55 protein-coding genes and 2 tRNA genes (1 of these 57 running past the window's edge) are annotated in these 57,671 nt (G+C 32.2%); 47 read left to right on the forward strand and 10 right to left on the reverse strand.

The window, feature by feature from the left end:
• The 17 genes from LF845_RS03815 to LF845_RS03895 form a co-directional block, all read left to right on the forward strand.
• On the forward strand, positions 1-1,485 hold a 1,485-nt coding region (locus tag LF845_RS03815; protein WP_242819676.1), incomplete at its 5' end, for an AMP-binding protein.
• Between the two features lie 2 nt (positions 1,486-1,487).
• Positions 1,488-2,372, forward strand: a complete 885-nt coding sequence (locus LF845_RS03820; RefSeq protein ID WP_242819677.1) for a branched-chain amino acid ABC transporter permease — start codon at positions 1,488-1,490, stop codon at positions 2,370-2,372.
• Entirely contained in the window at positions 2,369-3,421 is a 1,053-nt protein-coding gene (locus LF845_RS03825) for a branched-chain amino acid ABC transporter permease (protein ID WP_242819678.1), read from the forward strand. The genes LF845_RS03820 and LF845_RS03825 overlap by 4 nt, the downstream gene beginning before the upstream one ends.
• 20 nt (positions 3,422-3,441) lie before the next feature.
• Positions 3,442-4,581, forward strand: a complete 1,140-nt coding sequence (locus tag LF845_RS03830; protein ID WP_242819679.1) for an ABC transporter substrate-binding protein — start codon at positions 3,442-3,444, stop codon at positions 4,579-4,581.
• Entirely contained in the window at positions 4,581-5,366 is a 786-nt protein-coding gene (locus tag LF845_RS03835; protein WP_242819680.1) for an ABC transporter ATP-binding protein, read from the forward strand. The genes LF845_RS03830 and LF845_RS03835 overlap by 1 nt, the downstream gene beginning before the upstream one ends.
• Positions 5,363-6,511, forward strand: a complete 1,149-nt coding sequence (locus LF845_RS03840) for a phenylacetate--CoA ligase family protein (protein WP_242819681.1) — start codon at positions 5,363-5,365, stop codon at positions 6,509-6,511. Before LF845_RS03835 ends, LF845_RS03840 begins: the two co-directional genes overlap by 4 nt.
• Before the next feature lie 3 nt (positions 6,512-6,514).
• On the forward strand, positions 6,515-7,207 hold the full coding sequence (locus LF845_RS03845) for a CBS and ACT domain-containing protein (RefSeq protein WP_242819682.1): 693 nt from the start codon (positions 6,515-6,517) through the stop codon (positions 7,205-7,207).
• A 62-nt stretch (positions 7,208-7,269) separates the two neighbouring features.
• Positions 7,270-7,345, forward strand: a tRNA-Gln gene (locus LF845_RS03850).
• A gap of 15 nt (positions 7,346-7,360) precedes the next feature.
• Entirely contained in the window at positions 7,361-8,494 is a 1,134-nt protein-coding gene (gene proB, locus LF845_RS03855) for a glutamate 5-kinase (protein WP_242819683.1), read from the forward strand.
• A gap of 1 nt (position 8,495) precedes the next feature.
• The gene (locus tag LF845_RS03860; RefSeq protein WP_242819684.1) at positions 8,496-9,728 is read left to right on the forward strand and encodes a glutamate-5-semialdehyde dehydrogenase; all 1,233 of its coding nucleotides are present in this window, start codon (positions 8,496-8,498) and stop codon (positions 9,726-9,728) included.
• An 11-nt stretch (positions 9,729-9,739) separates the two neighbouring features.
• Positions 9,740-10,378 carry a nicotinate-nucleotide adenylyltransferase gene (gene nadD, locus LF845_RS03865; protein ID WP_242819685.1) on the forward strand — a complete coding sequence of 213 codons (639 nt, stop codon included), beginning with the start codon at positions 9,740-9,742 and terminating at the stop codon, positions 10,376-10,378.
• Positions 10,379-10,383: 5 nt separating this feature from the next.
• Positions 10,384-10,740 (forward strand): ribosome silencing factor, encoded by a 357-nt coding sequence (gene rsfS, locus LF845_RS03870; protein ID WP_242819686.1) that lies wholly within the window; start codon positions 10,384-10,386, stop codon positions 10,738-10,740.
• A 2-nt stretch (positions 10,741-10,742) separates the two neighbouring features.
• Positions 10,743-11,243, forward strand: a complete 501-nt coding sequence (locus LF845_RS03875; protein WP_242819687.1) for a tRNA (cytidine(34)-2'-O)-methyltransferase — start codon at positions 10,743-10,745, stop codon at positions 11,241-11,243.
• Positions 11,224-13,416: a PAS domain-containing sensor histidine kinase gene (locus LF845_RS03880; protein WP_242819688.1), complete on the forward strand. Its 2,193-nt coding sequence runs from the start codon at positions 11,224-11,226 to the stop codon at positions 13,414-13,416. The genes LF845_RS03875 and LF845_RS03880 overlap by 20 nt, the downstream gene beginning before the upstream one ends.
• A complete protein-coding gene (locus LF845_RS03885) occupies positions 13,403-14,758 on the forward strand; it encodes a sigma-54-dependent transcriptional regulator (protein WP_242819689.1) in 1,356 nt (451 codons plus the stop codon). The genes LF845_RS03880 and LF845_RS03885 overlap by 14 nt, the downstream gene beginning before the upstream one ends.
• Entirely contained in the window at positions 14,758-15,738 is a 981-nt protein-coding gene (locus LF845_RS03890; RefSeq protein ID WP_242819690.1) for a DctP family TRAP transporter solute-binding subunit, read from the forward strand. Before LF845_RS03885 ends, LF845_RS03890 begins: the two co-directional genes overlap by 1 nt.
• Positions 15,739-16,081: 343 nt before the next feature.
• A complete protein-coding gene (locus LF845_RS03895) occupies positions 16,082-17,206 on the forward strand; it encodes a hypothetical protein (RefSeq protein ID WP_242819691.1) in 1,125 nt (374 codons plus the stop codon).
• 20 nt (positions 17,207-17,226) lie between these two features.
• Here LF845_RS03895 and LF845_RS03900 read toward each other — a convergent pair whose 3' ends face one another.
• The 3 genes from LF845_RS03900 to LF845_RS03910 form a co-directional block, all read right to left on the reverse strand.
• Positions 17,227-18,510 (reverse strand): TRAP transporter large permease, encoded by a 1,284-nt coding sequence (locus LF845_RS03900; protein ID WP_242819692.1) that lies wholly within the window; start codon positions 18,508-18,510, stop codon positions 17,227-17,229.
• On the reverse strand, positions 18,510-19,034 hold the full coding sequence (locus LF845_RS03905; RefSeq protein ID WP_242819693.1) for a TRAP transporter small permease: 525 nt from the start codon (positions 19,032-19,034) through the stop codon (positions 18,510-18,512). The genes LF845_RS03900 and LF845_RS03905 overlap by 1 nt, the downstream gene beginning before the upstream one ends.
• 72 nt (positions 19,035-19,106) lie before the next feature.
• Positions 19,107-20,096, reverse strand: a complete 990-nt coding sequence (locus LF845_RS03910) for a TRAP transporter substrate-binding protein (protein WP_242819694.1) — start codon at positions 20,094-20,096, stop codon at positions 19,107-19,109.
• Between the two features lie 358 nt (positions 20,097-20,454).
• Between LF845_RS03910 and LF845_RS03915 the strand changes: the two genes are divergently transcribed.
• The 17 genes from LF845_RS03915 (at position 20,455) to LF845_RS03995 (ending at position 38,782) form a co-directional block, all read left to right on the forward strand.
• Positions 20,455-22,173, forward strand: a complete 1,719-nt coding sequence (locus LF845_RS03915) for a methyl-accepting chemotaxis protein (RefSeq protein ID WP_242819695.1) — start codon at positions 20,455-20,457, stop codon at positions 22,171-22,173.
• A gap of 45 nt (positions 22,174-22,218) precedes the next feature.
• Positions 22,219-23,007, forward strand: a complete 789-nt coding sequence (locus LF845_RS03920; RefSeq protein ID WP_242819696.1) for a 50S ribosomal protein L11 methyltransferase — start codon at positions 22,219-22,221, stop codon at positions 23,005-23,007.
• A 3-nt stretch (positions 23,008-23,010) separates the two neighbouring features.
• Entirely contained in the window at positions 23,011-23,709 is a 699-nt protein-coding gene (locus tag LF845_RS03925; protein ID WP_242819697.1) for an RsmE family RNA methyltransferase, read from the forward strand.
• Positions 23,690-24,172, forward strand: coding sequence for a tRNA adenosine(34) deaminase TadA (tadA, locus tag LF845_RS03930; protein ID WP_242819698.1), 483 nt, complete (start codon positions 23,690-23,692; stop codon positions 24,170-24,172). Before LF845_RS03925 ends, tadA begins: the two co-directional genes overlap by 20 nt.
• A 16-nt stretch (positions 24,173-24,188) precedes the next feature.
• Complete coding sequence (locus LF845_RS03935) at positions 24,189-26,207, forward strand: sensor domain-containing diguanylate cyclase (RefSeq protein WP_242819699.1); 2,019 nt, start codon at positions 24,189-24,191, stop codon at positions 26,205-26,207.
• A gap of 37 nt (positions 26,208-26,244) precedes the next feature.
• The gene (locus tag LF845_RS03940) at positions 26,245-28,434 is read left to right on the forward strand and encodes a transporter substrate-binding domain-containing protein (RefSeq protein ID WP_242819700.1); all 2,190 of its coding nucleotides are present in this window, start codon (positions 26,245-26,247) and stop codon (positions 28,432-28,434) included.
• 80 nt (positions 28,435-28,514) lie between these two features.
• A complete protein-coding gene (locus LF845_RS03945) occupies positions 28,515-28,916 on the forward strand; it encodes a hypothetical protein (RefSeq protein ID WP_242819701.1) in 402 nt (133 codons plus the stop codon).
• Complete coding sequence (locus LF845_RS03950) at positions 28,917-29,366, forward strand: N-acetyltransferase (protein ID WP_242819702.1); 450 nt, start codon at positions 28,917-28,919, stop codon at positions 29,364-29,366.
• A gap of 13 nt (positions 29,367-29,379) precedes the next feature.
• Positions 29,380-30,495 (forward strand): peptide chain release factor 2, encoded by a 1,116-nt coding sequence (gene prfB / locus LF845_RS03955; RefSeq protein ID WP_242819703.1) that lies wholly within the window; start codon positions 29,380-29,382, stop codon positions 30,493-30,495.
• Positions 30,485-31,585, forward strand: coding sequence for an alanine racemase (alr, locus tag LF845_RS03960; RefSeq protein ID WP_242819704.1), 1,101 nt, complete (start codon positions 30,485-30,487; stop codon positions 31,583-31,585). The genes prfB and alr overlap by 11 nt, the downstream gene beginning before the upstream one ends.
• Positions 31,569-32,348: an MlaE family ABC transporter permease gene (locus LF845_RS03965; RefSeq protein ID WP_242819705.1), complete on the forward strand. Its 780-nt coding sequence runs from the start codon at positions 31,569-31,571 to the stop codon at positions 32,346-32,348. Before alr ends, LF845_RS03965 begins: the two co-directional genes overlap by 17 nt.
• Before the next feature lie 8 nt (positions 32,349-32,356).
• A complete protein-coding gene (locus tag LF845_RS03970) occupies positions 32,357-33,124 on the forward strand; it encodes an ABC transporter ATP-binding protein (protein ID WP_242819706.1) in 768 nt (255 codons plus the stop codon).
• Positions 33,125-33,138: 14 nt separating this feature from the next.
• Positions 33,139-34,719 carry an MlaD family protein gene (locus LF845_RS03975; protein ID WP_242819707.1) on the forward strand — a complete coding sequence of 527 codons (1,581 nt, stop codon included), beginning with the start codon at positions 33,139-33,141 and terminating at the stop codon, positions 34,717-34,719.
• 8 nt (positions 34,720-34,727) lie between these two features.
• Entirely contained in the window at positions 34,728-35,522 is a 795-nt protein-coding gene (locus LF845_RS03980; RefSeq protein ID WP_242819708.1) for a 1,4-dihydroxy-6-naphtoate synthase, read from the forward strand.
• The gene (locus tag LF845_RS03985) at positions 35,519-36,118 is read left to right on the forward strand and encodes a methyltransferase family protein (RefSeq protein WP_242819709.1); all 600 of its coding nucleotides are present in this window, start codon (positions 35,519-35,521) and stop codon (positions 36,116-36,118) included. Before LF845_RS03980 ends, LF845_RS03985 begins: the two co-directional genes overlap by 4 nt.
• A complete protein-coding gene (locus tag LF845_RS03990) occupies positions 36,115-36,963 on the forward strand; it encodes a diacylglycerol/lipid kinase family protein (protein WP_242819710.1) in 849 nt (282 codons plus the stop codon). The genes LF845_RS03985 and LF845_RS03990 overlap by 4 nt, the downstream gene beginning before the upstream one ends.
• Before the next feature lies 1 nt (position 36,964).
• A complete protein-coding gene (locus LF845_RS03995) occupies positions 36,965-38,782 on the forward strand; it encodes a sulfatase-like hydrolase/transferase (RefSeq protein ID WP_242819711.1) in 1,818 nt (605 codons plus the stop codon).
• Between the two features lie 55 nt (positions 38,783-38,837).
• Here LF845_RS03995 and LF845_RS04000 read toward each other — a convergent pair whose 3' ends face one another.
• The 5 genes from LF845_RS04000 to LF845_RS04020 form a co-directional block, all read right to left on the reverse strand.
• The gene (locus LF845_RS04000; protein ID WP_242819712.1) at positions 38,838-39,830 is read right to left on the reverse strand and encodes an NAD(P)H-quinone oxidoreductase; all 993 of its coding nucleotides are present in this window, start codon (positions 39,828-39,830) and stop codon (positions 38,838-38,840) included.
• 14 nt (positions 39,831-39,844) lie between these two features.
• Positions 39,845-41,281 carry an adenylosuccinate lyase gene (gene purB / locus LF845_RS04005; protein ID WP_242819713.1) on the reverse strand — a complete coding sequence of 479 codons (1,437 nt, stop codon included), beginning with the start codon at positions 41,279-41,281 and terminating at the stop codon, positions 39,845-39,847.
• Position 41,282: 1 nt separating this feature from the next.
• On the reverse strand, positions 41,283-42,566 hold the full coding sequence (locus LF845_RS04010; RefSeq protein ID WP_242819714.1) for an amidohydrolase: 1,284 nt from the start codon (positions 42,564-42,566) through the stop codon (positions 41,283-41,285).
• Positions 42,567-42,570: 4 nt separating this feature from the next.
• Positions 42,571-43,206 carry an HAD family hydrolase gene (locus LF845_RS04015; RefSeq protein WP_242819715.1) on the reverse strand — a complete coding sequence of 212 codons (636 nt, stop codon included), beginning with the start codon at positions 43,204-43,206 and terminating at the stop codon, positions 42,571-42,573.
• 139 nt (positions 43,207-43,345) lie between these two features.
• A complete protein-coding gene (locus LF845_RS04020) occupies positions 43,346-43,546 on the reverse strand; it encodes a cold-shock protein (protein ID WP_242819716.1) in 201 nt (66 codons plus the stop codon).
• A gap of 296 nt (positions 43,547-43,842) precedes the next feature.
• Between LF845_RS04020 and LF845_RS04025 the strand changes: the two genes are divergently transcribed.
• The 3 genes from LF845_RS04025 to LF845_RS04035 all read left to right on the forward strand — a co-directional run bounded on the left by LF845_RS04025 (position 43,843) and on the right by LF845_RS04035 (position 45,210).
• Positions 43,843-43,916, forward strand: a tRNA-Arg gene (locus tag LF845_RS04025).
• A 29-nt stretch (positions 43,917-43,945) separates the two neighbouring features.
• Entirely contained in the window at positions 43,946-44,551 is a 606-nt protein-coding gene (locus tag LF845_RS04030) for a hypothetical protein (RefSeq protein ID WP_242819717.1), read from the forward strand.
• Between the two features lie 83 nt (positions 44,552-44,634).
• Positions 44,635-45,210 carry a helix-turn-helix domain-containing protein gene (locus LF845_RS04035; RefSeq protein WP_242819718.1) on the forward strand — a complete coding sequence of 192 codons (576 nt, stop codon included), beginning with the start codon at positions 44,635-44,637 and terminating at the stop codon, positions 45,208-45,210.
• Here the strand turns inward: LF845_RS04035 and LF845_RS04040 are convergent.
• Together LF845_RS04040 and LF845_RS04045 are read right to left on the reverse strand one after the other, a co-directional pair.
• On the reverse strand, positions 45,207-45,731 hold the full coding sequence (locus LF845_RS04040) for a gamma carbonic anhydrase family protein (protein WP_242819719.1): 525 nt from the start codon (positions 45,729-45,731) through the stop codon (positions 45,207-45,209). The genes LF845_RS04035 and LF845_RS04040 overlap by 4 nt on opposite strands.
• A 1-nt stretch (position 45,732) precedes the next feature.
• Positions 45,733-46,710, reverse strand: coding sequence for a sensor histidine kinase (locus LF845_RS04045; RefSeq protein WP_242819720.1), 978 nt, complete (start codon positions 46,708-46,710; stop codon positions 45,733-45,735).
• Between the two features lie 130 nt (positions 46,711-46,840).
• Here LF845_RS04045 and LF845_RS04050 point away from each other — a divergent pair, with 130 nt between their 5' ends.
• The 10 genes from LF845_RS04050 to LF845_RS04095 all read left to right on the forward strand — a co-directional run.
• Positions 46,841-47,377, forward strand: a complete 537-nt coding sequence (locus LF845_RS04050) for a cupin domain-containing protein (RefSeq protein WP_242819721.1) — start codon at positions 46,841-46,843, stop codon at positions 47,375-47,377.
• A gap of 214 nt (positions 47,378-47,591) precedes the next feature.
• Complete coding sequence (gene panB / locus LF845_RS04055; protein ID WP_278252156.1) at positions 47,592-48,404, forward strand: 3-methyl-2-oxobutanoate hydroxymethyltransferase; 813 nt, start codon at positions 47,592-47,594, stop codon at positions 48,402-48,404.
• 4 nt (positions 48,405-48,408) lie between these two features.
• A complete protein-coding gene (gene panC, locus LF845_RS04060; RefSeq protein ID WP_242819722.1) occupies positions 48,409-49,257 on the forward strand; it encodes a pantoate--beta-alanine ligase in 849 nt (282 codons plus the stop codon).
• Between the two features lie 9 nt (positions 49,258-49,266).
• Positions 49,267-49,635 (forward strand): aspartate 1-decarboxylase, encoded by a 369-nt coding sequence (panD, locus tag LF845_RS04065; protein WP_242819723.1) that lies wholly within the window; start codon positions 49,267-49,269, stop codon positions 49,633-49,635.
• 231 nt (positions 49,636-49,866) lie between these two features.
• Positions 49,867-50,319, forward strand: a complete 453-nt coding sequence (locus tag LF845_RS04070; RefSeq protein ID WP_242819724.1) for a chemotaxis protein CheW — start codon at positions 49,867-49,869, stop codon at positions 50,317-50,319.
• Positions 50,320-50,322: 3 nt separating this feature from the next.
• Positions 50,323-52,617, forward strand: coding sequence for an ATP-dependent DNA helicase RecG (gene recG, locus LF845_RS04075; protein ID WP_242819725.1), 2,295 nt, complete (start codon positions 50,323-50,325; stop codon positions 52,615-52,617).
• Between the two features lie 60 nt (positions 52,618-52,677).
• Entirely contained in the window at positions 52,678-53,223 is a 546-nt protein-coding gene (locus LF845_RS04080) for an SWIM zinc finger family protein (protein WP_242819726.1), read from the forward strand.
• Positions 53,224-53,360: 137 nt separating this feature from the next.
• On the forward strand, positions 53,361-56,582 hold the full coding sequence (gene carB / locus LF845_RS04085; protein ID WP_242819727.1) for a carbamoyl-phosphate synthase large subunit: 3,222 nt from the start codon (positions 53,361-53,363) through the stop codon (positions 56,580-56,582).
• A gap of 11 nt (positions 56,583-56,593) precedes the next feature.
• Positions 56,594-57,367: a dihydroorotate dehydrogenase electron transfer subunit gene (locus LF845_RS04090; protein ID WP_242819728.1), complete on the forward strand. Its 774-nt coding sequence runs from the start codon at positions 56,594-56,596 to the stop codon at positions 57,365-57,367.
• Between the two features lie 3 nt (positions 57,368-57,370).
• Positions 57,371-57,671, forward strand: partial view of a dihydroorotate dehydrogenase gene (locus tag LF845_RS04095; protein ID WP_242819729.1) — the start only. It continues 614 nt past the right edge of the window; the window shows 301 of its 915 coding nt (coding positions 1-301); its start codon is at positions 57,371-57,373; its stop codon lies beyond the right edge, outside the window.

Here is a 57,671-nt window from a genome sequence, read left to right on the forward strand (position 1 = left end):
TATTATGATAAAAAAGGGATGTATCAGTATGATGACGATAGATTGGTGTTTTTTGATGATATTGTAAATAATAATTATAATATTAAGTTAGAGGAATATTTTAAAGATAAACTTCAGTTTGTTACGTTGGATGATGTAGCGGTTATGTGTACGACATCGGGCACAACCGGATTCCCTAAAATTGCTATGCTCAGTCACAAAAATCTTTCCTTTATGTCAAGAAGCCTTGGAAAAGCTGACCCAAAATTTGAAAAGGATGAATTTGTCTCTTTTTTACCATTGCCATGGATAGGGGAGCAAATGATGTGTATTGCTAGTGCACTGATGTACGGATTTAAAGTAAATTTTCCTGAAAATCATGACACAGTGCAAAATGATATGAAAGAGATTGGACCTAATTTGATTTTTTCTCCTCCGAGAGTATGGGAAAATTTGGCTGCAACCGTTCAGATGAATATAATGGATTCTTCAAGGCTAAAAAAATGGATTTACAATAAATGTTTACCGATTGGCTATAGTTATGCTGAAAGTAAGTTTAATAAACAAAGTTTAACATTTTTAGGTAAGCTTAAATATAAAATAGCATATTACGCCGTTTTTAGAAAATTAAAGGAAAGACTTGGATTTACCAATGTAAGAAGTGCGATTACCGGTGGTGCAGCTTTAGGGCCTGATACATTTAAATTTTTCCATGCTTTAGGGATTAATTTAAAACAAATATATGGACAAACAGAGATTTCGGGGATTTCTTGTATTCATAGAGTGGACGATGTTGATTTTACTTCCGTAGGGTTACCAATAGAGGGGACTGAAATCAAAATTACTGAAGATAATGAAATTATTTCGAAAAGTGATGCAGTTTTTCTTGGTTATTATAAAGATGAAGAGGCTACAAAGGCTACTCTTAAGGATGGTTGGTTGTACTCGGGAGATGCGGGCTACTTTGATGAAAATGGAAAGCTTGTAGTAATAGATAGAAAGAAGGACTTAATGTATTTATCTGATGGTTCAATGTTTTCACCTCAATTTATAGAAAATAAATTAAAGTTTAGCCCATTTGTAAAAGAAGCAGTTATAATTGGAGATAAAAGGGATTATATTACGGCAATTTTAAATATAGATATGGGGATAGTGGGTAAATGGGCAGAAGAAAATAAGATAACTTATTCTACCTTTACTGATTTATCTTCAAAAGATGAAGTTTATGAATTGGTTGCACAAGAAGTAAGGAAAGTGAATGCTGATCTGAAAAAAGAGCATACGGTAAAGAAGTTTTTGCTTTTGTATAAAGAGCTTGACCCTGATGATGGTGAGCTTACAAGGACAAGGAAGGTAAGGCGTGGTTTTATCTCTGAAAAGTACAAAGAGCTAGTAGATGCACTTTATGAAGATGTCAGGGAAAAACAAATTACTGCTACCATCAAACTGCAAGATGGAAGAGAGAAGACTATAAATACAGTTATGAAAATATATTTTATGGAGTAGATATGGAGTTTTTTCTTCAGCTAATTGTAGCAGGGATAGTTATGGGGAGTATTTATGCAATTGTAGCCCTTGGGTTTACATTAATTTACAAGTCAACCGGTGTAGTTAACTTTGCTCAGGGTGAGTTGCTGTTGGTTGGTGCATATATTTGTTTGCACTTAACCGTTGAATACAGGCTTAATTTTGTGGCTTCATTCATAATTACTATACTTTTTATGTTTTTCTTTGGTTTTTTTATAGAAAAGATTTTTCTTAGAAAAATGATTGGTGAGCCAATTATATCAATTATTATGCTTACCATAGGGTTATCATCGGTTTTAAAATCAGTGGTGCAACTTATTTGGGGTACAAATACGAAAACATTTCCACAAATTTTTCCTGAAGAGCCATTAATTATTGGTGAGATAAGTATTAGTTATGTTTACATTTTTTCAATTATTTCAGTGTCAATTTTTTTAGCTCTTTTTACTATATTTTTCAAAAAGTCAAAGGTTGGTATTGCTATGAGAGCGGTAGCAAGCGATCAACAGGCTGCCCTTTCAATGGGAATAGATGTAAAAAGGATATTTGCACTGTCTTGGGCAATAGCTGCTGTTGTATCAAGTGTAGGTGGGATATTGATAGGGAATATAAATGGTATCAATACAAGCTTATCTCAGTTTGGCCTTAAAGTGTTTCCAGTAGTAATTTTGGGAGGGCTTGACAGTATCTTGGGAGCTATTGTAGGGGGTCTGATAATAGGAATATTGGAAAATTTGGCAGGGGGTTATATTGACCCTCTAATTGGTGGGGGAGCAAAGGAAGTTTTCCCATTTATTTTTATGATAATTATTTTAATGATAAAACCTTACGGATTGTTTGGTACTGTTGAGGTAGAGAAAGTATGAATTATACAAATTGTGGTGAATTTCAAACAAGCTATGAAAAAGATGCGGCAATTTATAAGTCGTTGTTTTCCAAAATATGTATATATGGGTTTCTGATATCTCTTTTTGTAATCCCATTCTTTATTGATGATTATTTTTTGTATCTTTTTAACATTATATTTATTGCTGTAATTGGCGCAGTCGGACTTAACATTCTGACAGGAATTACCGGTCTAATATCTTTGGGACAAGGTGCTTTTATAGGTGTCGGTGCTTATACTGCAGGGTATCTGGCAAACCAATATGGTTTAAATTTTGTTATTTCCATTCCTATTGCTGGTCTTATAACAGCAATTGTAGGTATGATATTCGGGATACCTTCTTTAAGGCTAAAAGGTTTGTATCTTTCAATAGCGACCCTTGCAGCTCAATTTATCTTGGAATTTATTTTTATACGTGCGGAATTTATCACTGGTGGTGTTACAGGGCTTTCCCTTGATTATGCAAACTTTTTTAATATTTCTCTTGATAATGATTTTAAATTTTACTTTTTTGGACTTATTATGACAATTTTAATGGTAACTGCGGCCAAGAATATTGTCAGGACAAAAATAGGTCGCGCTTTTTTGAGTGTCAGAGATAATTATATTGCTGCTGAAGCGATGGGGATTAATATTTTTAAATATAAAATACTTTCTTTTGGAATAAGTTCATTTTATGCCGGTGTTGCAGGGGCAATGTGGGCATATTATGTTACTATCATTACTCCTGAGCATTTTACGATAGGGGTATCGATTCAATATCTTTCAATGATAATTATCGGTGGTTTAGGCAAAATATTAGGTAGTATTTTTGGGGCGATTTTTATTACCCTTTTACCTGAGGTTTTAAGATTTGTTACCGATTATTTTACTTCAAGCTACCCTTTTCTAACCCAGGCATTCGCATCAATAAGGGAAGCTGCATTTGGTATAGTAATAATTATATTTTTGCTTTTTGAGCCAGAAGGGCTTGTGAGAAGATGGAATCTGATAAAGGCCTATTTTAAACTTTGGCCTTTTTCATATTAAATAAAATTGGAGGATGTCGTATGAAAAAGCTTTTGGTTTTGTTCATATCTGTTTTTTTGGTATCCATGGCTTATGCTGGAAAAGTAAGAGTGGGAGCTTTAGTTGATTTAACTGGACCTACCGGTGATGTCGGGAAACCGTATGCGGAAGGGGTCAGAGATTGTGTCAGATATTTTAATGAAAATGGCGGGATAAATGGAAATGAGGTTGAACTTTTGATGGTTGACTACCAATATAAGATTCCTCAGGCAATTGCGGCATATAAAGATTTCCTTAGAAAAAAGGTTGTTGCTATTCACGGTTGGGGGACTGGTGATACGGAAGCCTTGTCAAAATTTATAACTAAGGACAAAATTCCATATTTTTCTGCGTCATATTCAGAACATATTACCGATCCAAAAAATAATCCTTATAATTTTTTAGTGGGAGCTACTTATTCTGATCAAGCAAGAATAGCACTCAAATTTATAAAGGATAAAGGTGAGAAAAAAACTGTCGCCTTTATCTACAATGACACAGGATTTGGAAGGTCGCCATTTTTCCCTGATGGTGAAGAATATGCTAAGAAAATAGGGGTTCAGCTTGTTGATAAGCAGGTTGTGGATTTAAAAGCCCTTGATGCTACAAGCCAGCTGTTAAATCTTTCCAAAGCTGGGGCTGAGTATGCTCTCGTGCAAGAAACTTATATGGCTGCCTCTACTATTTTAAAAGATGCTAAAAAGCTTGGTATAGATACAAAATTTATAGGACTCAACTGGACTTTCGGTAAAACTCTTATCGATTTGGCAAAAGATGCAGCTGAAGGCTATTATGGTACAAGCTCTTTTGCTTTTTGGGGGCAGACTGATGTGGAAGGGATAAAATTTTTACATGAGTTAAATAAAAAATATCATCCCGATGTAACTTTCAGAGAAGTAAACTATATTCAAGGTTTTTCTTCAATGTATGTTTTGTTGTCAGCTTTAAAGATGACAAAAGGTGAACTTACCGGAGAGAATATTAAGAAAACCCTTGAATCTTTTAAAGATTTTAGCACTATGGGGCTTACTGCACCGGTAACTTTTACTAAAGAAAGTCATAAAGGGATAAAAGCACTTAAAATTTATCAGATTAAAAACTCTAGTATGATACCGGTTACAGATTATATTACGGCGGACTAATGTTAAAAATTAATAATATTGAAGTTGTTTACAATGATGTTATACTTGTCCTCAAGGGTTTATCCCTTGAGGTCCAAAAAAATAGTATAGTGTCCCTTCTAGGCTCAAACGGGGCAGGGAAAACAACCACATTAAAAGCCATCTCCGGACTTTTAAGACCTGATAATGGTGAGATTACAGATGGTGATATATTTTTTGAAGGGGAAAAAATCGATAAAAAAGATGCTTCAGAAATTGTAAAGAGTGGAATATTTCAGGTAATGGAAGGTAGGAGAGTTTTTAAAGATTTGACAGTAGAAGAGAATCTTATAGCAGGAGCTTACACATCTTCAAATACTAATATTAAAACTTCCCTTGAGAAAGTATATGCTTATTTTCCAAGGCTTAAGGAGAGGAGAGGGCAACTTGCCGGCTATATGAGTGGTGGAGAGCAGCAGATGCTTGCCATTGGTAGGGCATTGATGGCAAATCCTAAAATGATTCTAATGGATGAGCCTTCCCTTGGGCTTAGCCCCCTTTTGGTTAAAGAGATTTTTAGGATTATAAGAAAGCTTAATCAAGAGGAAAATACCACAATACTTTTGGTTGAGCAAAATGCCAATATGGCACTTTCTGTTTCTGATTACGGATACATAATGGAAAACGGAAGGGTTGTAATGGAAGGGAAATGTTCAGAGCTTATAGAAAATGAAGATGTTAAAGAGTTTTATCTTGGAGTTAGCTCAGGCAATAAGTCTTACAGGGATGTAAAGCACTACCGCAGAAGAAAAAGGTGGCTTTCATGATAACTATTGATAAGGTTACAAGCTTTTTAAGACAAAATAAAGACAATAAGTTTATCCAATATAGATTAAATGGCTCAAATATTAAAATAGACGATATTTGCACATATGATGATTTCAAAAAAATCAAACCTATAACAAGAAAAGATTTGGCCGAGCTTACAAAAGATATAAAAGTATTTGCAGATTTTTTTGATTTGTGCCCTATTAAAATTTTTGAATCTCCCGGCCCTATTTATAACCTTTTGTTTGAAAGTTATTACCAGTACAGGTTTTACAAAGGATTGGAATATTCAAGTTTTGGTCATTGTGATATAGTCGTAAATACTTTTTCATATCATTTAACACCTGCCGGAGAAATGTTTGATGAAGCTGTAAGAAAAATTGGTGCATCAGTAATTCCATTAGGGCCGTCCTCCTCTTCAAAATGTGCTGAAGTTATAAAAAATACTGGTGCTACGGCATTTATAGGCACAAAAACTTTCTTGAAAAAAGTCTTGGAAGAGTTAGGTGAAAAAAATAGTCTTCTCAAGTCTTATCTTATTGCTGAAAAAATTACAGATGATGAGAGAAATTATTTGAGCAATAAGTATGATATAGAGATATATCAGGGGTATGGGACGGCGGAAGCAGGCCTTATTGCTACTGAGTGTCAGTACAAAACAGGTATGCATGTGGATAACGAAATTTTTGTAGAGATTTTAAATCCTGAAAATGGAGATTTATTAGGTGAAAATGAGGTTGGGGAAGCTTATGTCACTATATTGAACAAAAATTACCCTTTAATAAGATATGCTACAGGTGATTTAGTGAGTTATACATTAGAAAAATGCTCATGCGACAGGGAAGATATGAGGATTCTTGGTGTTTTTGGTCGTGTAGATTCATCAGTGAAGGTAAAAGGTGTATTTATTCACGAATGGAGTTTGACTGAATTTGCTAACAGCTATGGTGTGTCAATAAAACTTGAAATCAGTAACGATGAAAATAATAATGATATCTTATCATTGCATATAAATAAGGATGTTAAAGGGCTTGATTTGGCTTTTAAAGAAAAATTTAAATTGCGAGTTAATAACATTAATGTTAACAATGATATTAATAAAACTGAAATTATAGAAAATCGAACTTATTTAAAAAAGAGGTAAAATATGTTTATTAAAGACTGGATGAAAAAGGATTTAATCACTGTTGAATATGACGATACCGTTTTGGATGCCCTTCACTTAATGAGGGAGCACAAAATCAGAAGGCTTCCCGTACTTAGAAGGGGAAAATTAGTGGGGATTATTACGGAAAAAGATATAAAAGAATTTTCACCATCAAAGGCGAGTACTCTTGATATATATGAAATGCATAACGTTTTGGCAAAAACAGAAGTTAAAGAAGCGATGACAAAAGATGTCATAACCGTATTCCCCGATGATCCGATTGAAAGGGCAGCGCTTATTTTAAGAGATATGAGGTTTGGTGGATTACCTGTAATAGAAAAAAATGGTGATTTGGTTGGAATCATAACAGCTGTTGATGTTTTTGATGTTTTTGTAGAAGCAATGGGTATGAGAAAACCCGGGGCAAGAGTGCACATAACTGTAAATGATAAAGCTGGTGCCATTGCGGAAATTGCTGCGGTACTCAAAAAATATGAATTAAATATCATAAGCTTGGCAACTTTTTTTACAAAGGATAAAGATGAAAGTAAAAGGGATATAGTGATTAGAATAAGTGGAGATAAAGGTAATATAAATAAGTCAATAGACGAGTTAAAGGCTTTAGAGTACAACGTTACTAATGTTATGGAGATGGAAGGGAGAATTACTTCCATTTACAAACTTGATAATTAAATTTTTTTGTTTAAAAATGCTTGACATGGTAAACTTTTTTGAGTATATAGATGCTCCCTTGCAGGGGCGTAGCCAAGTTGGTAAGGCAGCGGTTTTTGGTACCGCCATTCGTAGGTTCGAGTCCTGCCGCCCCTGCCATTTTGAAATTATTATATGAGAAATCTACCTAAAATTGACACTCTAATAATCAAAATTGGCAGCAGTATCCTCACAGATGTTGACGGAGAAGTAAATCTAAAGTTTATAAATAAGTTATCTGAAGTTATAAGTCGTATAAAGAAAGACGTAAATAATGTTGTAATTGTTTCATCAGGTGCAGTTGCCTGTGGATTTAAAACTTTAGGATTTATTAAAAAACCGAAAGAAATTATTGACAAACAGGCTTGTGCAGCTGTCGGTCAATCCAAGCTTATTCAATGTTATGAAAATGCCTTTTTAAAATTTGGTATAAATGTAGGCCAAGTCTTAATTACCAAAGATGATTTTTCAAACAGAAGAAGATATTTAAATGCGAGATATACAATCAGAAGACTTCTGGAGTTTGGGGTTATTCCCATTATTAATGAGAACGATTCCGTTGTCATCGATGAGTTGAAATATTATGAAACTTTTGGGGATAATGACAACCTGTCTGCTCTTGTAGCAGGGCTTTTATCTGCTGATTTGCTTCTTATTTTATCGGATGTCGAAGGGTTATATGACAAAAATCCTCTGCAAGATAACTCTGCAAAGCTGATAAGTGAAGTGAAATATTTCAATGATGACCTACTTAATCTCGGAGGCGATTCAGTCAGCGGAGTTGGAACAGGAGGGATGAGGTCTAAACTTTTGGCAGCTAAAAAAGCACTTGATGCTGGTTGTCTTGTAGGGATTATTTCCGGTAAAAATCCTGAAAATATTGAGAAATTTATACATAATCATGAAGTAGGAACTTTTTTTGGGCTTATTAATGACCGTAAAAGTAAAAAGGAGCATTGGTTAGCTTATGCCACTATTTCAAAAGGTGAAATATTTGTTGATAATGGTGCCGTTCATGCTCTAATGAGTAATAAGTCCCTTTTACCTTCAGGCATCATAGATATAACGGGTAGCTTTAATATAGGGGATGTAGTAAAGATTGTAAATCTTGAAGGGGTTGAGATAGCAAGAGGTAAGGTCAGGTATTCCGCTTCAGACCTTAAAAAGATAAAAGGGAAAAAAACCTCTCAAATATATGATATTTTGGGTTATAAGTTTGCAGATGAAGTGATACACATAGATGATATGGTAATTACAAAGGGAGGGTGATGTGAGTATATTTGAACAAGCAAAAATGGCTTCATACTCATTCATGACTGAATCTACTGATAAAAAAAATAAAGTTCTTAAGAAAATAGCTGAGTTTCTTAATAGTGAGAGAGAATATATAATTTCTGAAAACCTTAAAGATTTAGAAAACGGGATTAAAAATAATTTAAGTGAAGCTCTTTTAGACAGACTGAAACTTGATGATAAAAGAATAGATTCTATGATTAACGGTGTAAATGAGATAATTGCACAGGAAGATCCGATTGGCTCAATAGTTTCAGGTTATAAAAGGCCAAACGGTCTAAATATTTATAAAGTCAGAGTCCCTCTTGGTGTTGTGGGAATAATATATGAGTCCAGACCTAATGTTACTGTCGATGCTGCTGCTCTTTGTATAAAATCAGGGAATGTTTCTATCTTAAGAGGCGGGAAAGAGGCTTCATATTCAAATACTGCTTTGGGTCAGATTATAAAAAGAGCCCTTAAAAGTGAAAGCATTGATGAAAATGTTTGTATAGTTTTAAATGACCCTGATAGAAACCTTATGAATAAGATGCTTAAGGCTAAGGATTTTATTGATATTATTGTACCAAGAGGTGGCGAAGGGCTAATAAAATATTGTACAGAGGAATCATTTATTCCACTTGTAAAGCATGATAAAGGCCTTTGTCATGTTTATATTGATGAGTTTGCTGATGTTAACAAGGGAGTAAATATTGCATTTAATGCAAAGGTACAAAGGCCCGGTGTTTGCAATGCTATAGAAACACTTCTTGTTCATAAAAATATTTATAAAAATGTTTTGGATATTCTGATTCCGATGTACCAAAATGCAGGTGTTGAGATAGTCGGGTGTAATATAGTTGCTAAAGAGTACGGAGTAGCAAAAGCTACTGAAGAAGATTGGAATACCGAATATTTATCCTTAAAAATATCGATAAAGGTAGTCGATTCGTTAATTGATGCTATAAATCATATAAATAAGTATGGTTCTTCTCATTCCGAATCAATAGTGACTGAAAATTATTCAAACGCACAAGATTTTCTTAATAAGGTTGATGCTGCTGCTGTGTATGTTAATGCATCTACAAGATTTACGGATGGTGCCGAGTTTGGGCTGGGAGCTGAAATAGGTATCAGTACTCAAAAGCTTCATTGCCGTGGCCCTATGGGAGCTTTTGACCTGACCACAACAAAATATATTATCTATGGTAACGGACAAATAAGAGCCTAAAAGGGGACAATTTGAAAAAAATAGGACTGTTTGGAGGCACATTTAATCCCATACATATTGGTCACTTAAATATAGCTAAAACTGTTTATGAGACTTTTAATCTTGATGAATTGCATTTTATCCCCTCAAAAATTCCCCCGCACAAAAATTTGTGGTTGACCCCTGCAAAAGATAGATTTGAAATGGTTAAAGCTGCGGTTAAACATATGAAGGGTAATTACGTAGTATCTGATTATGAAATAAAGAAAAAAGGTGTATCTTATACTTATCTCACTTTAAAGCACTATCGTCAAAATCACCCTGGTGCTCAATTGTTTTTTATAACCGGTACTGATATATTTGCTACAATTCAGACATGGAACAACTGGGAAAAGCTTTTTGACTTAGCTAATTTTATTGTAATCAATAGAAAAGAGTTGAGTTTTGTTGAGCTTATCTCTATTTTGCCTAAAAAAGTGTTAAAAATATTAAGAAACCTTGAAACTTTTGAAAATACCCTTTATGGTAGAGTAGTGTTATGTAAGGCAAATGAAATCGATATTTCAAGTACAAAAATACGAAATATGTTTAAGACCGGTAAAATGTCGTCATTTTTGCCAAATCCGGTGATTGAATATATAAAAAAAAATAATCTTTATAAAGAGGTGTAAATTTAATGGAAAGTAATGAGTTGGTAAAAGTAGTTTTTAGCTTGTTAGACGATAAAAAAGGGGAAGACATTGTTGCATTTGATATTTCAAAGGTATCATCTTTAGCTGATTTTATTATAATTTGTTCTGGAAATTCAGATGTTCATATAAAGGCACTTTGTGACCATATTCTTGAAACACTTAAAAAAGATTACGATGTTACTCCGCTTAAAGTCGATGGATATGGATTATCAAAATGGGTCTGCATAGATTACGGGCAAATATTGGTAAATATTATGGGTTTTAATGAAAGGGATTATTATAGCCTTGAAAGTATTTGGGGCGGTTGTAAAAAAATCAAATTAGACGATATAAATGCTTAGATATGTTAAATATTGCCCTGATAAATCCAAAAATACCACAAAATACAGGTAATATTGCAAGGCTTGCAGCAGGAATCAATGCAAAGCTTATTTTGGTGGGTGAGTTAGGTTTTAGTCTTGATGACAAGTATTTAAAGAGAGCAGGGCTTGATTATTGGGATTACGTTGATTTGGAATATTTAGATTCGTTAGACCTTTTTGAACAAAAATATCTACCTGAAGATTATTATTATGCTCTCATTACAAAATTTGGTAATAAAAGGTATGACAATATATTTTCCGAAGTTAAAAGATGTAATAAAATGCCGATGTTTGTTTTTGGTAATGAAACTGAAGGTTTGCCAAGTTTATTTCATAAAAAATTTGAAAATCAAAAATTCTATATTCCTATGAATAGCTTGCACATTAGAAGTTTGAATCTTTCTAACTCAGCTGCTTTGGTAGTTTATGACTATTTGAGGCAAGATGATTTCAGAGATATAGATGCTAAACAAAGTTATTAAAAAGTTTAGTTATTATGAGTTTGTAGTATTTCTTTTTCTTTTACTAATTTTCACGGCTTCTTTTGCGGTTTTTATCGATACAAAAAGCAATAAAAAAATTGAGTTATTTATTTATACGATACATGAAAGGATTTTAAATACCGTTATTTCTGACTTTGATTCACAAATAATTTACTTTAAAAATTTATCCAAAGACTTTGAAAATTTACCTTATTTGCTTGAATATGAAACAAGTATAAAATTTATTATATTTAAAGACGGCTCTATTTTAAGCTCAAATATTGGTTATGATAGTAATTATTTTTTATCATCGTTAAAGCAGCTTGAAAATAAAGGGAGTTTTTTTGCAAATATTGATGATAAAAATATTTTTGGTGTTGCAACTTTAATAAATGGCTATGAAGTTGTTATTTTTAAAAAGCTAAATTTAAATGACAAATCTTTTTCGATATATGGAGAAAAAATAGGGATTTATGACAGATACAATGGTAGAATAATATCTGAAGAATATATTGATTTGAAACTTTTGGAAAAATTTTATTCGGTTAATAAGCTGGATGAGATAACAATATTTCAAAGCAAAGAAAATGTTTTCTCTATCAAAAGGTTTCATGGCTCCGATTACTATGTTTTTGTTTATTCTCCAAAAAGCAATTATATGACTGCAATTGCCAAAAAAGGGGACAAATTTACTTTTACATCTTTTTTATTTGGCTTTGTCTTTGTCGTGGTTTTATTTTTCATTAAGTCTTTTTTAAGCAGATATTTGACAGAAAAAGAGAAATATGAAAAACTGTTTCAACTTGAGCACGAAAAATTTGAAAAAATTGTAGAATCTATTACTGAAGGTGTTTGTCTAATAGATAAGGATTACAATATAGTTTGGTATAATAAATACTTAAATGAGATGTTAGGTGGATTGCATCAGGGGAAGTGTTTTGAAATTCTTCATGGGGGAGATTCAAAGTGTGATTTTTGCCTTCTGGATAATATTTTAAAAAAAGGTGTCACTGAAAGTATCCAGATAGAAAATTTTTTAAAAGATTCTATAGGTCATTTTGAAATTGTGTGGTCCCCTATAAAAAATGAAAATAACGAAATAATAGCTTTCGTATCTGTTATAAAAGATATTACTGATTCAGTCAAAATTCAAAATGAAATAATTAAAAGTGAAACATATCTGAAAAGTATTATATATAACTCTCCTGAAGCGATTTTGACATTTGATAAAGACTTTAATGTAAAAACTATTAATAATGAGGCATTAGCTGTATTAAGATTGGATAAAAAGCCTGAAACTTTGAAAAATATATTTGATAACAATTTACTTTCTAAGATAAGTGAAAAGCAAAGTATAAGAAATTTTGATTGCCATCTGTCTATTGGAGAGCAAAACTATTTACCTGCTCAGGTTTCAGTATCCAAATTAACCGATGAATTAAGTGATGAGTATATTTGTGTTATCAAGGATATGAGTAAAATAAAAGAGCTTGAGGCGCAGGTAATCCAATCCGAAAAACTTTCTGCATTGGGACTTTTGGCTGGTGGTGTAGCTCATGAAATAAATAACCCTCTGGTTGGGATTTTAAATATGGCTCAGGTATTGTCTAAAAATCTGAAAGATAGTAGCTCTAAAAAGATAGTGGATGTAATTATTGATGCAGGTATGGAAACTAAAAAAATTGTAGAAAACTTACTTTCTTATGCCAGGCAACATATTAATAAAGATGAAGAATTTTTTATAATAGAAAGTATTGAATTTGCGCTTAAAATTTTAGGCAGTAAAATAAGAAATGCAAAAATTAATATTCATAAAAATATAGATTCAAATCTAAAGGTAAGAGGGAATAAAGGAAAAGTTCACCAGATATTTTTAAATTTAATAGGAAATGCACTTGATGCTACTACTTCCGGTGGTAATATATATATAAAAAGCTTGATAGAAGAGGGTAGATATATTATTGAAATAATGGATGATGGTGAAGGGATAGACGAGGCTTTTTTAGACAAGATATTTGACCCCTTTTTTACTACCAAACCGCCTGGTAGCGGTACAGGGCTTGGCTTGTCAATTACGTTAGGAATAATTAAAGAGCATGGTTGGGAAATAAAAGTCGAATCTGAAAAAGGAAAATATACCTTATTTAGGATAGTGATTAATGAAAGAATATAGAGTTGTTGTTATTGATGATGAAAGATTCAGTCTTGAATTTTTTGATGCCCTTTTTAGTGCTGAAGATATTGATATATTTAAATATTTATCGGCTAATGAAGCACTTAATAAAATTTCAGAAATAATGCCTGACCTTGTAATTTGTGATCATTTGATGCCTGAAATGAATGGTTTTGAAGTATTGGAAATCTTAAAAAGGAATTATCCTGATATCCCTTTTATTATGATTACAGGTTACGGCACAATAGAAAAGGCTGTAGAAGCAATAAAATTGGGAGCGTTTGATTACATAACAAAACCATTTGATAACATTGAAGATATATTAAATAGGGTAAAAAGAGGAATAGAAAATTACAGACTCAAAACAAAAGTTAAAGTTTTACAGGAAAATATAAGTGAAATTTACGGTTTGCCCAATATCGTTGCAAAAAGCAAAAAGATGAAGGAGATAATACAAACCGTTAAAAAGATAGCAGGTATTAATAGCACAGTTTTAATTACAGGTGAGTCAGGTACTGGTAAAGAATTAATTGCTAAAGCTATACATAGCTTGAGTGATAGAAAAAATGAAAGGTTTATTGAGATAAACTGTGCAGCCATTCCCGAAGCTTTGCAGGAAAGCTTGTTTTTTGGTTATGTAAAAGGTGCATTTACTGGGGCAGATACCGCCAAAAAAGGGTATTTTGAAGAGGCCCATAAGGGGACTCTGTTTTTAGATGAGATAGGTGAAACATCTTTAAATCTACAAGCAAAGCTTTTAAGAGCGATACAGGAGAAAAAAGTCAAAAAATTAGGCTCGGTTGAATCAATAAATTTTGATGTGAGATTAATTTGTGCGACAAATAAGCAGCTTGATAAGCTTATAGAGGAAAATTTGTTTAGGCAGGATTTATATTATAGAATAAATGTTATAGGTCTTTATATTCCCCCTCTTAGGGAAAGAAAAGAGGATATTCCTTACTTAGTTGAATTTTTTGTTAAAAAGTATTCAAATGAATTTAGAAAAAATATAGTTAAAATAGAACCTGATATATATAAAAAATTGTATGACTACAGCTGGCCTGGCAATATAAGAGAGCTTGAAAATGTTATCGAGCGGGCAGTAGCTCTATCTGACAATGATATACTAACATCGGATAATATTATTTTGGAAAATAATTTGCCATCAGATAGTAATGAATCAAAAATAATTTTTGAATATGAAAAAGCCAGGAAAATATTTGAAAAGCAATATCTTAAAAATATTTTGGATTTTTGTGATGGTAATGTGTTAAAAGCAAGTAAATATGCAAATTTAAACCCAGCAACCTTGCATAGAAAAATAAATAAATATCTTAAATAATGTATGTAAAAAAACTATTTATTATTATTTTACTGACATTTACCATAACTTCTTTTGCGGAAACTAAAATCGTAATTAAGTTTAGCCATGTTGTTAGTGAGAATAGCCCCAAAGGTAAGGCAGTATTATATTTTAAAAATCTTGTTGAGAAAAAGAGTGATGGGAGAATCAGCGTTCAGATTTTTCCACGAGGGGTACTTTTTGACGATATTACTGTAGTTGAAGCACTTAAGAATGACATCGTGCAAATGGCTGCTCCCAGTTTTTCAAAGCTAAGTTTTTATGTAAAAGATTTTCAATTGTTTGATATCCCTTTTTTATTTAAGAATATTTACTCTATCCACAGAGCTTATTCAGGAAATATAGGGGAAATATTAAAACGAAATTCGGAAGGTAATGGGATTAAAGTTTTGGCTTTTTGGGATAATGGCTTTAAACATATAACTAACAACTCAAAGGTGATTAAGCTGCCAAATGATATGAAAGGGCTTAAGTTTAGAACAATGGGCAGTGATATTTTAAATTATCAGTTTAGTTTAGCCGGGGCAAAGCCGTATACTAAATCTTTTTCAAATTTAAAAAGTTTATTAGAAGAGGGTGTAATTGATGGACAGGAAAATACATTCAGTAATATATATTATCAAAAAATGTATGAGGTACAAAGGTATTTAACTGTTTCAAAGCATGGGTATTTGGGTTATGCTGTTATTACATCAATGAAATTTTGGAATAGCATTGATAAAGAGTTACAAGATATTATTTTAGAAGCATTGGAAATTTCTACGCACTATGAATACAAACTTGCTATTGAAGACAATGAGCGTAGTTTTGAAATGATTAAGTTGGAAGCAAAAGATTTAGAAATACATTATATTGATGATAAAAATAGGGCTTTATGGGTTAAGTTTTATAAAAGATATCATGAGAAGTTTACAAATGTGATATCTCAAGAAATTTTAAAAGAATTGGACAATTTGTGAAAATGAAATTTATGCCCCTTTTTCTATTAACTATATTGGTGAGCTTTTTTGGTGTATACCATGACTTTTCAGGTTCAGGTGATTATTTGGTACAAATAAAAAAATATTTATTATTGTTAATGTTTTTTATCTTTCTTATCTTGCCTTTGAAATTCAACAAATTTTATAGATTAGGTTTTGAGAGCAGGTATAATTTGGAAATGTTAAGCAAATTAATATATATATTATTTATATTTATGCTTATTACAAGTGTATTGGTAAGAATATGATTAGCTATCTTATACTATTTATTAGTTTTGTAATGTTGAGTTTTTTTTCTTTTTCATTAAGCTCAATTTTTTTTGTGGCCATTTTAGCAATTTCTTTATATTTAGGCCTTAGTTTTGACCAAATTTTATTTATCTTAAATGAAAATTTTGTCAACTTGGTAACAAAACCGGAAGTAATTTCAGTCCCTTTTTTTCTTCTCTCATCAGAGCTTTTTCTTAATGCAGGTTTTACCAAAAGATTTAAAGAGGCTGTATTTAGTAATTTTGGAAACAATTTAATAGGTTACTTAATATATTTTCTTGGAATTTGTACTACCATATCTTCAAGTGTAATTTTCAGTAAAGTTTTGAGTGACGATTTCATTAAAGAGGAATTTGGAAATAAGAGAAGTTTTGTTAGAAGTTATTTCCTATTATCCGCAGTTAGTTATGTGGCTCCTATTTCAATACCTTTAATCATTATCGCATCGATTCTGGAAGTCTCGTTAAAAAAAGCAATTTTAATATCATTTAGTTATACGCTGATTTTATTGGTGATATATTATTTCTTACTTTTTAATAAAAATTTTATGCCTAAAAAAGCTGGGACAAATATTTTACATATACTGCCGGTGGCAATATATTTTATCGGGCTATATTTTTTAATTTATGTAATATCGCTTCCTATTGATGTTATTTCACAAATACTTTTTCTTTACACATTTATTTTAGTGACAGTTACAAAAAAATTTAAAACACATTTAGTTGAAATATCGGCGAAAAGTGCCTTTATCCGTACAGGTATTATTGTTTCTGTTATATATTTTATAAATATTTTTAATTTCTATAGCGTATATACAAATTCAACTGAAAATTTGATAAGCAATATTGCTATTTTATTTTCAGAAAGCGGGTTTATGTTAGTTTTGGTTTATATAATGGCTTTTTTCCTGATGGATTTAATTGACCCACTTGGAATAATTCTTCTTCTTTTCCCTATTTATAGCAACATTATCAATGCATATGGCTTAAACAAATATGCTTTTCTTGTTTCATTTTTAAGTTTTGTGGCTATGGCATTAATAGGAAATATTAAAGAATTACCGGGAAATATTATAAGAGAGAAGCTTATTTTAAGTACATTTGAAATAAATGATATTGTACTGATAGATTTTCTTATTTTGTCTGCAATTTCTTTTGGAATTTATTTTATCTTATAAAAAAGGGGGAATACCCCCCTTTAAAATTTGTATATCAAATTTGGTAAAAATAGTGATATTTGAGGTATGTAGGTTATTATTAAAAGTCCTAATAACAAAGCAAAAAACCATGGCATCGAAGCCCTTATTACTTCTTGTAGACTCATTCCTGATATCCCACTTGCAACAAAAAGGTTTAATCCTACCGGCGGAGTTAGCATTCCTATTTCCATATTAACAGTAATGATTATTCCTAAATGAATAGGGTCAATACCAAGTTTCATAGCTGCTGGAAAGATAAGGGGTGCCAATATCATAATCAGGCTTGATGGTTCCATAAAGTTGCCACCAATAAGAAGCAGAATATTTACAAAAATAAGGAAAACAACCTTGCTAAAATTCATATCGATAATCCACTGAGCAAGAGCTTGTGGAATCTGTTGTACTGTTAAAAAGTAAGCAAAGAGCATTGCATTTGCTATGATAAAAAGAATCATAGCCGAAGTAGCGGCAGAGTGCATAATTATCTTAGGCACATCGGCCCACTTTAAATCCTTGTAAATAAATTTTACTACTACAAATCCGTAAACAGCAGACACAGCAGCAGCCTCTGTAGGAGTAAAAATTCCGCCGTAGATTCCACCGATAACGATAACAATTACAAGAAGTGCCCATACAGACTCTTTAAATGCAGTAAAAATTTCTTTATTTGAAGCTCTTTTTTCTTTTTTAAATCCGGCTCTTCTTGCTGAGATGTATGTTACTACCATAAGCATTGTCCCCAGAAATATTCCTGGTATAAAACCTGCCATGAAAAGTTTACCAATTGATTGGTCGACAGTTACGCCGTAAACAATTAAAACGATTGAGGGAGGAATTAGAATACCGAGTGAGCCTGCTGTTACAATAGAGCCTACGGAAAACTTTGGACTGTAGCCGGCATCTTGAATGGCGCCAATCATAATGGAGCCGATTGCTGCAACTGTCGCAGGGGAAGAGCCACTAACAGCAGCAAAAATTATACATGCAAAGATTGCGCTCATCGGCAGACCGCCTGGAAGATGTCCAACTAATGCTTTAGCAAATCTAATAATCCTTTCTGCTGCACCACCTTGAGATAAAAAATTGCCCGCAAGTACAAAAAGAGGTATTGCCATAAGGGCAAACTTATCTATTGATGTAAACATTTTTTGTGCGATAACAAGCGCTGGTATGTCAGTAAAAGCAAGCATAGTAATTGATGTGGCAAGGCCAAGTGAAACAGCAATAGGAATACCCAACAAAAGTGAGATAAATAAAAGTATAAAAAGTATAGAAGTTATCATCAGTGTTGCTCCTTCATTACCATATCATAACTGAATTGATCAGCTGGAATTCTTATAGTTTTTATAATTTTTAGTAATACCTGATATGCGGCAATTGACATACTAATAGGTACACATAGGTATATAATCCAGAATGGTAATTGCAAATCGATTGATACCTGTTCGAGTTCGTAATTAAACATAACAAAGTCATAGCCCCATTTTACAATAAGCAAGAGATATATAAAGATTACTATAAGTGATAAAGATAGTATATATTTTGCAATCTTTGGTTTAATTGACTGTATAATGGCCGTCACTCCAATATGAAGGCCTATTTTAAAACCATACGCTGAGCCAAAAAGTGCTGACCATATAAAAAGATAAGAAGTAAGCTCTCCGGCCCACGTAAGAGATGTACCAAAAACATATCTTAAAACTACATTTATAAAAGCTAACAGTGTGGCAACAGCCATCATTACTGTCATTACGGTCATATTTATATAGTCAAGATAACTGTCCAACTTTTCAAATAAATCTTTCATTGTTATCTCCATAATTCATAAATAAAGTCCGCCTAATAGGCGGACTATTTTAGTTAAATTAATTTACAATAATTATTTGATTGAAAGAGCAGCGTCAATATACTCTTTTCCAACCACTTCGTAAAATTCAGGATAAATCTTTTTCATTGTTTCTTGCCATACTTTCTTTTCTGCTTCAGAAAGCTCATAAATTTCAAGCTTGTTTAATTCTTTCACTTTATTGTAGTAATATTCATCAAGCTCTTTTGCTAACTTTCTTTCATATTCTGTTGCTTCTTTTACGGAATCAACAAATATCTTTTTCAAATCATCAGGAAGCTGTTTCATAAAAAGTTTACTTGTAACAAGCATATAACCTAAGTAACCATGATAGCTAACTGTCACATATTTCTGAACTTCATAAAATTTTTGAGTATAAAAATTTGACCATGGATTTTCAGCGCCATCAACTACCCCCTGCTGCAATGCAGAGTAAACTTCTGAAAATGGCAACACATGAGGTATACCACCAGCCACTTTAAACTGCTCTTCTAACACTTTAGAAGACATAATCCTGAATTTGATACCATCCATATCTTCAGGTTTGATGATTGGTCTAACATTGTTTGATATAACTTTAAATCCATTATCCCAGAAAGCAAGACCAACAAGCCCTTTTTTCTCCATCTGTGCCAATATCTTTTGACCCCATTCACCGTCCATATAGCTGTGAAGTTGCTTGTCAGACAAGAAAAGGAAAGGTAAATCAAAAAGTTGAAGCTGTGGAACAAATCCGGTAAACTTTGAAAAGCTTGGGCAAGCAAGCTGAATTGCACCCATTTTTAGTGCTTCAACTGCTTCTCTGTCGTCGTAAAGTGATGCGTTAGGGTAAACTTCAACCTGAAACCTACCGTTTGATTTTTCTTCAAGAAGTTTCTTTAAATATTCTGCAGCTTTTCCTTTTGGTGTTTCAACTGCAACAACGTGACTAAATTTAACCTTAATAGGTTTTGCAGCAAAAAGTGGTTGAATCATTAGTAATGTAGCTACAGCTACTAAAGCTGATAACTTTAAAAATTTCATATACTATCCTCCTGTGATTATTATGACATTATCTTAAGCATTTTTTGTGCCATAATAATTATTCTATATTTTACAACACTTTTTTATTGGAGCGATGTAAAATTTGTTGCAAAATTGCGATTATGAGTAACATATGTTGCACTTGATATTGTTATGGTTGATATTTATGTTATATATAAATAAATTATATTGTTATATTTAATTGCATTTTTGCAATATACTATCCTTCATTTATATAAAAGTATATTAAAATATAATATATTAAAAAAACAACTAAACATTATTTTTTTGTTTACGATATAGGAAGAAATATGGTAATTTATGATAGTATATAAATTATAATATTTAAGGAGGAGCTATGAATTTAAAACTAAAAATTTCTCTTGTGATAAGTGCTGTAATATTTTTATGTTTTGGTGTTTTATTTGCGATTACGGCATCCATTTCCAAAAAGGTTGCTATAAATTCTCAAGTGGAAAGAGCAAGAAATATTGTTGTTACCGCTGAGGGTGTAAGAGAATTTATGAGTGAAAAGTGGAATGCAGGTATTTATGATTTTGAAGAATTAAAAAAGGATGTTAATAAATTTTTATACGCAGTCCCGGTTGTCAGCTCTATTAAGATTTTAAAAAATAAGTCAGAAGAGCTTGGGGTTGGATTCAAAGTTCCTAAGATTTCTCCAAGAAATAAAGATAACACACCGGATGAAACTGAAATTAACATTTTGGAAGAATTAAAGTCTAAAGACTCTGGAAGTGGTCAGACACCTGAAAAAGTTTTGGTTGATGATAAAAGTGGGTTTATCAGGTATTTCAAGGCGGTAAGACTTTCAAAAGAGTGCGAATGGTGTCATGGTGATCCTGCGGACTCTGTGAAGTATTGGGGTAACTCAGATGGAATTGACCCCACAGGCGTAAAGATGGAGGGGTGGAAAGCAGGTGAAGTTCATGGTGCTTTTGAAATTATGATTCCTCTAAAACCGATATATGCAGCCATTAATAAGAACCTTTTAAAGGATTTTGTTGTTCTTATAATAGTAGTATTATTAGTTACTTTTTTAATTTTTTACTTAAATGATAAATTCATTTTCAAAAGGCTTAATGCCGTAAATCTTGCTCTAGGTGAGATTGCAAAAGGTGATTTCAGTAAAATGGTTGAAGATAAAAATTATACAGATGAGGTTGGAACAGTTGCTGCCTCAGTAAATCGGATGGTTGAAGATATTAAAAATGTGTTGATGGTTGTCGCTGAATCGGTCGATTCCCTTGCTTCAACTTCTGCAGAGCTTTCAAGTAATGCTGAGATGATTGCTGCCGGTGCACAGGAGCAATCTGAACAGACAGCTACAACTGCAAGTGCAGTAGAGGAGGTAAACGCAACAGTTAATGAAGTAGCTCAAAATGCTGCGAATGTGGCAAGAAGCGCTAATGAGGCTAAAGAATCTGTTATTAAAGGGCACTCAGTTGTAGAGGAAACAAAAGAGATGATGGAAAGTATAGCAAGGACAGTTCAACAGACAGCTGATACTGTCAGGACACTTGGGGAGTCAAGCGAGCAAATAGGCCAAATAATACAGGTAATTGATGAGATAGCTGACCAGACTAATCTACTTGCTTTAAATGCTGCGATAGAGGCGGCAAGGGCAGGGGAGCATGGACGCGGATTTGCAGTAGTGGCTGATGAGGTAAGAAAATTAGCTGAAAAAACTGTCAAAGCAACAAAAGAGATTGCTGATATGGTGCAGATGATTCAGGCCGATACAGGTGGTGCTGTGGCAAGCATGTCTGAAGGTGTGGAGCAGGTTGAGATTGGGAAAGAGAAGGCTGAAGAGGCAAAAGTTGCCCTTGATACTATAAAAGTTAATGTGGAAAATGTATCTTTTGAGGTTGAGAATATTGCAAGAGCTACAGATGAACAGGCAAAAGCAACCGAAATGATGGCAAGTGCTGTTGAGAGTATTTCTAAGGTAAGCGCTGAAAATTCTTTAGCTGCTGCTGAATCTGCCCAGGCTGTAGAGATGCTTTCTAAACTTGCAAGTGACTTACAAACACAAATAAGTAGATTTAAAATTAAATAAATAATATAAGCCCTCATGTGAGGGCTTTTTAATTGGGTGAAATTAATGTATGAATACAGACTTAAAATTATTACAGATGAGCTTGAAGCTTCATTAAAATTATTGGATATCGATATTATTGAAGAGGATATTTATTCTCAAAAAGAATATATTTTCTATTCTGACAAGAAGCTTTCAGATTTATTAGAATCAATGAATCTTGATTTTGTAGAGAATAACGTTGATAATTTGGGTTGGCAGGAAAAATGGAAGGAATATTTAAAGCCCGGACTGCTGACAGAGAATGTAAAATATATTTTTGATGAAAAGGATAAAGTTGAGGGAAAAAAAAGTATTTTAATAAATCCTTCCCTTGCCTTTGGAACTGGTAATCACCCTACGACAAAGATTGCTGCAATGCTTCTTGAGGAGCTATCTTGCGGTAAAATTATCCTTGATGTAGGTTGTGGAAGCGGGATTCTCTCTATACTTGCAAGTATTTCAGGCTCAGTCGCGGTATATGGTTTTGATGTGGATAAAGTAGCCCTTAGTAATACTTCCGAAAATATAGCTTTGAACAAGTGTGATAATATTTATGTTTGGGCAGGTGGAATTGACAGTATTAAGCAAAATATTACTTTTGATGTAGTATGTGCCAATATTATATCAAGTGTGCTGCTAAATATCAAAGATAAGCTGTTTAGTCATGCAGAAAAATATCTTATTGTTTCCGGAATATTAATTAATGAAAAAGATAATTTCCTTGAAAAGTTTAGAAATAATAAGTTTAATGTGTTAAAACAAATGGAAATGGATAACTGGTTTGGAGCTGTTTTTGAAAGGGTGAATTTTTGATTGATGGAAGGTATAAAGAGATTTTATTGGGATAATAAATTTGATGAACGGATAGAAATAAAAGGGGAAATACTCAATCATATAAAAGTCTTAAGACTCAAGGTGCAAGACAGGATTGTTCTGCAAAATGAGTTTAACATCGGCTTGTACGAGATAGAATCTTTAAACAAAAAAAACACTTTATTAAAACGAATAAGCATAAAAAACTCAACAAGACCAAATTATAGACTAATCGCTTGTATATCTCTGATGAAAAGGGAATATATGGATAACTCAATAGAAAAATTGGCAGAGATTGGCGTAACTGAGATTATTCCCATAATAACAGAAAGAAGTTTGAGACAATTAAATAGCGAAACAATGTTAAGGTATCAAAAAAAAGCAATATTTGGCTCATTACAGGCTGAAAATAATTTCATTACAAAAGTAATGCCAGCAAGAGAGTTGAAAGATTTGATATTTAACGACTGTGAAAAAATATTATTTTACGAAAGAGCTGACAAACAATTTCCTAATGTTTCGTCTACTGATGTGGTATTTTTTATCGGCCCTGAAGGTGGACTATCTATGGATGAAGTCAATTATTTAAATAAGATTGGATTTAAAATATGCTCACCTTTTAAATCTGTTTTAAAGGGTGAAACAGCGGCAGTAGTGTTTGCGGGGCTTTTGAGGAGTGAGATTGAGAAACTTTCACTTTAATTTATGGGACAAAGAATATATGCAAATTGCACTTAATTATGCAAAAAAGGCTTTTGATAATGGTGATGTACCTGTCGGGGCTATAGTTGTAAAAGATGATAAAATTATAGGCAATGGCTTCAATATAAAAGAGAAGACAAAAGATCCTACTCAACATGCTGAGATTGTGGCAATGAGAGAGGCCGCAAATGTTATAGGGGACTGGAGATTAAACGATTGCACTTTATATTCAACATTAGAGCCTTGTATTATGTGTGCAGGTGCTATTTTGCATTTTAGAATAAACAGAGTTGTTTTTGGAGTGGCTGAGCCTAAATTTGGTGGGGTAATAACAAAGGCTAATCTATTTGATATAAATACGTTAAATCATAAAGTAGATTATGCTTACGGCATTTATGAAGAAGAAATAAAAAGCATTATGAGGTTGTTTTTTAAAATAAGAAGAAGTATGAATAATAAGTAAATTATAAGGTTTGATAATGAAAAAAATATTATCTGAACTAAATTTTGAGGAAATCTTTTATAAAAGCCCTTATCCTATGGCATTAGTGGACCCTCAGGATTTTAGAATAATAGAAGTCAATAGTGCTGCTATTGAATTTTATGGATACACTTATAAGGAGCTCTTAAAGCTAAATGCATTAGATATTACAAAAATCCCATTTGATGAGCAAAAAAATCGTGTAGATTTTATTACAACAAAAGGTGAAGTTAAATTTTTAAAACATTACCTTAAAGATGGATCAATAAAATATGTTAAAGTGTATGGAAGTATAATTAAAATTAAAAATAAAGATTACTATTTTGTTACAATACATGATGTTTCTGATGAATATTATGCCTTTGAAAAGATAAGTCAATTAAATGAAAAACTAAATATTTTTGTAAAAAACTCGTATAGCTATGAGTTTTTTGAAGATAAAATTGAAAATAAATTTTATTTTTCTGATAATTTTTATGAAATTTCTAAAAAAAGACCTGATGAATATAATAACTCTCACGAATTATTGTTGGATATTGCACATAAAGACTTTAAGGAAATTTTAAAAAACCATATGTGCGAAGTCTGCTCTGATAGTTATCGTGTATTACCCATTGAGATTAAGGTCATAACTAAAGATAACAAAGAATTGTGGATTTTACATATTTGTAAACCTGTTTTGAACAGTAAAAATGAGTGCGTGGGTGTCAGGGGGAGCAATATAAATATTACTCCAAGGAAAGAGTTGGAGTTTAATCTAAAGCAATATCTAAAGTATTTAAATACTGCACAATCTGTTTCAAAAACAGGCAGTTGGCACATAAATATTAAAAAAAATGTTTTATGGTGGTCGGATGAAATATTTAAAATATTTGGATTACCAAAAGAAACGAAGGTAAGTTTGGAGCTGTTTTTTGAGCGTATTCATCCTGACGATAGAGAATTTGTAGCACATGCATGGAGAAATGCGCTTGAAGGCAAAGTGTATGATATTGAGCACAGAATAATTGTTGGCAATACAATAAAGTGGATAAATGAAAAAGCTGAGATAGTAAGAAATGATAATAATGAGCCTATTGAGGCAATTGGGACGGCGAGAGATATTACTTCCGAAAAAAGATTAATAGATGAGATAAAAAAAGAAAACAGATTAATAGAATTACTTTTTGATCTTCTTCCAGGATTTTTATGGCTTATTGATAAAGATATGATTATTCGCAAACAAAACAAAAATGCAGCGGAAAGATTTGGCAGCAAGTTAGGCGAAAAGTGCTATGAAAGTATATTTTGCGGGCAATTTATATCCAAACAACAAAGATATATTCTTCCAAATGATTTGAGTTTTACAGATATAAAATGTGATTTTTGTTTGGCATCTGAATCTTTAGAGCAAAAAACTGAATTTAGTATTGAGATAGAAGATAGTCACAATGGAAAATTTTATAAAGCATGGTGGATACCTATTAATGAGGTTGAGTTTATTCACTATATGATTGACATTACCGAGCAAAAAGAATCTGAAGATTATTTTAGGGAAATGTCAATGAAAGACTATCTGACAAAAGTTTATAATAGGCGCTATTTTAGTGAAAGATTTGAAAGTGAGCTTGAGCTTGCTAAAAGGGCAAATCGCACATTTTCTTTAGTTATTTTTGATATTGACCATTTTAAACAGGTTAATGATACCTATGGTCATAATGTAGGGGATACAGTCTTAAAAAGGATTAGCGAGCTTGTAAAAAACAGATTAAGAAAAGTGGATGTGTTTGCAAGGTGGGGTGGAGAAGAATTTATAATACTTTTGCCTGAAACAAAGCTCAATAGTGCTATAAATTTGGCTGAAAATTTAAGGAAAATGATAGAGGAAGCCCAAATATTGGATGATAGAAAAGTAACCGTTAGTTTTGGTGTTACAGAATATAAAAATGGAGATACGGTTGATTCTGTCGTAAAGCGTGCTGATGATATGCTGTACAAAGCAAAGAGTTCGGGGAGAAATAGGGTTGAGTGGGAATAAAGCTTGAAAAATAAATTTATTAACATAGTGTTTTAATATGAAAGTAATTATATGGGTTATTTTGTCAATTTTGTTCTTTTTTTCTCAAGGATTTTCAGATAATTTAAACATTTGTTATTCAGAATATAAGCCATTTGTATATAAAGATAATTTAGGTAACTTGAAAGGTTTTGATGTTGACTTGATAAGTGGTTTTTGCAGTCAAAATAAATATGATTGCAGTTTTGTTAGTTATAGTTTTAGTCAATTATTAAAAAATGTCGAAGAAAAGCAATGTGATGTAGCTATCGGCTCTATTTATGTAACAGCTAAAAGAAAAGAGTTAGGTTTATTTACAAGTCCATACCTTAATTCTGGATTAGTGGCTGTAGTAAAGAATGAGTTTGATAGCTCGTATGAAAGCCTTATGGATAAAACGGTTGGTGTTAAGCTAAACTCAACTGGCAATATATTGGCTGACAAGATGGCTTTAGATAACAAACATCTATCTGTTAAAATTTATAAATCTACTTATGATTCATTTATGGCTCTTCAAAGTGGTGATGTAAACTGGGTAATAAATGATTATTACAACAGTCTTGATATAATATATTCTTTTTTTCGCGGCGAATTTAAGATTCTCACTCTTAATAATAAACCTTTGTTTCTTGAAAAGTCTGAAATAGCTTTTTACTTGCCAGTCTCTCAAAAAAAACTTTTAGAGAAAATTAACATATATATAGATAGGTTACAAAAAAATGGTGAAATGGATATCTTGATTCACAGATGGTTTTACATCACAAAGCCTATAACTATTAAAGAGTACTTAATTAATACTATTATTCTGACTTCATCGCTTTTAATAGGTGTGTTTTTCATTTTAATATCTATTGTTTTAAAAGTGAAAAATACAAGACTAAAATCTTATAATGCCTTTCTCGAGTCATCCCTGGATTTGCCTCTTATGGCAATCATTGCATTTGATTATAATGGTAAAATTATCTTTTGGAATAAAGGTGCTGAAAAGTTAATAGGTTTTAAAGAAGGTGAAATATCTAATTTAGGTGAATTATTGTTGGGAAAAAATGAGTTTATCAAGCTTACAACACCTTGCAATACTAAAATAAATGTAAAAACTAAGAATAAGGAAAAGAGTTTTTACGTAAGTGTATTTAATGTAAAATTTAATGATGCAGATTTTATTCTGTTTGGTCTTGATATAACTGAAACCATGGAAGCTATTAGCACAAGTTTGCTTTATGAAAATATGTACTACTCTATTATCGAGAATTCTCCTAATGGTGTAATGTTAATTGAGGATGAGAAGGTATATTTGAATAAAACATCACAAGAGTGGTTCTCTTTATTTGATAAATACATTAGTGTAAATGAGTTACCCGCTAATATTAAAGACATTTTGGACAAGTTCAAAGAGTCAGGAGAGAAAAAAAAGGTTTACTCAGAATCAAGCCAACTAATTGAAAACAAAATAATCGATGCTAACCTTATAAAGCTTAAAATAGAAGATAATTTATTTTATCTGATCATACTTATCGATTTTACTGAAAAATATCAGCATCAAAAATTTATTGAAATAGTTCAAAAAGATGAAGCTTTGACTAATGTTGTCAGCAGTGTTGTACATGATGTAAATAATTTATTAGGGATAATAATTAACTATGCATCAATTCTTCAATTAAAAAAAATGTATGATGAGTCAAGTGCTATTAAGATAATAGAAGTAGCGGAGCAATGTGCACAATTTTTAAAATCATTAAATAATATTTCTAAAACTTCAGAGGAGAAAAAGGTTGTTGAAATTGATGGATTTTTGCTGAGTAAATATGATTTTCTTAAACAAATAGTTAGACCAAAGGTTGATTTGAAAATTGAAATTATTTCTAAAGGTGGTAAATTGCTTGCTAATGAACAAAAACTGTTTCAAGTTATTCTAAATCTTGTGATAAATAGCAAAGATGCTATTCAAAATAATGGACAAATTATTATTAGGAAATCATTTCAAAAAAATATGCTGCATATAGAAGTAGAGGATAATGGTGAGGGTATTCCTGAGGAAATGGCAGATAAAATATTTAATAAGTTTTTTACTACAAAAGAGAATTTAGGTACTGGACTTGGATTGTATGCTACCAAAATATTTGTAGAAGAGATAGGTGGAAACATAAGCTTTAAATCTAAGAGAGGGGCAGGGACAATTTTCTATCTTGATTTCGAGGCTATTGAGTAATGGTTATTTGTAAATTAAATATTTGTTGATAAAAAGTTAAGTATATTATACAATCTCAGAAAATTAGATGAGGAGGAATCATGAAATCAAGAGTTATAATAATTTCTATACTATTTGTATTTTCCGTTTACAATTTGACAGGTTGTGTGGCTCCTGTTGTAGTGGGTGCTGCTGCTGGTGCTGGAGCTACTTACTCATTGACGGCTGATTCAGTAAGTGATGCTGTTGATGCTCCGAAAGAGGTAGTAATTGAAAAATTTATAAGTATAGTTAAAAAAAGAAACGGTGTTATTCTTTTTGCAAGTATCACTGACGGTAATGTAAAAGCGGAAATTGGCAAAGTAAAATTATTTTTGACTGTTGATAATGTAACTAAAGGAGCAGTTAAATTTACTATAAGAGCAAGAAAAGGTTATAACCTTCTTCCTGACAAAGAAACAGCTATAGAAATATATACTGAGCTTTCAAGAGGACTTAAATAGATGATTAGAAGTGCTAAAATACCTGATGTTAAAGAGATACAAAATCTTGTAAATTTTCATGCTAAAAAGGGTGAAATGTTAACTTTGAGCTTGAGTGAAATTTACGAGAGAATATTTGAGTTTGATGTGTATGAGGAAAACTCTCAAATATTGGGGTGTTGTGCACTTCATCCTTCATGGGAGGATTTAGCTGAAATTAGGTCATTGGCTGTAAAAGAAGATTTTATTGGTAAAGGTATTGGTAAACAGTTAGTAGAAAATGCATTAAAAAGGGCAAAGGATTTGGGTATTAAAAAGGTTTTTGCTCTTACTTACAAACTTGAATTTTTTAAAAAACTTGGGTTTTATGAGATCTCAAAAGATGGACTTCCGAGAAAGATATGGTCAGATTGCCTTAAGTGTCCGTTATTCCCTGATTGTGACGAAATTGCCGTAATGATTGAATTGTAGCGGAGTAAAAAGAATGATTGTTGAAGAACTGATTGGCAGATTTAATAAATTAAATGAAAAGTTTGAGCTCTTTATCCCTGTGGTAAAAGAAGATAAGCTGATTGAGGAGATCGAAAAGGTTGATAAATTATCCGTTGAAGACCCTGATTTCTGGAATAAAAGGGAATCTAAAACTCTTTTAAAAGAACAATCAATAAAAAAGAAATTTTTAGAAGAGTATAGGTATATAAAACAGTTAATAGAAGATTGTAAAGTAATGGTTGAGCTAATTGATGCTGGTGAAGAGGGCGCTGAAGGTGAATTGAATAATATTCTTGATGAGCTTGAAAAGAGAGTTACTGACTTTGAACTGAGACTTATACTAAACAGTGAAAATGACAGTAATAATGCAATTGTTACTATTCATTCCGGTGCCGGTGGGACTGAGGCTAATGACTGGGCTAATATGCTTTTTAGAATGTACACCATGTGGGTTGAAAAAAAGAATTTTAAATATGAAGTGCTTGATTTGATTCCGGGCGATGAAGTCGGAATAAAGTCGGTTACTTTTAATATAATTGGTGACTATGCTTACGGTTATATGAAAGGGGAGACAGGTGTTCACAGGCTTGTTAGGCTATCACCCTTTGATGCAAATAATAAAAGACACACTTCATTTGCTTCTGTCTTTGTACTGCCTGAAATTGATGATGATATTGAGGTTAATGTAGTAGAGTCGGATTTGAAAATTGATACATTCAGAGCAAGTGGTGCCGGTGGACAGCATGTCAACACTACAGATTCGGCTGTCAGGATTACTCATTTACCTACCGGAATAGTTGTCAGCTGCCAAAACGAGAGAAGTCAGCACAAGAATAAAGCTCATGCTATGAAGATATTAAAGGCAAAATTATATGAACTTGAAATCGAAAAACGTAACAAAGAAAAAAATGAGTTAGAAAACAGCAAATCTGAAATAGGTTGGGGAAATCAGATAAGGTCTTATGTTATGCATCCATATAAAATGGTAAAAGACTTGAGGACGAGATATGAAACAGGAAACGTTGATGCGGTTATGGATGGTGGATTAGACGAATTTATAAAGTCTTACTTATTCTTTGTTGCTGGAATTAAAACTGATGGTGTATAACAAAAAATTACGCTCAACTTATGCTAAAATAGACTTAAAAAGGTATGCAGATAATATTAATTATCTCAAAATTAAAGGGAATAGTGAAGCTATCGCAACTTTAAAGGCAAATGCTTATGGGCATGGCGCTGTTGAGCTTGGAAAATATCTTTTATCTACAAATATATCTGATTTTTTTAGCGTTGCGACTATTGCAGAAGGTGTAACTTTAAGAGAGAATCTCGGGAAAAAACCTAAAATATTGATTTTAGGTTATGTCGATAACTTGTACTTTAATGATGTTATAAACAGTAACTTAATTATGACAATTTATGATTTTGATATTGCCGAAAAGTATCACTCTTACCTGACAAAACATAATATAAAAATGCCTGTAGCATTAAAAATAGATACAGGAATGAATAGGCTTGGCTTTGATACCACTTTGAATTTAAGCATCTTTAGAGAAGAATTTAAAAACTTTGATATTGCTTTAGTAATGTCTCACCTTTCAAGCCCTGATAGCGATGATAATTTTACAAAAAAACAATTAAATGAATTTGACGATTATGTTAAAAGATACTCTATTGAAAATACTTCGGTTTTAAACTCTTCTGCAATTTTGAAATATGAAAATAGGTACACATATATTCGTCCGGGTATTGCTTCTTTTGGATATGTTTATGGTGTTAAAGATAGCTATCTTAAGCCCGTTATGAGCATTTATTCAAATATTGTTCATATAAAGAACATTAAAAAGGGTGAATCAATTAGCTACAATAGAAAGTTTATTGCTGACAAAGATATGAAAATTGGTGTGTTGCCGGTTGGTTATGCAGATGGTTATCCAAGACTTTTTACCAACAGAGCATATGTTAAAATAGATAGTTTTAGATGTAATGTACTTGGTGCAGTATGCATGGATATGATTATGATTGACTTGACAAATGTGCCTGAAAGGTTTTATAGTCATGAAGTCGAATTGTTGGGGGATAATGTGTCCGGCTATGAATGGGGAAATTGGGCTGAAACGATAATTTATGAACTTTTATGTAGAATTTCAGATAGAATACCAAGAATATATGTGAGTGAAGATGGAAGTAGTAATTAGATTTTTAAATATAATAGGGACACCTTTTGCAAATTTAATTTATGGCTCAGGCAGAATGTTTCTTTTATTTATTGAAACTTTAATATGGGCCTTTAAACCTCCTTTTAGATTTAAACTTTTGTTAAAGCAGGTTGAGTTTATTGGGATAAATTCTTTGTCAGTGGTTATATTAACCGGAACTTTTACTGGTATGGTTTTTGCTTTTCAAAGTTATATTGGTTTTAGTAAATTCGGTGCTGAATATATGGTTGGGACAGTAGTTGCTCTTGGGATGGCACGAGAGTTAGGCCCAGTATTAAGTGCTATTATGGTTGCTGCAAGGGCAGGCTCTGCAATTACTGCTGAATTAGGTACTATGAGGGTTACAGAGCAGATTGATGCACTATACTCTCTTGCAGTTGAGCCTGTACAGTACCTAATACTTCCAAGAATTATAGCTGGTTTAATTGTTATGCCTATACTGAATGCTGTCGCAGTATTTTGCGGGACAATAGGCGGTTATTTTGTAGGGGTAAATATTTTAGGAATAAACAAAACATTATATTTGCAAAACATGTATAGGTATGTTGATGTAGGAGATTTTTACAATGGTATGATTAAGGCACTTGTTTTTGGTCTTATTCTTACTCTTGTTGGTTCATATAAAGGATTTTATACAAAGGGTGGGGCAGCCGGTGTAGGACAAGCAACTACTGAATCGGTAGTCTTATCTTGCGTACTTATACTTGTGTTTGACTATATTTTAACGGCATTTATGTTTTAGGATAAATAATGATTGAAAACGTTGATATTCAGATTGAAGTAAAAGGGTTGTATAAGAGTTTTGGTAATTTTGCTGTTCATAAAGGGATAGATCTTCTTATCCCAAGAGGAGCGATTACTGTTATACTCGGGCCTTCAGGTACTGGAAAAAGTGTTTTACTAAAACAAATTATGGGCTTAATAAAGCCTGATAAAGGGGAAATATTTGTTGATGGTGTTGATATCACAAAAATAGATAAGAATGAATTGATAAAAGTTAGAAAAAAGTTTGGGATGCTATTTCAAAATGCTGCTCTTTTTGATTCAATGAATGTTTATGAAAATGTGGCTTTCCCTCTTAGAGAGCATACTAAGTTAAAAGAGAAAGAGATTAGAGATATTGTGATAGAAAAATTGAGGGTTGTTGGTCTTAAAGATGTAGAATATAAAATGCCATCGGAGCTTTCCGGTGGTATGCGAAAAAGGGTAGGGCTTGCTCGGGCGATTGCCCTTGAGCCGGATATCATTTTGTATGATGAGCCTACAACAGGGCTTGATCCGATTATGAAAGATGTAGTGGATAATCTTATTTATAACACTCAAAAAAAGCTAAATATTACTTCCGTTGTCATTTCTCATGATATTGACAGTACAATTAAGATTGCTGATTATGTGGCAATGATTTATGATGGTAAAACGGTTATAAACGGGACAATAGAGGATTTAAGGACTACTGATAATCCTTATGTCCAGCAGTTTTTAAGTGGCTCAATGGATGGACCTATTAAAATTTTTTAGAGGGGTATTAGTTTATGAAGTTTGGACTTGAAGCGAAAGTAGGTGTCTTTGTGGTTCTTTCTCTGATACTAATTGGTTATATGACTACAAAAGTAGGAGATATAAGCTTTGGTAAGCAAAAAGGTAATATTATCAAGGCTTACCTTAATAATGCCTCAGGTCTTGAAAAGGATGCAATTGTGAAATTTAAAGGGGTTGATGTAGGTTATATTAAAGATATAAAACTTGAAGACTCAAAAGTTGCACTTGAATTGGTAATAAAAGAAGGTGTTATCTTGCCGTCAAACTTAAGAGTTTCTGTTCGCGCAAGCGGTTTTTTGGGTGAAAAATTCCTTGAACTTGAACAGTTAGGGGAAGATTCCGCAAGTACGTCTTTAAAAAATGGCGATGTAATTACGAACTCCAAAGAGAGTGTTGACTTTGATCAGTTAAGTGCAAAGTTGGGTGATATAGCTGACCAGGTAAATATCCTGGTAAAATCTCTCAATGATGTTTTTTCTTCTCAAGAGGGGAAAGAAAATATGACAAAAACACTTGAAAATGTAAGATATTCAACAGAAAGCCTTAAAACTATTCTGGAAGAAAATCAGAAAAAAATAAATACCATTGTTAATATTGTGGAGCAAATAACAGATACTATCAGTAAAATGACAATTGCCAATCAATCAAATATTAATGAGCTTATAGCAAATCTTACGGAAGTATCAAAAGTATTGAAATCTCAAACACCTGAAATTGCCAATAAGGTTAACAATATTACAGGAAATATAGATAGTCTTGTTGCAGGCTCTAAAGATGATTTGTCCGATACAGTTAAAAATATGAAGACTGTCACAGCAAAGCTTGAGAAGTCTGTAGATAATATTAATGAAATTACTGATAAGATTAATAAAGGTGATGGTACTATTGGTACTCTATTAAATGATAATGAGACTGCCAAAGATGTTAAGGAAACGGTTAAAGGATTGAAAAACATGGTAACTCAATTTGATAGATTTAAATTTTATCTGTCTTTCAGTGGTGAGAAGATGTGGGATACAGGGGAGAGTAAAGGATATTTTAAGCTCAAAGTGCAACCGCGAAAGGATAAATATTATCTTTTAGGTCTTGCCACCAGTACTAAAGGGAAAGCATATGTTACGAATACTACATATAATTACAGTGGAGATGTACCTTATTATATTGAAGGACCTTCAAGCTCCACAAGTACCTCATATTCTGTAAAAGAAACCAAAAGGCAGGAAAATTCATTAACTTTTATAGCTCAGTATGTACAACGATTTTATGATAAAGTGGATTTGAGGATAGGGCTTATGGAGTCAGAGTTTGGAGTAGGGGCAGATTATTTCCCGCTTGATGATGAAAAACTCCAAATATCATTGGATGCCTATGATTTTTCAGACAGTAACTCAGATAGAAAGCCTCATATGAAGACAAGTTTATACTATAATTTTACTAAGAACTTATATTTAAATGTAGGTTATGATGACTTTCTAAACGATGATACCAGAAGCGGATTTCTTGGTGCAGGGCTTATATTTCTTGATGATGACCTTAAATACCTTTTTGGAAAAATCCCATTGCCGACTAATTAGGATATAAGATGTTATTAAAACTTGGTATTTCTACATGTCCTAACGATACTTTTATATTTGGACCAATTATTAATAATTTTATAGGCCATCATTACGAAATAAAAGTAGTCCTTGATGATGTGGAAGTTTTGAATAATTTAGCGATAAAAAGCAAACTTGACATTGTAAAAGTGTCCTATGGAGTAGTTGATAAAGTCAAAGAAAATTATATGGTGCTAAGAGCGGGTGGGGCTTTGGGTTTTGGATGTGGTCCTATTTTGGTGTCAAAAAAAATCAAGACTAAGGACAATCTTAAAAGAGCAAAAGTAGGTATACCCGGATTTAACACTTCAGCTTTTAAGATATATAAACATTTTTTCCCTGATTTTGAAAACGACTTTACTGAAATGCGATTTGATAAAATTATGCCTGCTATTGTAAATGGGGATATAGATGCGGGGCTTGTTATTCATGAAGGTAGGTTTATATATAAAGATTATGGTCTGGCAAAAATTGCTGATTTGGGAGATTTATGGGAGAGCAGATACAGCCTGCCTATCCCTTTAGGTTGTATCTTAATCAACAGAAATATTGCAAATATTGCCGGTGATTTTTGCAATTTAATCAGGAATTCTATTAAATTTTCTTCAGAAAATTATAACGATATATTTCCATTTATAAAAAAATACGCAAGGGAGCTGAATGGTGAAATCATAAAAAAACATATTGAGCTTTTTGTTAATGATTTTTCCCTTGATGTTGGAGAATATATTGATGAATTAGCTAAATTTATTGGTGCGAAGAATTCGATTTTTGTAGGATGAAATTGTATTATTTATACGCAGTTTTTCTTATTGTTTACTGCATATTACACAGTGTATTAGCTGATTATAAGGTAATTGGTAAAATATATCATTTGTGGTGGTATAGATTTTTTTATGTTTTTTTATCTACTGTTTTACTAATTCCTTTATTTGGGATTTACTTTAAGTTACCAAAAGAAGAATTTTTTTATCCACCTTTACCATATAGGTTATTTTTATATTTAGTAGGCGCTATTGGACTTTTTGTGGGATATATTGCATCAAAATCCTATGATAATGATTCTTTTTTAGGATTAAAACAGATTAAACAATACTTCAAAAATAGAGAGAAATATCATTACGAATCTACTAATTTAATAACAGATAAGGGAATTTTAAGTATTGTTAGGCATCCTTATTACCTTGCAGGTATTTTAATTTTATGGGGTAGGCCGCTTTATGTTAAAGATTTTATAACTAATATTATTTTTACTCTTTACTTTATTTTGGGGGCAATAAATGAGGAAAGAAAATTGATAAATGTTTTTGGAGATACTTATAAAGAGTATAAGAAAAATGTACCTATGCTTTTTCCTAAGGTAAAAATAAAAAAATGAGTTTTTATGCAATTTATAATCCGGCTAGCGGAAGTTATAGTAAGAGTAAGATAGATTATATTATAAAATATTTTAGTGACAACTATTCAATAGATTTAGTTGCTGTGGAATCTAAATATCAAGGCTTTGCAAAAGACTTTTTTGAATCGAAAAACCCTAAACTTGTAATTATAATAGGCGGAGACGGATTTATACGAGATGTTGTGGAGGGTTTGTATTATAATAAAATTAAAACTAAAATATATTTTATCCCCCTTGGCACAGTTAATGTTTTATGTCGCGAGCTTTCTATTGGCTCTAACTATAAGACTGCCCTAAAAAGATTTGATATTAATTCCACTGCTTTGCCGATGAGAATAGGAATTGCAGGTGATAGGGTTTTTATACAAATGATGGGTTTTGGACTTGATGCTGTTTCCGTGAAAAATATAAATTTAAATATAAAAAAATATATCGGCAAATACGCTTACGTTATTTCGGGGATAAAAGGCATGCTTATGAAATACACTACAATTAATGTTTTTTTTGATAAGAAATTTTATAAGCCGTGCCATATGATTGTAAGTATTGGAAATCTATACGCAGGCTCTTTTAAGATTTATAATAAAAAGTCCGACTATTTCAAGGTCTTAATGGCAGAGAAAAACAATTTTAAAGAAATTTTAAAATACTTAATTCATATATTTACATTTTATAAATGTTTACCTATATTCCTCACCAATGTCATTAAAATTGAAAATGTAAAGGATGCTCAACTTGATGGTGATTATGTGAATTTTGATGGGAAGGACTTACTGATAAGGTTGGTAACGACAGATTTGTCTATACTTAAACCAAGGGGATAAAGTGAAAGAAAGATTAAAAGAACTTTTTAAAATTCAATTAGTTAATTTTTTCCTTATTTTATGTTTACATATGTTATTTTATTTATTTTCAACAAAAAGTAATGTGTTGTATTCAAAAATATTTGTTATTTTATCGGCACTTTCAAATGCATTTATGTTTATTTTTGTTTTAACTATAATAAACTTACCTTTTATAATATTAACTAAAAAGTTACAAAAACTGTTTATTTTCTTGTCAAGTATAATATTATTAGTCTTTTTGCTTGTGGATTTGGGTATTTATAGAATTTACGGGTTTCACTTCAATGCAATGGTTATTGGAATGGTTACAACGCCAGGATTTTGGGATTCAGTACAATTAGGTATGTCTACGACTTTGACTTCTATATTTTTAATTTTATTATTATTTATTTTTGAGATTTTAATAGTAAAGTTCAGTCCAAAGATAAATTTTAAACCTAAATATATCTTATTGGTGTATTTAAGTTTAATTCTTTTGACAGCTTTTGAGAAGGTTGGATATGCAATTTTTGATATATATAATATTCAAAATGTTACAAGATATACAAAAATTTACCCATTATATCAGCCCTTGACGGTCAGAGGCTTTGCGAAAAAAGTGCTGAAAATCGATATAAATAAGGAAAAAGGGCTTAAAATTACGAAAACCAATCTCGATTACCCGAAGAGTAAAATTATTATTAAGAATACAGCGGAAAAGTCTAAAAATATTTTAGTTGTAGTAATTGACAGTTTGAGATTTGATATGATTAATGATGAAGTTACGCCAAATATTTATAAAATAAGTAAAATATCACAAAATTTTCAAAATCACTATTCAGGGGGTAATTCAACTCGATTTGGCATATTTTCTCTTTTTTACGGGTTATACGGTTATTATTGGCATGATTTTCTTAATAATAGACAGGGACCGGTAATTTTTAATGTATTAAAAGATTTGGGCTATAATTTTAAAATATTATCCGCGACACTTTTAACTTTTCCTGAGTTTAGAAAGACTGTTTTTATTGATATACCTGAATCTGTTGAAGATACTTTTGATACTAATGACAAGCCATTGAGAGAAAAAATATTAGTGGATAGATTTAAAAAATTTAGAGATAATTATACATCTGACAAACCGTATTTTTCTTTTATTTTTTTTGATGCACCTCATGCAAGGGAGTATCCTAAAGAGTTTGAAAAATTTCATACAAATGGAAAGGAAGCAAATTATCTTATAATAGGTAAAAAAAATATCACAGCAGTAAAAAATGCTTATTTAAATTCAGTGTACTATGACGATTACCTTGTAGGAGATATTTTTAATTATTTAAAAGAGAAAGGGGACTTGGAAAATACAATTGTAGTGATCACTGGGGATCATGGTGAAGAATTTTATGAAGAAGGGCATTTTGGGCATAACAACAGTTTTGGTAAATACCAAACTAAGGTGCCATTTATAGTTTACTTCCCCAAAAAAGAGCCTAAAAACATTAATACAATGACTTCACATTATGATTTTGTACCGACAGTATTAGATTTGGTAGGGGTAAGTAATCCTCACAAAGATTACTCCTTTGGTGCAAATATGTTTGATATGCCTCTAAGGGAATATGTAATTAGTTGCAACTGGAGTAATTGCGGAATAATTGACAACGAGTCTGTATTATATTTTTCTTATGAAACGCATAAATCACTAAATATGACTCTTTATGACCAAAACTATAATGAAGTGACTGATAGGGATTTTATTAATAAAAAGAAGCAAAGACTGTATTCATTAATAAAAGAGTTTAGCTATTTTTATAAACATTAAGGCAGCTCCATATTAGAGCTACCTTAACGAAATATTTAAATTGACTTATAATTTGTTAGATATCCTGAATTTTTAAAACTATCTTACCAAAATGTTTATCTTCTTCCATCATTCTGTGAGCCTCAACAACTTCATCTATTGTAAATACTTTTGAAATTATAGGTTTTATGCTGCCATCAGCAAATTTTGGCAAAGCTACCCTTATAAATTCTGATACTATTTCACCTTTTTCACTTACTGGTCTTGACCTCAAAACGGAACCTATAATCTGCTGTCTTTTAACCATCATAAGTGCAAGATTAAGCTCTGCCTTAATACCGCTAATTACCCCTATTATAACAAGCTTCCCCTTGTACGCTAAAGAATTCATGTTTGGCGCCAAATACTTTGCTCCTACATGGTCTAAAATAAGATCAACACCTTTTTTATTGGTAAATTCTTTAACAATTGGAGAGAAATCATCTGTTGATGTGTAATCAATTACGAGGTCTACACCAAGTTTTTTTACATTTTCAATTTTTGAAGGGTGTGCAGTAACGATTAATTTTGAGTTAGGGGTAAGGGCTTTGCAAAGCTGAACCCCCGCAGTATTAACTCCGCCGCCACCGCCGTGTAAAATAGCAGTTTGTCCATCTTTAAACTCGCCTAATATAAAAATATTTAAAAAAGCGGTTATATATGATTCACATATACAAGCAGCCTCTTCAAATGTCATATTTTCAGGGATTGGAATAAGATGATTTCCATAGGCTACAGCATATTCTGCATATCCGCCACCGCCAACAAGACTTACCACTCTGTCACCTTTCTTCCATCCTGTAACGTTTTTGCCAACTTCTTCAATAACTCCTGCTACCTCAAGGCCAAGTATTTCTGAGTCCCCAGGAGGGGGTGGATATTTACCTTCTCTTTGAACTAAATCAGGTCTGTTGATAGATGTTGCTGCTACTTTAATTAATACCTGGTCATCATTAGGTGTGGGCTTTTCTGCCTCACCTACAGTTAAAACATCAAGTCCCCCAAAACCTTTTAAAAGTACTGCTTTCATAGATAATCCTCCTTTTAAACCTTTATTTCAACATTAAGTCCAAGGCAATTTTTATATTTACCGATAATAGGATTTACTTCAGCTTCAACAAAATCTTCAACTTGCTCAGAAGCTCTACCTATAAAATCCTTAGGATTAAGCATATTTTCAATCTCCTCTTTACTAAGAGGGATTTCTTTATCATTAATCAGCCTTTGTATCAAATCATTAGGCTTTCCTTCAACTTTGACGACTTTACCTGCTTCCATGGAATGTTTTCTGATTATTTCATGCATATCCTGTCTGCTGGCACCTTTTTTAACTGAAGCCATAATAATATTTTCTGTTGCCATAAATGGTAACTCTTCCATAATATGCTTTAAAATCATATTTTCATAAACAACAAGTCCGTTTGTAACATTGTAAAGAAGCTCAAGAATAGCATCAATTGTCATAAAAGCTTCAGGAATAGTGATTCTTCTATTGGCTGAGTCATCAAGAGAGCGCTCAAACCATTGAGTAGCATGCGTAAAATATGGGTTGATAGTCAGAGTAATTACATGCCTTGAGAGTGAGCAAATTCTTTCACTCCTCATAGGGTTTCTTTTGTAAGCCATCGCACTTGAGCCAATCTGACTTTTTTCAAAAGGCTCTTCAATCTCCTTGAGGTTTTGCAGTAATCTCAAATCAGTTGCCATTTTATGAGCTGATTCAGCTATCCCTGCAAGTGCTTTTAATACCTTAGTATCTTGTTTTCTTGTATATGTTTGACCGGCAATCTTTAATACCTTTTCAAATCCCATCTTTTTAGATACCAGCTCGTCAAGCTTTTTTACCTTTTCATGATTTCCTTCAAAAAGATTTAAAAATGATGCCTGTGTCCCGGTAGTCCCTTTAACCCCTCTAAATTTTAAGTTTTCTTTTACAAACTCAAGCTCTTCAAAGTCCAATACAAAATCTTGAAGCCACAAACAAGCTCTTTTGCCTACAGTAGTTAATTGAGCAGGTTGATAGTGAGTAAATCCTAATGTAGGCAAGTCTTTATATTTCAAGGCGAATTGCTTAATATTATTTATGACATTAACTAACTTCTTAACTACTATTTCAAGCCCTTCTTTCATTACAATTAAATCTGTATTATCACCAACGTATGCACTTGTTGCACCAAGATGAATTATTGGCATAGCTTTGGGACAGACTTTTCCAAAAGTATGAACATGAGCCATAACATCATGTCTAAACTTTTTTTCCATTTCCGCTGCATACTCAAAATCAATATTATTGATATTTTCTTTCATCTCATCAATTTGCTCTTGAGTTATGTTAAGTCCAAGCTCTTTTTCAGACTCAGCCAAAGCAATCCAAAGCTTTCTCCATGTTGAGAATTTCTTTTGTGCTGAAAAAAGCTCAAGCATCTCCTTGCTTGTGTATCTTTCAGCTAATGGATTTTGGTAAACCGAATAGTTTTTCATCTCAGCTCCTTATCTTTTTACTCCAATATTTTGCTTTTTCTTTAACTTGTTCAATATCAATCGTAGTAAACTTTCTATCTTTTAATAGACATTGTCCATTCACAAAAACATCAGTCACATTAGAAGGCTCAGCAGTATAAACTAAGTGTGATATTGGATTGTAAACAGGCAACATATTTATATCGTCAAAAGAAACAATCATAAAATCTGCAAAATTACCTTTTTTTAACTCTCCACATTTACTTAAATTTAGTGCTTTTGCCGCATTTTTTGTGGACATATTAAAAACATTTTCTGCATTCATTATGGTGGGGTTTAAGTTTAGACCTTTTTGTGTTTTTGCGAAGGTAGACATTTCTTCAAACATGTTAAGACTATTGTTGCTTGCATTACCGTCAGTTGCAATGGTAATATTTGCTCCAGCTTCTTGTAGCTTTTGAGCTTTTATGAATCCGCTTGCAAGTTTTAGATTACTTTTTACACAAGCAGCAATATTTGCTTTTTTTCTTCCTAAAATCTCTATTTCTTCATCATCAACCCAAATGACATGTGCAAAAATTGTATTTGTATCAAACAACCCGATTTCATCAAATAATCTTACAGGTGTTTTTCCGTATCTATTACTTATTTCATTTACTTCCCACTCTGTTTCAGCTAGATGTGTATGTATTTGTATGTTGTATTTGTTTGCAAAATCTATACATTTTTTATAATTATCAGGGTTTACTGTGTAGGCTGCGTGTGGGCAAATGGAAATTTTTATTAATTCATCATTTTCAAATTCTTCGATTAATTCTTCGATTCTTCTAAGATATTCATCAGAATTTTTTGCAAATTTTGTTGGGAAATCTAGCACACCACCACCAACAACACCCCTTAATCCAACATCTTTTAAGGCTTTTCCTATGTATTTGGAAAAGAAATACATATCATTAGCACATATTGTTCCAGATCTTATCATTTCAGCTGCTGCTAATGTAGTCGCGTCATAAACAAACTCTTCATTTAGCATTTTGCTCTCTGCTGGCCAAATATGCTCTTCAAGCCATGACTTTAAAGGTAAGTCATCAGCAAGACCTCTGAAATATGACATCGGAAGGTGAGTATGGGTATTTATAAAAGCAGGAAATATCCCTGAATTCCCTTTATCCAATACTTCATATTCACCATCAGTTAGTTGATTACTAATACCTTCAATAAGATTATTATTAATTAAAAGGAATTTATCCGTGTGAATTTTATTGTTATAAAAAATATATTTGGCTTTAATAGCTAATTTTTTCATAATTCTACCTTTGTTTGCATATATTAATTAATTCAGCAATATCTTTTGCTCTAAAATCTGGCATTACACCGCTTAGCTTACCATAACCATATTCGCAAAAACAAGTTTTAATATTAGCATTTTTTCCGGCTTCTATATCAGTGTAATTATCACCTATTATAATAGCTTCACTTGAAGAAAAATTGTATTGATTTAATATAGAGATAATAGATTTAGGGGATGGTTTTTTCTCAGGAAATGAGTCAGCTCCATACCAGTTATCAAAATAATTATCTAATTGGTAGTGTTTGACAAGATAATCAGTATTTTTAAATGCTTTATTTGATAATATTACCATTATTTTGTTTTGGGATTTTAAGTATTCAAATACTTGAAAAATATTTTCAAAAGGTTTTGTTTTGTTAATTTGTTTTTCTTGATAAATTTCTCTAAATTTTTTTTCATATTCATCTTTAAAAGAGGTGTTTCCTATTGCTCTTTTAACAAGCATTTTAAACCCATCACCTACATAACTTTTTGTAGTTTCAATATCGAAAGTTTTTAAATTAAAATACCTTAACGTTTCTATGAGTGAATCATGAATATCTTCAATGGTATCAAGAATTGTGCCATCAAGGTCAAATATAAATAAGTTAAACATTTTTCACCTTCTAAGATATTAGTAACTTTTAGAGAATACAAAAAATAAATTTAAAATCAACTAATTTTGAAAGAACTCGGGGGAAATATAAATAAGACAATAAAAAAGCGGGCATTAAGCCCGCTTAAAATCTTTAAGATTAAAGACTTACAACATTAACTGCTGCAGGTCCCTTACCGGTTTTTTCAATTTCAAACTGAACTCTTTCACCTTCAGCCAAAGTTCTAAAACCTTCTTTCTGAATTGAAGTGTGATGAACAAATACATCCTCACCATTTTCCTGTGTGATAAATCCAAAACCTTTTGTGTCGTTAAACCACTTAACTGTTCCTTTGAGCATTTCTACCTCGCTAATTATAAAATATTTTTGCAGTATAAAAAAAGAGCCGTGCTGGACGCACGGCTTACTAGTTTTTTAAACTGCTGTACTACCAACTCTAATGTGAAGTATATACTAATTAATTTTTAATGCAAGTATTTTTTTGTTTTAAGATAATTTATTTAATATTATGGGTAACTATAAAACAATAACCGATAAAGCCAAGTCCAATTAAACAACCCTAAAATACCTGAATAATACCCAAAAAACAATTGACAAGCCAATTAAAAATTAATATAAACAAGCCTCACTAATTAGCGCCCTTAGCTCAATTGGATAGAGCGTTTGACTACGGATCAAAAGGTTGGGGGTTCGACTCCTCCAGGGCGCGTTTTTATTCTAAACAAGAAGGCAAAAATAATGAAAAATATTTTTATTTCTGATTGGTCGTTTACAAAAGAATATTTTCCTGCCATTTCTAAAAAATTTACTTTTTTTGAACCTTTTGTTGACAATATAGACTATGTGTTGGGTGAAGTCGATAATGGTGGAGAGACTCTAATCGGATGGTCAGCCGGAGCACATATTATTTCAAAATATATTGATACATTTGGTGATAAGTGGGAAAAAATTATACTAATTGCACCATATATGCATTTTGTTGAATCTTTTTTTGAAGAGAATATAGATATTATCATTAAGGGGCTTAATAAAGATTTTGCTAAAACAGTTAAGTACTTCCAGGCTAAAGCGGGTGTTATTCCTATCGCTCAGCCTTCGGAGAAGTATTTGAATAATTTAATTGATGGATTAAATTATCTTAAATCTTCAAAGATAACTGAAGGCTCATCTGCCAAAAATGTCCTTGTCATATACGGTTGTGCCGACCAACTAATTAAAAGAAGGAGTATATTGAATTTTCTTAATAATTTTAAAAATTCCGAGTTTACGGAAATAGATCAACCTCATTATATCCCGGAAGATGTAATCCTAAAGTTAACGCAAAAACAGTTAAGCGATATTTAAAAAAATTAATAAATTACTTGACAAATGTGCTCTAATTTATTTAAACTTAAAAAAGATAATTTTGGTCAAACAGGAAGTGAGTTATGAATAATTTTGAAATAAATATTGGTGAAAGAGTAAAAAAGTTAAGGAATGAAAGGGAATTGACTTTGCAAGACGTCGCCAATATGACCGGTTTTTCGAAAGCATTGATTTCTCAGATAGAGAATAATGTGGTAACTCCTCCGATAAATACACTTGCCAAAATTGCAAAGGTATTAAATGTAAAGATGACTTATTTCTTTGAAGAGGAAATAAATTATAAGGACTACTATCTTGTGCCTTCTGACAAAAGGAAGTTTGTTTTTAGAGAAGGTGCTAAGCATGGATATTTATACGAAGAATTAGCGTCTATTAAAAATAATGACTTGTTTGAAACCTTCATTGTTTCTATTAAGCCAAGTTCGGGTGAGAAAAAATTGTTCAGCCATGAAGGGTACGAATTTATGTTTTTATTAAGCGGAAATATTAGGATGTATTTAAACAACAATACTGTTGAGTTGAAAGAGGGGGACAGTATCGCTTTTAATTCAAAAATACCACATTATGCTGAAAGTTTAATCAATGATGATTCAAAGGTTTTGTCTGTTAGGGTTAAAAATATTCAGTTTAAAAGCTAATCTATATTGAGCTTTAGGTAAATATCTTTATAGCTTAAATATCTTGCTGCGTTGCTTCTGATCATTTCTAAATCTTTATCTGTAAGCTCCCTAACTACTTTTGCAGGGTTGCCCACGATTAGGCTGTTTTCAGGATAATTTTTATTTGGGGGAACTACGGCTCCGGCTGCTACAAGTGAATTTTTCCCTATAACTGAATTATCCATAATTATGGCACCTATTCCGATAAGACAGTCATCTTTAATTTTACATCCATGCAAAGTCACGCTGTGAGCAATAGTGACCCTTTCACCTATCTCGGTAGGAAATTTGTCTTTAGTAACATGTATTATTGCGCCATCTTGTATATTTGAGTCTTTACCTATTTTGATATAGTTGACATCACCACGTATTACTACGTTATACCAGATACTTACGTTATCTTCAATGGTAACGTCTCCAAGGATTATAGCATTTTTTGCGATGAAAGTGTTTTTACCGATTTTCGGTTTTAGTTTAAGTCTTTTTTCGACATTTTCCATATTATGCCTTTTTTAATCTTATTTTTATGACTGTCCCTACATTTTCTTTAGAGTCAATGAAAAACTCTCCACCCATTTTTTCTATCAAATATTTAGCAACGGCAAAACTAAAACCTAACTTTTCAGTATCTAATTTTTCAAGTTTGCCTTCTTCATTAAATTGTGACAAAAATGGCTCTGTGAGCTCTTTTAGTTTTGAATCGGGCATACCTATTCCTGTATCTTTTATAATTATTTCAAGACAATCCGGTAAATTTGTCACTTTAAAAAGAATTTCGCCTCTATTTGTGTATTTTATTGCATTATCAATAAATTGAGTTAGTGCTCTTAATAAATTTTTCTCATCTGCAATTACTTTAGGTAGATTGTCATCAGATTCATAAATAAAAATTACTTTATTATTATCTGCAATAAGTCCTTTGCCGACAGAAACAATAGATTGGTAAATGTTTTCAAAAGATACAGGTTCAGGTTTGATTTCCGTTATATCGGTTTCAAGTTTTGCTATATTTAAAATATTGTTTATCAAATTAAGTAATCTTTTACTTGATTCGTGTATAACCTTTACCATCTCTTTAAAATCACATGAATTAGGGTCGTAATCATCTGCTGTCATTATGGTTGTAAACCCTATTATAGCATTGAGTGGTGTGCGTAATTCGTGAGATACGTTAACTAAAAACTTTCCTCTGTAATCGGAAATTTCCTGAAGCTCTTTTCTGGATTTTATCAGCTGTAAGTTTAATGCTTTTAATTCTGCATTTGAAGTTTCAATCTCATTCATGGTTTCCTTGTTTAGTGCTAACATCTTTTCATGCTCTTGTTTTAAATTTTCAAATTCAAGAACGCAGTGGCTTAATTCATTTTTTACTTTTTTGTATTTATTTAGAGAGTAAAGTGCAAACACACCAACTATAATTGATTCAAAAATAATTACGGCTGATAGCAGTGAGTAGAATTGATTATAAATTAAATACATTATAAAAAAAACGTTTAGAACAGCCAGAAACACAACAATAAGGAAATTTACTAAGTTTAACTTAAGTCCTTGACTATTTCTCATAATTTTAATATATAATTTAAATATAAATAAAATGCAAGGAGTTAAAATGAGTTATGGAGCTAAATTAAAAGATATTAGAAAAAAATTAGGTATGACCCTTGAGGATATTTCTCAAAAAACTGGATTTACTAAGAGTTTTATCAGTCAAATTGAGAATGGTAAAAACTCCCCGTCTATATCATCACTAAAAAAGATTTGCTACGCTCTGGGCACAACTATTAGTGAGCTCTTTGAAGATGAAAGAAATATCGTGCATAAGTTTACTGAAAATGACTATAAAATTCTTAAAAATAAAAGTCTTTCAATGGCTTTTTTGGCAACAAAACTTGTTAACAGAAAGTTAGAGCCAATGATAGTTGAGATAGACCCTCACTCTGAAACCGGCTCAGATTATTATAGACATACCGGTGAAGAGTTTGGTTATGTTATAAAAGGTGTCTTAACTGTTGTTATTGGAAATGAGGAGTATGTATTAAAAGAGGGGGAATCAATTTATTTTAGTTCAAACTTACCTCATAAGCTTAAAAACAAGACTGATGAAAAGTTAAAAGCTTTTTGGGTGGGTACACCGCCAAGCTTTTAATGTAAGTTTAATTAGAAAATTGAATTTTAGATTGACAAACTAAACAAATATATATATTAACCCCTTGGATGCAACAGAAGTGCATACCTTTTGAGTTTTAACATAGAATAAAGTATGCTTGGATCCGGCAGGACCGAGACATGGAGACTGTTATAGATGACAACTACAGCCTTCCGGTTATGCCGGGAGGCTTTTTTTTGTATGGAGGTCAAATTTGAGTAAACATGTCGAAATAAAAAAAATAACTGTCAATCACATTAAAAGAATGAAGAATAATGAAAAGATAGCATGTCTTACTGCATATGACTATTCATCAGCAAAACTTCTCGATGAAAGCGGTATTGATTTGATTTTAGTCGGTGATTCGCTGGGTATGGTAATGAATGGATACGAAAGTACAATACCGGTTACAGTTGATGAGATTATATATCACACTAAGTCGGTTAAAAGAGCTGTTAAGAGAGCATTTCTTGTGGCAGATATGCCTTTTGGCAGTTATCAGGTTTCAGATGAGCAGGCAATAATTAATGCTGTTAGGATTATTAAAGAAAGTGGAGCAGAAGCTATAAAGCTTGAAGGTGGAAAAGAGATTGCACCTTTAATTAAAAAGCTTTCTACAATGGGGATAAACGTAATGGGGCATATAGGGCTTATGCCACAGCAGGTTTTAGCTCACGGGGGTTATAAGATTCAAGGTAGAGATAATGATGAGAAGCTTTTGGAAGATGCATTTGCTATTGAAGAGGCCGGGGCTTTTTCTATTGTCCTTGAGGGTGTTATAGCCGAAGTAAGTAAGAAAATAACTGAAAGTATAAAAATTCCAACAATCGGTATTGGCGCTGGTGTCAATTGTGATGGTCAGATTTTGGTTTTTCAGGATATATTTGGGATATTTGATGATTTTACACCGAAATTTGTAAAACAGTATGCGAGAGTTGGCAATGTTATAAGGGAGGCTACAAAAAATTACATGTCTGATGTAAAGGTGTCCATTTTTCCTGAAGAAAAACACTCTTTTTTGAGGTAGCAATATGATAGTAATAAATAAAATTGAAGATTTAAGAAAGATAATAAAAAAAGAAAAATTGGAAGGGAAAAAAATTGGTTTTGTCCCTACTATGGGTTATTTGCACGAAGGACATTTGAGCCTAATTAAAAAAGCTAAATCTGAAAACAGTATTGTGGTTTGTAGTATATTTGTAAACCCTACTCAATTTGGACCTAATGAGGATTTGGAAAAATATCCACGTGATTTTGAGAGGGATAAATTTCTTTTAGAAAAGGAAGACTGCAATATTCTTTTTTATCCAACTGTTCAGGAGATGTATCCTGACGGATTTTTCACAAAAGTTTCTTTAAATGTTCTTACTGGTAAACTTTGTGGTAAAAGTCGACCGGGTCATTTTGACGGTGTTGCCACTGTAGTGACGAAGTTGCTAAATATTGTGGCTCCAGATAATGCATATTTCGGATTAAAGGACTATCAGCAACTTCTTGTTATTAAACGGGTTGTTAAAGATTTAAATATCGACACAAATATAGTTGGTTGCCCTATTGTGAGGGAAAAGGACGGGCTTGCCTTAAGTTCCAGAAATGTTTATTTAACAGAAGAGCAAAGAGAGTCTGCACTTTCTTTAAATAAATCATTTTCCCTTGTAGAAGGGATGCTTTTAAAAGGGGTCAAGGACGCAAATAAAATAAAAAAAGAGGTAATTAAGTATATTGAAGGGTTCCGCTTTACTAAGATTGATTATGTTGAAATTGTGGATCCTGAAACACTTGAAACTATAGAAGAGATAAATGGTAATTTTTTGATGGCATTGGCGGTTTTTGTAGGGAAAGCAAGACTTATAGATAATAATGTGTTTACAATAAATTAGGGGTGAAATATGAAAAGAGAGATGTTTAAATCAAAAATTCACAGAGCTACAGTTACAGATGCAGACCTTCATTATGAGGGTAGTATTACAATTGACAAGGATTTGATGGACTTAGCAAATATTAAGACTTATGAAAAGGTGGATATTTATAATATTACCAACGGTGCCAGGTTTTCAACTTATACTATTGACGGCAAAAGGGGGGGCGGTGAAATTTGCTTGAATGGTGCTGCTGCTAGGATGGTACAACCCGGAGATATGGTTATTATTGTTTCTTATGGTCTTTACGATGAAGAAGAGTTGGAGAATCATAACCCAATTGTTATACAGGTGGACGAAAAAAATAGACCTATCAACAAAGATAGGGTATTAGCATAATAAAGATTTTTTAATAAGGGGATAATTGTTGCTAATAATTATCCCCATTTTACTTAGATTATACTTAATACTTAACGCTTAGAACTAAATTTGGACCTTGAACATTCTTAAGGCTTAGCATTTGATACGAAAAAATATGTAGATGCAAAAAAGTAAGGTGACAGCAGTTGATAAGGCATTTACAAATTTAAATTTCTATCTTATAATTTTCAAAAATCGGAGGGTTAAAATATGGCAGATATCAGTCAATTTGTTGGTTTTAAGTTAGGCTCTGAAAAATATGCTATAGATATAATGGTAATTGAAGAAATTTTAAGAAAGACAGAAATTACTCCTGTTCCAAAAGCTCCAGATTTTATTGAGGGGATAGTAAATATTAGGGGTAGAGTTATACCTGTTGTTGATTTAAAGAAAAAGTTAAATTTAGGAACAGTAAATAACTCTCAAACAAGTAGAATTATTATAGCAAATATTAATAATAAAAAAATTGGTTTTCTTGTAGATGAAGTAGAAGAAGTCTTAAGAATAGAGAAAAATTTAATTGAAGATGCACCCGCCCTTGCAGTAAATATTGATTCTAACTATATAAACGGCGTGGCAAAAACTGACAAGGGTATGATTATACTTTTGGATATTACTAAAGTTTTCTCACCTTATGAGCAGAGACAATTTAATTCTATTTAATAGATGGACTATATAAGTGAACTGAAAAAAAGGATATTGCTATTAAAGAAAAATCCTTCTCCTCTATATCATGATACTAAAAATACTCTAAACTCTCTTCTTTTGATAGTTAATAACATTGATAAAAATCTTGCAACTAAAATATTACAAGTATTAGAATCCAATAATTTTAAGGCAGCAGTACTTGATGAACTGATTTCTGATTTATATATAAGTCTTGTTTCTCAGGATAATAAATCTAATTTATCTGTATTGAATTTTCCTGTTGATAAGATAAAAGGGGTAGGTGAAAAGTTAAAGGCTAATCTGCACAGTATAAATATAAAGACCGTAAACGACTTGCTTTTATTTTTCCCGAATAAATACGAATATGTGTCTTCTAATAATTTTGGCAAAAAAATACTTACGGGAAAATATTTTTCACACGAGTACGTAAAAACAAAATTTGGTAAAAATTACCTTTTTGTCATCTTCCAAGGTGAAAATGGTGAACATTTTTCAGGAGTATGGTTTAATTACAGTAAAAAATATCCTATTCCTTTTTTACAAAGTAGTAATAATCTCTCTCTTTACGGTGAAGCTAAGAATTTTAGGGGACTTCAAAGTATTGTTCATCCGGAATTTATTGATACAACTGAAATAGATAAAATAAGAGTTAAATATCCTGTAGGGACTAAAATAAAAAATAAAATATTTTGTAATTTAGTTAAGAATACATATGAGAGTTATTTTGAATATTTGTATGAAAGTCTTCCAGAATACATTTTAAGGAAGTATGGTTTTCCTGAGATAAAGCAGGCATTGAAAGGGATACATTTTCCAGCTGAGCCAGAAAATGTCAATGAACTTAACTTGTTTCAATCTATTTATCATAAAAGATTTATTTTTGAAGAGCTTTTTTATCTTCAACTAGGTTTTGCTGTTAAAAAACATAATTATCAAAAAAACAAAGGGATAGAATTCAAAATTGAAAGGAGTTTTTTAGAAAGAATCAAGCCGTTTGTACCTTTTAAACTTACAAATGCACAAAGAAATGTATTGCGTGATATTTTTAATGATATGAAAAGTCAAATCCAAATGAACAGATTAATTCAAGGGGATGTCGGTAGCGGAAAAACTATAGTTTCATTTATTGCCGCACTTGTTGCTATATTAAACGGCTATCAGGTTGCTGTTATAGCTCCTACTGAAATTCTTGCAGAGCAACATTTCAACAATTTTAATAAGTTGATAAATAACAATTTTACAAGTGCATTGTTGACGAGTGCAGTTAAAAAGTCAGAAAAAGAAAATATAAAAAATTTTATTAAAAACCACGAAATTGATTTTGTTTTTGGAACGCATGCAATTATACAAGAGGATGTTGTTTTTAATAAGCTTGGTCTTGCTATAATAGATGAGCAACACAGATTTGGTGTGCTTCAAAGAAAAGCTTTATCAGATAAAGGGTTAAACCCTGATATTCTTTTGATGAGTGCTACTCCGATTCCAAGAACATTAGCCCTTACTCTTTATGGCGATTTGGATATTTCGATTATTGACGAACTTCCTCCGGGAAGAAAGACAATAATAACAAAAGCTTTAAGCGAGCATAAAACAGATGTTGCTGTACATGCAATTAAGGCAGAACTAAATAAAGGGAATCAAGCTTATGTCGTTTATCCTTTGATTGAGGAAAGTGAGGTGATGGACTTAAAGGCGGCAACAATTGGATATGAAAAATTTTCTAAGATTTTTGGGGTTAAAAATGTTGGCCTTCTACATGGAAAAATGAAAAGTTTGGAAAAAAAGGAAATTATGGATAGATTTAAAAATAAAGAGATTAAAGTCCTTATCTCTACAACTGTTATTGAGGTTGGGGTTGATGTGCCTGATGCTACGATTATGGTAATTGAAAATGCTGAAAGGTTTGGTATTGCTCAACTTCATCAGTTAAGGGGTAGAATAGGGCGAAGTGACAAACAGTCTTATTGTTTTCTTATTTATAGTGAAAAAGTTAATGATGAAGGTTTAAAGCGTATTCGGGCGATGGAGCAATATAATGATGGCTTTAGACTTGCAGAAATTGATCTTGAAATGAGGGGACCCGGGGATTTTTACGGGGTCAGACAATCAGGGTTACCTTCTTTTAAATTTTCAAACATTATTAGAGATGCTAAGATACTGGTAGAAGCTAGAAAAGAAGCTTTGGAAATTATTCAAAATGACCCTTACCTTGAAAAGCCTGAAAATAATATATTAAGGCAGGTGCTTAAGGAAAAGTGGAAAAAAGAGATAGAATTAATACAAATCGGATAAATTAATTGATATATCTTTTTTGATGTATTATAATTTGTTAACTAAACTAAGGAGGAGCCGATGCAGTTACTAAAACTCACCGAAGAACAGCTCAGAAATATTTCAACAGGCATAACCATCCAAAGGGCTGAGAATTACGTGGGAAAATTTTTTGATTGCAAGATTGAAGATAATGTTTTGAAAGGGAAAATCAGAGGTAATCATGGCGTCTATGATGTTAAATTAAAAATAGACACTGACCCGCTGTCTTATGAATGTCAATGTGAAACTTCGAAGGAAATGTTTTGTAAGCATGCTGCAGCATTGGGCTTAACTTACATTTATACACCTTGGGTTTTTGAAAGTAATAAAAAAATTAAAAGAGAAAACATAAACAGCCCTGAAGAGCTTCAATTTTATTTAAGAACCACAAAGCTTAAAACTCTATTGGAAGACCTAAAGAAATGCTGTCTTGGTGTTGCTCAACTTTCTGATATCACAGGTATTTCAGTTCAGCAAATTTCTGCTATTGTTAAGGATGATTCGAGCGGGAAATTCCATACGCTAACAGCTCCCCTAAAGTTGGCGTGTTTGTATCTGATAGAAAAAGGTGTAAACTCAAAATAGTCAAAAGAAGCAGAGAAATCTGCTTCTTTTTTTATGTAGTTGCCATAAAGTTATGAAGTGTATGTTGACATTTTCGCTTGTTATTTCAATTAACATTTGTTAAAAGCTTACAATTTGCTTTTTGTTTGGAGGATATTGTGCCTAAAAGAGAAGACATTAAGAAGATTTTAGTAATAGGTTCAGGTCCGATAGTTATCGGGCAAGCTTGTGAATTCGATTATTCTGGAACTCAGGCTGTAAAAGCATTGAAAGAGGAAGGGTATAAGGTAGTGTTAGTTAATTCAAATCCCGCTACCATAATGACAGACCCTGAGTTTGCTGATGCAACATATATTGAGCCGATTCATTGGGAAGTTTTGGAAGCGATCATAAAAAATGAAAGGCCTGATGCCATATTACCTACGGTTGGCGGACAGACTGCTCTTAATGCAGCCCTTGATTTACATAAAAGGGGCATTCTTGAAAAGTATAATGTTGAGCTCATAGGTGCTAATGCGGATTCCATAAAAAAAGCTGAAGATAGAGAATTATTCAAACAGGCGATGTCAAAAATTGGTCTTGATATGCCAAAAAGCGCGTACATTCGCAGTTTTGAAGAAGGAATGTCAGCAATTGATTCAATAGGATTTCCTGTAATTATAAGACCTTCATTTACGCTTGGAGGGACTGGTGGTAATGTTGCATACAATATGGAAGAATATGTAGAATATCTAAAGTGGGGGTTGGAAGCTTCTCCTGTTGGTGAGATTCTTGTAGAAGAATCTATTATAGGCTGGAAAGAGTATGAATTAGAAGTAATGCGGGATTTAAAAGATAACGTAGTAATTATTTGTTCTATAGAAAACTTTGATCCTATGGGGGTTCACACAGGGGATAGTATTACAGTAGCACCTGCACAAACTCTTACCGATAAGGAATATCAAATACTTAGAGATTCAGCTATAAAAGTAATGCGTGAGATTGGTGTTGATACGGGCGGTTCAAATGTTCAGTTTGCTGTTAATCCTGAAAACGGTAGACAGGTTATCATAGAAATGAATCCTCGAGTTTCTAGAAGCTCTGCCCTTGCATCAAAAGCAACAGGTTTCCCTATAGCCAAGATTGCGGCAAAACTTGCTGTAGGTTATACATTAGATGAAATACCAAACGATATTACCAAAAAAACACCGGCATCGTTTGAGCCTACCATTGACTATTGTGTAGTTAAATTTCCGCGTTTTACTTTTGAAAAATTTCCAGGCACTGATGATACTTTGACTACTCAAATGAAATCGGTTGGAGAAGTGATGTCAATAGGAAGGACATTTAAGGAAGCTCTCCAGAAATCTCTAGTATCTCTTGAAATTGGTAAGTCAGGATTTGATGAAATATTTGCAAAGGATGATTTGAATAAACCTGAAGTTAAAGAAGAGATAATTCATTATTTAAAAAGGCCTACTGATAAAAGGATGTGGTATATCGGTGAAGCATATAGAGCTGGCTTTAGCATAGATGAAGTTCATGATTATACGAAAATTGATAAATGGTTTTTAAATAAAATTTATGAAATAATAGGCTATGAGGATATTATAAAAAAACTTGGTTTAGATAATATAGATGCTGATACATTAAGATTGGCAAAGGAGATGGGGTTTTCCGATAAAAGATTATCTAAATTATTAAACTGTACAGAAAAAGATATTGAAGTAAAACGCAATGATATGAATATAAACCCTGTATATAAAAGGGTTGACACTTGTGCTGCTGAATTTGAATCATTCACCCCTTATTTATATTCAACATATGAAGATGAGTGTGAAGCAGAAGTCACAAACAAGAAAAAGGTAGTTATTCTGGGTGGAGGCCCAAACAGGATAGGGCAGGGGATAGAGTTTGACTACTGTTGTGTTCACGCTTGTTTTGCACTATCTGAAATTGGATATGAGACGATTATGGTTAACTGTAACCCTGAAACCGTAAGTACGGACTACGATACATCAGACAGACTATATTTTGAGCCTCTAACCAGGGAGCATGTGCTTAATATTATAAATAAAGAAAAACCGATTGGTGTTATTGTTCAGTTTGGTGGTCAAACCCCATTAAAGTTAGCAGTTCCGCTTGAAGAGGAGGGTGTGAAGATCTTAGGTACATCTCCTGATAGTATTGATATAGCTGAAGACAGGGAAAGGTTTAAAATATTAATAGAGAAACTTAATTTAAAACAACCATCAAACGGCATAGCTAAAAATGCTGAGCAAGCCTTTGATATTGCAAAGAAGATTGGGTATCCTGTAGTTGTTAGGCCATCATATGTGTTAGGTGGCAGAGCGATGGAAATAGTTTATGATGAAGATTCATTGAAGAAGTATATGAAGTATGCAGTTGAGGCCAGTGAAGAACACCCGGTATTAATTGATAAGTTTTTGGAACATGCGATGGAAGTTGATGTAGATGCAATAAGTGATGGTGAGACTGTTGTAGTTGCGGGAATAATGCAACATATTGAAGAAGCCGGGATTCATTCTGGTGATTCAGCTTGCTCTATTCCAACAAGATCAATTCCTGAAGGCATTATAGATATTTTGAAAAAGCAAACTATTGCTATAGCAAAGGAACTAAATGTAGTGGGGCTAATGAACATTCAGTATGCAATCAAGAATGAAGATGTTTACTTATTGGAGGTTAATCCAAGAGCCTCAAGAACAATTCCATATGTTAGTAAAAGTATAGGTATTCCTTTGGCAAAATTGGCATCAAAAGTAATGGTTGGGTATAAGTTAAAAGATTTAGGATTTACAGATATTAAGCCGTTAACTTACTATACTGTAAAAGAATCAGTATTCCCTTTTGTAAAATTTCCTAATACTGATGTCATTTTAGGCCCGGAGATGAAATCAACCGGAGAGGTTATGGGGATTGATACAACGTTTGGGAGGGCTTATTTCAAGGCCCAAATGGGAGCAGGGAACAAACTGCCTACTAAAGGTAAGGTGTTTATCAGCGTAAAAGATAGTGCCAAAGAGCAGATTTTACCAGTTGCAAAAAAACTCCATGAAATAGGGTTTGAAATAATAGCCACAAAGGGGACACATAAATATTTATATGACAACAATATAGAAAGTAAATGTATATTAAAGGTTCAAGAAGGGCGTCCAAATATTGTAGATATGATTAAAAATAGAGAGGTTGCCTTTATAATAAATGTGCCGGAAGGTAAAAAGTCAAGGCTTGATGCTGATTCAATGAGAAGAGCAATGTTGAATTATAATATCCCATTTGTGACCACAGTAGAAGCTGCTGAAGCTTCAGCAAACGGTATTAAGCAGTACATTGAATCGGGAATCACAGTTAAGTCTATACAAGAATATTACAAGTAGAGAAGTAGCATATGAAAGGGAAAGTAGTTAATAATTTGATGTTAAATGATAAGTATTATCTTATGGAAATAGAGAGTGAGGAGTTTGTAAGCAAAGCTAAACCTGGGCATTTTATGATGGTAAAGGCTCAGCAGTACGACTATTTATACGATCCTCTCTTAAGAAGACCTTTTGGGGTGTGTGATATAGAACGGGGAAGGTTTAAAATTTTATATATATTAATCGGTAAGGGTACAAATCTTCTTTCTCAGGTTAAAGTTGGATCATATATAGAATTTTCAGAGCCACTTGGTAATACATTTAATTTTAATAATGAAAAAACAGTTGCCCTTGTTGGTGGCGGGGTAGGGATAGCCCCACTTTTATTTTTGGCAAAATATTTATATAACCAGGATGTTTTGGTTGATTTATATTATGGCGGAAAGACGGAAGATGATATTCTATTAATTGATGAGTTTAAAAAATACTGTCAACATATTGAAGTAACGACAGAAAATGGAAAAGTAGGTAAAAAAGGAATTGTGACATTACCTCTCTCAGAAAATATAAAAAAATATGGAAAAATATATGCATGTGGTCCAAAAAGGATGCTACAGGCAACATCTGAGCTTGCCATAGAGCATAATATCCCAGTAGAAGTTTCTCTCGATGAGCGTATGGCATGCGGCATGGGGGCATGTCTTGGCTGCCTTGTTTATGTTAAAAATGATAAAGGTGAAATTGAACAAAAAAGATGCTGCGTAGAAGGGCCAGTATTTGATGGCGCAAGAATTGTTTGGGAGTAGAAAATGAGTAAATCTCTTGAAATAGAAATATGTGGGGTAAAATTTAAAAATCCAATTATAACCGCAAGTGGCACTTTCGGATATGGGATTGAGTATGCCAGATTTATAGATTTAAATCGGTTAGGAGGTATTTCGGTAAAGGGGATCTCCCTAAAAGAAACTAAGGGGAATAAAATGCCCAGAATCATGGAAACAAATGCCGGAATGCTAAATGCAATAGGGCTTCAAAATGTTGGTGTTGAAAGGTTTATAAATGAGAAGCTTCCTTTACTTAAGAAGTATGATACGAGAATAATTGTAAACT

The organism is Deferrivibrio essentukiensis (assembly GCF_020480685.1).
Taxonomy (GTDB): domain Bacteria; phylum Chrysiogenota; class Deferribacteres; order Deferribacterales; family Deferrivibrionaceae; genus Deferrivibrio; species Deferrivibrio essentukiensis.

Coding starts and splice junctions, on each gene's coding strand:
- purB (WP_242819713.1), bottom strand. CDS start 41,281: ATGAAAAACTATTCGGTTTACCAAAATCCATTAGCTGAAAGATACACA.
- LF845_RS03915 (WP_242819695.1), top strand. CDS start 20,455: ATGAATTTAAAACTAAAAATTTCTCTTGTGATAAGTGCTGTAATATTT.
- LF845_RS03945 (WP_242819701.1), top strand. CDS start 28,515: ATGAAATCAAGAGTTATAATAATTTCTATACTATTTGTATTTTCCGTT.
- LF845_RS04040 (WP_242819719.1), bottom strand. CDS start 45,731: ATGGAAAATGTCGAAAAAAGACTTAAACTAAAACCGAAAATCGGTAAA.
- LF845_RS04010 (WP_242819714.1), bottom strand. CDS start 42,566: ATGAAAAAATTAGCTATTAAAGCCAAATATATTTTTTATAACAATAAA.
- LF845_RS03885 (WP_242819689.1), top strand. CDS start 13,403: ATGAAAGAATATAGAGTTGTTGTTATTGATGATGAAAGATTCAGTCTT.
- LF845_RS03845 (WP_242819682.1), top strand. CDS start 6,515: ATGTTTATTAAAGACTGGATGAAAAAGGATTTAATCACTGTTGAATAT.
- LF845_RS04000 (WP_242819712.1), bottom strand. CDS start 39,830: ATGAAAGCAGTACTTTTAAAAGGTTTTGGGGGACTTGATGTTTTAACT.
- LF845_RS03940 (WP_242819700.1), top strand. CDS start 26,245: ATGAAAGTAATTATATGGGTTATTTTGTCAATTTTGTTCTTTTTTTCT.
- LF845_RS03925 (WP_242819697.1), top strand. CDS start 23,011: ATGGAAGGTATAAAGAGATTTTATTGGGATAATAAATTTGATGAACGG.
- LF845_RS03935 (WP_242819699.1), top strand. CDS start 24,189: ATGAAAAAAATATTATCTGAACTAAATTTTGAGGAAATCTTTTATAAA.
- proB (WP_242819683.1), top strand. CDS start 7,361: ATGAGAAATCTACCTAAAATTGACACTCTAATAATCAAAATTGGCAGC.
- LF845_RS03825 (WP_242819678.1), top strand. CDS start 2,369: ATGAATTATACAAATTGTGGTGAATTTCAAACAAGCTATGAAAAAGAT.
- LF845_RS03965 (WP_242819705.1), top strand. CDS start 31,569: ATGGAAGTAGTAATTAGATTTTTAAATATAATAGGGACACCTTTTGCA.
- LF845_RS04080 (WP_242819726.1), top strand. CDS start 52,678: ATGCAGTTACTAAAACTCACCGAAGAACAGCTCAGAAATATTTCAACA.
- LF845_RS03985 (WP_242819709.1), top strand. CDS start 35,519: ATGAAATTGTATTATTTATACGCAGTTTTTCTTATTGTTTACTGCATA.
- recG (WP_242819725.1), top strand. CDS start 50,323: ATGGACTATATAAGTGAACTGAAAAAAAGGATATTGCTATTAAAGAAA.
- LF845_RS04020 (WP_242819716.1), bottom strand. CDS start 43,546: ATGCTCAAAGGAACAGTTAAGTGGTTTAACGACACAAAAGGTTTTGGA.
- prfB (WP_242819703.1), top strand. CDS start 29,380: ATGATTGTTGAAGAACTGATTGGCAGATTTAATAAATTAAATGAAAAG.
- LF845_RS03820 (WP_242819677.1), top strand. CDS start 1,488: ATGGAGTTTTTTCTTCAGCTAATTGTAGCAGGGATAGTTATGGGGAGT.
- LF845_RS03920 (WP_242819696.1), top strand. CDS start 22,219: ATGTATGAATACAGACTTAAAATTATTACAGATGAGCTTGAAGCTTCA.
- alr (WP_242819704.1), top strand. CDS start 30,485: ATGGTGTATAACAAAAAATTACGCTCAACTTATGCTAAAATAGACTTA.
- LF845_RS03880 (WP_242819688.1), top strand. CDS start 11,224: ATGCTAAACAAAGTTATTAAAAAGTTTAGTTATTATGAGTTTGTAGTA.
- LF845_RS03835 (WP_242819680.1), top strand. CDS start 4,581: ATGTTAAAAATTAATAATATTGAAGTTGTTTACAATGATGTTATACTT.
- LF845_RS03970 (WP_242819706.1), top strand. CDS start 32,357: ATGATTGAAAACGTTGATATTCAGATTGAAGTAAAAGGGTTGTATAAG.
- LF845_RS03990 (WP_242819710.1), top strand. CDS start 36,115: ATGAGTTTTTATGCAATTTATAATCCGGCTAGCGGAAGTTATAGTAAG.
- LF845_RS03830 (WP_242819679.1), top strand. CDS start 3,442: ATGAAAAAGCTTTTGGTTTTGTTCATATCTGTTTTTTTGGTATCCATG.
- LF845_RS04035 (WP_242819718.1), top strand. CDS start 44,635: ATGAATAATTTTGAAATAAATATTGGTGAAAGAGTAAAAAAGTTAAGG.
- LF845_RS03900 (WP_242819692.1), bottom strand. CDS start 18,510: ATGATAACTTCTATACTTTTTATACTTTTATTTATCTCACTTTTGTTG.
- LF845_RS04030 (WP_242819717.1), top strand. CDS start 43,946: ATGAAAAATATTTTTATTTCTGATTGGTCGTTTACAAAAGAATATTTT.
- LF845_RS03875 (WP_242819687.1), top strand. CDS start 10,743: ATGTTAAATATTGCCCTGATAAATCCAAAAATACCACAAAATACAGGT.
- LF845_RS03890 (WP_242819690.1), top strand. CDS start 14,758: ATGTATGTAAAAAAACTATTTATTATTATTTTACTGACATTTACCATA.
- LF845_RS04015 (WP_242819715.1), bottom strand. CDS start 43,206: ATGTTTAACTTATTTATATTTGACCTTGATGGCACAATTCTTGATACC.
- panD (WP_242819723.1), top strand. CDS start 49,267: ATGAAAAGAGAGATGTTTAAATCAAAAATTCACAGAGCTACAGTTACA.
- panC (WP_242819722.1), top strand. CDS start 48,409: ATGATAGTAATAAATAAAATTGAAGATTTAAGAAAGATAATAAAAAAA.
- LF845_RS03905 (WP_242819693.1), bottom strand. CDS start 19,034: ATGAAAGATTTATTTGAAAAGTTGGACAGTTATCTTGACTATATAAAT.
- LF845_RS04045 (WP_242819720.1), bottom strand. CDS start 46,710: ATGTATTTAATTTATAATCAATTCTACTCACTGCTATCAGCCGTAATT.
- LF845_RS03975 (WP_242819707.1), top strand. CDS start 33,139: ATGAAGTTTGGACTTGAAGCGAAAGTAGGTGTCTTTGTGGTTCTTTCT.
- LF845_RS03910 (WP_242819694.1), bottom strand. CDS start 20,096: ATGAAATTTTTAAAGTTATCAGCTTTAGTAGCTGTAGCTACATTACTA.
- LF845_RS03840 (WP_242819681.1), top strand. CDS start 5,363: ATGATAACTATTGATAAGGTTACAAGCTTTTTAAGACAAAATAAAGAC.
- LF845_RS04070 (WP_242819724.1), top strand. CDS start 49,867: ATGGCAGATATCAGTCAATTTGTTGGTTTTAAGTTAGGCTCTGAAAAA.
- LF845_RS03950 (WP_242819702.1), top strand. CDS start 28,917: ATGATTAGAAGTGCTAAAATACCTGATGTTAAAGAGATACAAAATCTT.
- LF845_RS04050 (WP_242819721.1), top strand. CDS start 46,841: ATGAGTTATGGAGCTAAATTAAAAGATATTAGAAAAAAATTAGGTATG.
- LF845_RS04090 (WP_242819728.1), top strand. CDS start 56,594: ATGAAAGGGAAAGTAGTTAATAATTTGATGTTAAATGATAAGTATTAT.
- LF845_RS03980 (WP_242819708.1), top strand. CDS start 34,728: ATGTTATTAAAACTTGGTATTTCTACATGTCCTAACGATACTTTTATA.
- rsfS (WP_242819686.1), top strand. CDS start 10,384: ATGGAAAGTAATGAGTTGGTAAAAGTAGTTTTTAGCTTGTTAGACGAT.